General features: G+C 61.8%; 55 protein-coding genes, 1 tRNA gene and 1 pseudogene. 26 read left to right on the top strand and 31 right to left on the bottom strand.

Going from position 1 to position 55,143, the window contains the following annotated elements:
- Positions 1-100: 100 nt before the first annotated feature.
- From M5B96_RS27070 to trxB, 3 genes are all read right to left on the bottom strand, one after another.
- Positions 101-808 carry an arginyltransferase gene (locus M5B96_RS27070; RefSeq protein WP_248800038.1) on the bottom strand — a complete coding sequence of 236 codons (708 nt, stop codon included), beginning with the start codon at positions 806-808 and terminating at the stop codon, positions 101-103.
- Positions 809-910: 102 nt separating this feature from the next.
- On the bottom strand, positions 911-1,591 hold the full coding sequence (gene aat, locus M5B96_RS27065) for a leucyl/phenylalanyl-tRNA--protein transferase (protein WP_248800037.1): 681 nt from the start codon (positions 1,589-1,591) through the stop codon (positions 911-913).
- 168 nt (positions 1,592-1,759) lie between these two features.
- Entirely contained in the window at positions 1,760-2,710 is a 951-nt protein-coding gene (gene trxB, locus M5B96_RS27060; RefSeq protein ID WP_248800036.1) for a thioredoxin-disulfide reductase, read from the bottom strand.
- A gap of 157 nt (positions 2,711-2,867) precedes the next feature.
- On the opposite strand from trxB, the gene M5B96_RS27055 reads away from it, so the two are divergent.
- The 6 genes from M5B96_RS27055 to cysG are packed head-to-tail and all read left to right on the top strand — an operon-like array spanning position 2,868 to position 10,367.
- On the top strand, positions 2,868-5,279 hold the full coding sequence (locus M5B96_RS27055; protein ID WP_248800035.1) for a DNA translocase FtsK: 2,412 nt from the start codon (positions 2,868-2,870) through the stop codon (positions 5,277-5,279).
- A 57-nt stretch (positions 5,280-5,336) separates the two neighbouring features.
- Positions 5,337-5,960 carry an outer membrane lipoprotein chaperone LolA gene (gene lolA, locus M5B96_RS27050; protein ID WP_248800034.1) on the top strand — a complete coding sequence of 208 codons (624 nt, stop codon included), beginning with the start codon at positions 5,337-5,339 and terminating at the stop codon, positions 5,958-5,960.
- Between the two features lie 19 nt (positions 5,961-5,979).
- Positions 5,980-7,305, top strand: coding sequence for a replication-associated recombination protein A (locus M5B96_RS27045; RefSeq protein WP_248800033.1), 1,326 nt, complete (start codon positions 5,980-5,982; stop codon positions 7,303-7,305).
- Positions 7,302-7,676 (top strand): fluoride efflux transporter CrcB, encoded by a 375-nt coding sequence (gene crcB / locus M5B96_RS27040; protein ID WP_248800032.1) that lies wholly within the window; start codon positions 7,302-7,304, stop codon positions 7,674-7,676. The genes M5B96_RS27045 and crcB overlap by 4 nt, the downstream gene beginning before the upstream one ends.
- Before the next feature lie 15 nt (positions 7,677-7,691).
- Positions 7,692-8,972, top strand: coding sequence for a serine--tRNA ligase (serS, locus tag M5B96_RS27035; protein ID WP_248800031.1), 1,281 nt, complete (start codon positions 7,692-7,694; stop codon positions 8,970-8,972).
- Positions 8,973-10,367, top strand: coding sequence for a siroheme synthase CysG (cysG, locus tag M5B96_RS27030; RefSeq protein ID WP_248800030.1), 1,395 nt, complete (start codon positions 8,973-8,975; stop codon positions 10,365-10,367).
- 255 nt (positions 10,368-10,622) lie between these two features.
- On the opposite strand, the gene M5B96_RS27025 is transcribed toward cysG, so the two are convergent.
- The 7 genes from M5B96_RS27025 to M5B96_RS26995 all read right to left on the bottom strand — a co-directional run bounded on the left by M5B96_RS27025 (position 10,623) and on the right by M5B96_RS26995 (position 14,875).
- The gene (locus tag M5B96_RS27025) at positions 10,623-11,621 is read right to left on the bottom strand and encodes a glutathione S-transferase family protein (RefSeq protein ID WP_248800029.1); all 999 of its coding nucleotides are present in this window, start codon (positions 11,619-11,621) and stop codon (positions 10,623-10,625) included.
- 88 nt (positions 11,622-11,709) lie between these two features.
- A complete protein-coding gene (locus tag M5B96_RS27020) occupies positions 11,710-12,711 on the bottom strand; it encodes a glycosyl transferase family protein (protein WP_248800028.1) in 1,002 nt (333 codons plus the stop codon).
- Complete coding sequence (locus tag M5B96_RS27015; protein WP_248800027.1) at positions 12,708-13,043, bottom strand: TusE/DsrC/DsvC family sulfur relay protein; 336 nt, start codon at positions 13,041-13,043, stop codon at positions 12,708-12,710. The genes M5B96_RS27020 and M5B96_RS27015 overlap by 4 nt, the downstream gene beginning before the upstream one ends.
- Complete coding sequence (tusB, locus tag M5B96_RS27010; protein WP_248800026.1) at positions 13,040-13,339, bottom strand: sulfurtransferase complex subunit TusB; 300 nt, start codon at positions 13,337-13,339, stop codon at positions 13,040-13,042. Before tusB ends, M5B96_RS27015 begins: the two co-directional genes overlap by 4 nt.
- Positions 13,339-13,701 (bottom strand): sulfurtransferase complex subunit TusC, encoded by a 363-nt coding sequence (tusC, locus tag M5B96_RS27005; RefSeq protein WP_248800025.1) that lies wholly within the window; start codon positions 13,699-13,701, stop codon positions 13,339-13,341. The genes tusB and tusC overlap by 1 nt, the downstream gene beginning before the upstream one ends.
- A 1-nt stretch (position 13,702) precedes the next feature.
- A complete protein-coding gene (gene tusD, locus M5B96_RS27000) occupies positions 13,703-14,095 on the bottom strand; it encodes a sulfurtransferase complex subunit TusD (RefSeq protein WP_248800024.1) in 393 nt (130 codons plus the stop codon).
- A 111-nt stretch (positions 14,096-14,206) separates the two neighbouring features.
- Positions 14,207-14,875 (bottom strand): Bax inhibitor-1/YccA family protein, encoded by a 669-nt coding sequence (locus M5B96_RS26995; RefSeq protein ID WP_191486721.1) that lies wholly within the window; start codon positions 14,873-14,875, stop codon positions 14,207-14,209.
- Positions 14,876-14,997: 122 nt separating this feature from the next.
- Between M5B96_RS26995 and M5B96_RS26990 the strand changes: the two genes are divergently transcribed.
- Positions 14,998-15,085 (top strand) — tRNA-Ser (locus tag M5B96_RS26990).
- 100 nt (positions 15,086-15,185) lie between these two features.
- Here M5B96_RS26990 and M5B96_RS26985 read toward each other — a convergent pair.
- Positions 15,186-15,644, bottom strand: a complete 459-nt coding sequence (locus tag M5B96_RS26985) for a hypothetical protein (RefSeq protein ID WP_248800023.1) — start codon at positions 15,642-15,644, stop codon at positions 15,186-15,188.
- Positions 15,645-15,937: 293 nt separating this feature from the next.
- Between M5B96_RS26985 and M5B96_RS26980 the strand changes: the two genes are divergently transcribed.
- On the top strand, positions 15,938-16,144 hold the full coding sequence (locus M5B96_RS26980) for a hypothetical protein (RefSeq protein ID WP_248800022.1): 207 nt from the start codon (positions 15,938-15,940) through the stop codon (positions 16,142-16,144).
- Between the two features lie 55 nt (positions 16,145-16,199).
- On the opposite strand, the pseudogene M5B96_RS32870 reads toward M5B96_RS26980, so the two are convergent.
- A pseudogene (locus tag M5B96_RS32870) lies at positions 16,200-16,346 on the bottom strand (hypothetical protein); the annotation flags it as partial.
- Between the two features lie 189 nt (positions 16,347-16,535).
- Here M5B96_RS32870 and M5B96_RS26975 point away from each other — a divergent pair.
- On the top strand, positions 16,536-17,936 hold the full coding sequence (locus M5B96_RS26975) for a cytochrome C (RefSeq protein ID WP_248800021.1): 1,401 nt from the start codon (positions 16,536-16,538) through the stop codon (positions 17,934-17,936).
- Positions 17,937-17,976: 40 nt separating this feature from the next.
- Complete coding sequence (locus M5B96_RS26970; RefSeq protein ID WP_248800020.1) at positions 17,977-18,621, top strand: c-type cytochrome; 645 nt, start codon at positions 17,977-17,979, stop codon at positions 18,619-18,621.
- Between the two features lie 29 nt (positions 18,622-18,650).
- Here the strand turns inward: M5B96_RS26970 and M5B96_RS26965 are convergent, their stop codons facing one another.
- Entirely contained in the window at positions 18,651-20,057 is a 1,407-nt protein-coding gene (locus M5B96_RS26965) for a glycerophosphodiester phosphodiesterase family protein (RefSeq protein WP_248800019.1), read from the bottom strand.
- Positions 20,058-20,193: 136 nt separating this feature from the next.
- Entirely contained in the window at positions 20,194-20,679 is a 486-nt protein-coding gene (locus M5B96_RS26960; RefSeq protein ID WP_248800018.1) for an Lrp/AsnC family transcriptional regulator, read from the bottom strand.
- A gap of 496 nt (positions 20,680-21,175) precedes the next feature.
- Between M5B96_RS26960 and M5B96_RS26955 the strand changes: the two genes are divergently transcribed.
- From M5B96_RS26955 to M5B96_RS26945, 3 genes are all read left to right on the top strand, one after another.
- A complete protein-coding gene (locus M5B96_RS26955; protein ID WP_248800017.1) occupies positions 21,176-21,796 on the top strand; it encodes a LysE family translocator in 621 nt (206 codons plus the stop codon).
- Positions 21,797-22,016: 220 nt separating this feature from the next.
- Positions 22,017-23,030, top strand: a complete 1,014-nt coding sequence (locus M5B96_RS26950; RefSeq protein WP_248800016.1) for a GlxA family transcriptional regulator — start codon at positions 22,017-22,019, stop codon at positions 23,028-23,030.
- A 137-nt stretch (positions 23,031-23,167) separates the two neighbouring features.
- A complete protein-coding gene (locus tag M5B96_RS26945) occupies positions 23,168-24,106 on the top strand; it encodes a class I SAM-dependent methyltransferase (RefSeq protein ID WP_248800015.1) in 939 nt (312 codons plus the stop codon).
- A 111-nt stretch (positions 24,107-24,217) separates the two neighbouring features.
- On the opposite strand, the gene M5B96_RS26940 is transcribed toward M5B96_RS26945, so the two are convergent.
- The gene (locus tag M5B96_RS26940) at positions 24,218-24,493 is read right to left on the bottom strand and encodes a metal/formaldehyde-sensitive transcriptional repressor (protein ID WP_248800014.1); all 276 of its coding nucleotides are present in this window, start codon (positions 24,491-24,493) and stop codon (positions 24,218-24,220) included.
- Positions 24,494-24,566: 73 nt separating this feature from the next.
- Between M5B96_RS26940 and dmeF the strand changes: the two genes are divergently transcribed.
- Positions 24,567-25,499: a CDF family Co(II)/Ni(II) efflux transporter DmeF gene (dmeF, locus tag M5B96_RS26935; RefSeq protein WP_248800013.1), complete on the top strand. Its 933-nt coding sequence runs from the start codon at positions 24,567-24,569 to the stop codon at positions 25,497-25,499.
- A 210-nt stretch (positions 25,500-25,709) separates the two neighbouring features.
- Complete coding sequence (locus tag M5B96_RS26930) at positions 25,710-27,584, top strand: ATP-binding protein (protein ID WP_248800012.1); 1,875 nt, start codon at positions 25,710-25,712, stop codon at positions 27,582-27,584.
- A gap of 18 nt (positions 27,585-27,602) precedes the next feature.
- Here the strand turns inward: M5B96_RS26930 and M5B96_RS26925 are convergent, their stop codons facing one another.
- Both M5B96_RS26925 and M5B96_RS26920 read right to left on the bottom strand, forming a co-directional pair.
- On the bottom strand, positions 27,603-28,424 hold the full coding sequence (locus M5B96_RS26925; protein WP_248800011.1) for a cyclase family protein: 822 nt from the start codon (positions 28,422-28,424) through the stop codon (positions 27,603-27,605).
- 57 nt (positions 28,425-28,481) lie between these two features.
- Positions 28,482-29,426: a LysR family transcriptional regulator gene (locus tag M5B96_RS26920; protein WP_248800010.1), complete on the bottom strand. Its 945-nt coding sequence runs from the start codon at positions 29,424-29,426 to the stop codon at positions 28,482-28,484.
- Positions 29,427-29,521: 95 nt separating this feature from the next.
- Here M5B96_RS26920 and M5B96_RS26915 point away from each other — a divergent pair, with 95 nt between their 5' ends.
- Positions 29,522-30,487 (top strand): NAD-dependent epimerase/dehydratase family protein, encoded by a 966-nt coding sequence (locus M5B96_RS26915; RefSeq protein WP_248800009.1) that lies wholly within the window; start codon positions 29,522-29,524, stop codon positions 30,485-30,487.
- 137 nt (positions 30,488-30,624) lie between these two features.
- Positions 30,625-32,112: a hypothetical protein gene (locus M5B96_RS26910; RefSeq protein ID WP_248800008.1), complete on the top strand. Its 1,488-nt coding sequence runs from the start codon at positions 30,625-30,627 to the stop codon at positions 32,110-32,112.
- An 83-nt stretch (positions 32,113-32,195) separates the two neighbouring features.
- Here the strand turns inward: M5B96_RS26910 and M5B96_RS26905 are convergent, their stop codons facing one another.
- Positions 32,196-33,107 (bottom strand): AraC family transcriptional regulator, encoded by a 912-nt coding sequence (locus tag M5B96_RS26905; RefSeq protein WP_248800007.1) that lies wholly within the window; start codon positions 33,105-33,107, stop codon positions 32,196-32,198.
- 104 nt (positions 33,108-33,211) lie between these two features.
- Here M5B96_RS26905 and M5B96_RS26900 point away from each other — a divergent pair, with 104 nt between their 5' ends.
- The 8 genes from M5B96_RS26900 (at position 33,212) to M5B96_RS26865 (ending at position 41,730) form a co-directional block, all read left to right on the top strand.
- The gene (locus M5B96_RS26900; RefSeq protein WP_248800006.1) at positions 33,212-33,772 is read left to right on the top strand and encodes a carboxymuconolactone decarboxylase family protein; all 561 of its coding nucleotides are present in this window, start codon (positions 33,212-33,214) and stop codon (positions 33,770-33,772) included.
- A 50-nt stretch (positions 33,773-33,822) separates the two neighbouring features.
- Positions 33,823-34,893 carry an acyl-CoA dehydrogenase family protein gene (locus M5B96_RS26895; protein ID WP_248800005.1) on the top strand — a complete coding sequence of 357 codons (1,071 nt, stop codon included), beginning with the start codon at positions 33,823-33,825 and terminating at the stop codon, positions 34,891-34,893.
- The gene (locus tag M5B96_RS26890) at positions 34,890-35,711 is read left to right on the top strand and encodes an ABC transporter ATP-binding protein (protein WP_248800004.1); all 822 of its coding nucleotides are present in this window, start codon (positions 34,890-34,892) and stop codon (positions 35,709-35,711) included. The genes M5B96_RS26895 and M5B96_RS26890 overlap by 4 nt, the downstream gene beginning before the upstream one ends.
- The gene (locus M5B96_RS26885) at positions 35,698-36,897 is read left to right on the top strand and encodes an ABC transporter substrate-binding protein (protein WP_248800003.1); all 1,200 of its coding nucleotides are present in this window, start codon (positions 35,698-35,700) and stop codon (positions 36,895-36,897) included. The genes M5B96_RS26890 and M5B96_RS26885 overlap by 14 nt, the downstream gene beginning before the upstream one ends.
- Before the next feature lie 23 nt (positions 36,898-36,920).
- Entirely contained in the window at positions 36,921-37,661 is a 741-nt protein-coding gene (locus tag M5B96_RS26880) for an ABC transporter permease (protein WP_248800068.1), read from the top strand.
- A gap of 351 nt (positions 37,662-38,012) precedes the next feature.
- The gene (locus M5B96_RS26875) at positions 38,013-39,755 is read left to right on the top strand and encodes an ABC transporter permease (RefSeq protein ID WP_248800002.1); all 1,743 of its coding nucleotides are present in this window, start codon (positions 38,013-38,015) and stop codon (positions 39,753-39,755) included.
- A 15-nt stretch (positions 39,756-39,770) separates the two neighbouring features.
- Positions 39,771-41,093 (top strand): AAA-associated domain-containing protein, encoded by a 1,323-nt coding sequence (locus M5B96_RS26870; RefSeq protein WP_248800001.1) that lies wholly within the window; start codon positions 39,771-39,773, stop codon positions 41,091-41,093.
- Between the two features lie 319 nt (positions 41,094-41,412).
- Positions 41,413-41,730 carry a hypothetical protein gene (locus M5B96_RS26865; RefSeq protein ID WP_248800000.1) on the top strand — a complete coding sequence of 106 codons (318 nt, stop codon included), beginning with the start codon at positions 41,413-41,415 and terminating at the stop codon, positions 41,728-41,730.
- 69 nt (positions 41,731-41,799) lie between these two features.
- On the opposite strand, the gene M5B96_RS26860 is transcribed toward M5B96_RS26865, so the two are convergent.
- From M5B96_RS26860 to gspE, 13 genes are all read right to left on the bottom strand, one after another.
- Complete coding sequence (locus tag M5B96_RS26860; protein WP_248799999.1) at positions 41,800-42,378, bottom strand: DUF4337 domain-containing protein; 579 nt, start codon at positions 42,376-42,378, stop codon at positions 41,800-41,802.
- Positions 42,379-42,447: 69 nt separating this feature from the next.
- A complete protein-coding gene (locus M5B96_RS26855) occupies positions 42,448-44,304 on the bottom strand; it encodes a DAHL domain-containing protein (RefSeq protein ID WP_248799998.1) in 1,857 nt (618 codons plus the stop codon).
- A gap of 89 nt (positions 44,305-44,393) precedes the next feature.
- Entirely contained in the window at positions 44,394-46,667 is a 2,274-nt protein-coding gene (gene gspD / locus M5B96_RS26850) for a type II secretion system secretin GspD (RefSeq protein ID WP_248799997.1), read from the bottom strand.
- 46 nt (positions 46,668-46,713) lie between these two features.
- Positions 46,714-47,214: a general secretion pathway protein GspN gene (locus M5B96_RS26845; protein WP_248799996.1), complete on the bottom strand. Its 501-nt coding sequence runs from the start codon at positions 47,212-47,214 to the stop codon at positions 46,714-46,716.
- Entirely contained in the window at positions 47,211-47,834 is a 624-nt protein-coding gene (gspM, locus tag M5B96_RS26840; protein ID WP_248799995.1) for a type II secretion system protein GspM, read from the bottom strand. The genes M5B96_RS26845 and gspM overlap by 4 nt, the downstream gene beginning before the upstream one ends.
- Positions 47,809-48,891 (bottom strand): PilN domain-containing protein, encoded by a 1,083-nt coding sequence (locus M5B96_RS26835; RefSeq protein WP_248799994.1) that lies wholly within the window; start codon positions 48,889-48,891, stop codon positions 47,809-47,811. The genes gspM and M5B96_RS26835 overlap by 26 nt, the downstream gene beginning before the upstream one ends.
- Complete coding sequence (locus M5B96_RS26830) at positions 48,888-49,598, bottom strand: general secretion pathway protein GspK (RefSeq protein WP_248799993.1); 711 nt, start codon at positions 49,596-49,598, stop codon at positions 48,888-48,890. The genes M5B96_RS26835 and M5B96_RS26830 overlap by 4 nt, the downstream gene beginning before the upstream one ends.
- Positions 49,595-50,224, bottom strand: coding sequence for a prepilin-type N-terminal cleavage/methylation domain-containing protein (locus M5B96_RS26825; protein ID WP_248799992.1), 630 nt, complete (start codon positions 50,222-50,224; stop codon positions 49,595-49,597). The genes M5B96_RS26830 and M5B96_RS26825 overlap by 4 nt, the downstream gene beginning before the upstream one ends.
- A complete protein-coding gene (locus tag M5B96_RS26820) occupies positions 50,221-50,592 on the bottom strand; it encodes a prepilin-type N-terminal cleavage/methylation domain-containing protein (protein WP_248799991.1) in 372 nt (123 codons plus the stop codon). Before M5B96_RS26820 ends, M5B96_RS26825 begins: the two co-directional genes overlap by 4 nt.
- Positions 50,589-51,044: a GspH/FimT family pseudopilin gene (locus M5B96_RS26815; RefSeq protein WP_248799990.1), complete on the bottom strand. Its 456-nt coding sequence runs from the start codon at positions 51,042-51,044 to the stop codon at positions 50,589-50,591. The genes M5B96_RS26820 and M5B96_RS26815 overlap by 4 nt, the downstream gene beginning before the upstream one ends.
- Positions 51,045-51,046: 2 nt before the next feature.
- On the bottom strand, positions 51,047-51,469 hold the full coding sequence (gene gspG, locus M5B96_RS26810) for a type II secretion system major pseudopilin GspG (RefSeq protein WP_248799989.1): 423 nt from the start codon (positions 51,467-51,469) through the stop codon (positions 51,047-51,049).
- 12 nt (positions 51,470-51,481) lie between these two features.
- Complete coding sequence (gene gspF, locus M5B96_RS26805; protein WP_248799988.1) at positions 51,482-52,690, bottom strand: type II secretion system inner membrane protein GspF; 1,209 nt, start codon at positions 52,688-52,690, stop codon at positions 51,482-51,484.
- Positions 52,691-52,692: 2 nt separating this feature from the next.
- Complete coding sequence (gene gspE, locus M5B96_RS26800; protein WP_412548656.1) at positions 52,693-54,396, bottom strand: type II secretion system ATPase GspE; 1,704 nt, start codon at positions 54,394-54,396, stop codon at positions 52,693-52,695.
- Between the two features lie 460 nt (positions 54,397-54,856).
- Between gspE and M5B96_RS26795 the strand changes: the two genes are divergently transcribed.
- Entirely contained in the window at positions 54,857-55,072 is a 216-nt protein-coding gene (locus tag M5B96_RS26795; RefSeq protein ID WP_248799987.1) for a DUF2790 domain-containing protein, read from the top strand.
- Positions 55,073-55,143: the final 71 nt, after the last annotated feature.

Below are 55,143 nucleotides of genomic sequence, written 5' to 3'. Positions count from 1 at the left end.
CAGGCAAAAGCGGCGTGCATTGTGCCCGAAAAAGGGGGTTCACGCCAAGGGGTTAGTGCCGGCCAGGGAAATACAGTTCAATTGCGCCGCCGCCGGCGACCTAGCTGAGGGTGACCCAGCGCTGGTTGATCAGCAGTTCGATCGGCCGATATTGGGTCTTGTAGTTCATCTTCTTGCAGTTCTTGATCCAATAGCCGAGGTAGACCGCCTCCAGCCCCAGCCGCTGCGCTTCGCCGATCTGCCAGAGGATAGCGTAGCGCCCCAGGCTGCGACGCTCCTCAGCGGGCTCGTAGAAGGTGTAGACCGCCGACAGGCCGTTGGGCAGCAGGTCGGTGACGGCCACGGCCAGCAGGCGCCCCTCCAGGCGGAACTCATAGAAGCGCGAGAACGGCAGGTCGCGTACCAGGAAAGTGGAAAACTGGTCGCGACTGGGCGGGAACATGTCGCCATCGGCATGCCGTTGTTCGATATAGCGCTGGTACAGGTCGAAGTATTCCTCGCTGAATCCTGGCTTGACGGCCCTGACCTTGAGGTCGGCGTTGCGCTTGAAAATGCGTTTCTGCTGGCGATCGGGCTGGAATTGCGCCACGGGAATCCGCGCCGGTACGCAGGCGTTGCAGTTCTGGCAGTGGGGCCGGTACAGGTGGTCGCCGCTACGACGAAAGCCCATTTCCGACAGGTCTGCGTAGACATGCACATCCATGGGCTGGCTAGGGTCGAGGAACAGCGTGGTCGCCTGCTCATCGGGCAGGTAACTGCAAGAGTGGGGTTGAGTGGCATAAAACTTCAAGCGCGCCAGCTCGGTCATGATCGACCCTCGGAATAAGCTTTCAATTGCGTTCAATCAAGTGTAAGCCAGCCTGGGAAAAGACGCCTAGGCGCTGTGTGAAGGTTACCTGATCGTGACGGGTCAAGGCAGCCAGTTCGCGCTGTTGGGGCGGTCCAGGTGTTCGCCCAGGTAGCGGGCGAAGTCGTCGCGGGGAATCGCCCGGGCGCCGAGGCTGTGCAGGTGCTCGGTGGGCATCTGGCAGTCGATCAGGACGAAACCCGAGGCCTTGAGGTGGCGGACCAGGGTGACAAAGCCGAATTTCGAGGCGTTGTCGGCGCGGCTGAACATGGATTCGCCGAAAAACAACTGGCCCATTGCCAGGCCGTAGAGGCCGCCCACCAGCTCATCGTTATCCCAGACCTCGACCGAGTGGGCAAAACCGCGCTCGTGCAATTGCAGATAGGCGTTTTGCATGGCTTCGGTGATCCAGGTGCCGTCGGCATAGGCCCGCGGGGCGGCGCAGGCGCGGATCACAGCGGCGAAATCGCGATCGAAGGTGACCTGGTAGCGTTGTTGGCGCAACAGCTTGTTCAGGCTGCGGGAGACGTGCAATTCGTCGGGAAACAGCACGGTGCGTGGGTCCGGCGACCACCAGAGGATCGGCTGGCCTTCGGAAAACCAGGGAAAGCAGCCATGGCGGTAGGCCTGGATCAGCCGATCGGCGGACAGGTCGCCGCCGGCGGCCAGCAGGCCGTTGGGTTCGCGCATGGCCTTGGCCAGGGGCGGGAAAGTCAGGGAATTGCGTTGTAACCAGGTCAGCATGGCATTCAGGCTTGAGCAGGAGGAGGGGAGGGCGGTCTTGTAGGCGCTACGCGACCTGTAGGCGCTACGCGACCTGTAGGCGCTACGCGACCTGTAGGAGCTGGCTTGCCGGCGATGACGATGGTGAGGGTTGCATCGCAATCGCCGGCAAGCCGGCTCCCATGAGGTTTAGTTATCGTCGAGGAATTTCTCGGCGTCCAGTGCCGCCATGCAGCCGGCGCCGGCCGAGGTAATGGCCTGGCGATAGACGTGGTCGGCGACATCGCCGGCGGCGAACACCCCGGGGATATCCGTCGCCGTGGCATTGCCCTCGCTGCCACCGTGCACCCGCAGGTAACCGTTATGCATGCTCAACTGGCCCTCGAACAGATCGGTATTGGGCTTGTGACCGATGGCGATAAACACCCCGGCCAGTTGCAGTTCGCGGGTCGCGCCGGTGTCGCTGTGACGCAGGCGGGCGCCGGTGACGCCGCTGGTATCGCCGAGCACCTCATCCAGGTTCTCGTTCCAGTGCAGGCGGATATTGCCGTTGGCCGCCTTCTCGAACAGCTTGTCCTGGAGGATCTTCTCCGCGCGAAGCTTGTCGCGGCGATGCACCAGGTGCACTTCCTTGGCGATATTGGCCAGGTACAGGGCTTCCTCCACTGCGGTATTGCCGCCGCCGACCACCGCCACCACCTGGTTGCGGTAGAAGAACCCGTCACAGGTGGCGCAGGCCGAGACGCCCTTGCCGGCAAACGCCTCCTCGGATGGCAGGCCGAGGTACTGCGCCGAGGCACCGGTGGCGATAATCAAGGCGTCGCAGGTGTAGATGGCGCTGTCGCCCTCGAGGATAAACGGGCGCTGCTGCAACTTGGCGGTGTGAATGTGGTCATAGACGATCTCGGTGTCGAAACGCTCGGCATGTTTCTGCATGCGCTCCATCAGCACCGGGCCGGTCAGGCCTTCGACGTCGCCAGGCCAGTTGTCGACTTCGGTGGTGGTGGTCAATTGACCGCCGGCTTGCAGGCCGGTAATGACCAAAGGCTTGAGATTGGCGCGGGCGGCATAAACCGCCGCACTGTAACCGGCAGGGCCGGAACCCAGGATGATCAGGCGTGAATGCTTGGTTGCGCTCATAAAACACCTCATAAGCCTTTGTCACAAAAGAGAATGCGTGCTCAAATTGAACCGCGTGAAAAGTGCTGTCGGTTATGCTACACCCATGCGGTGACAGCGTGGCATCGGGCGGACAAATCCGTACAATGCCGGTTATGTAATGAAACAGTGAATCATTTTGAAGAAATCCACCGCCACACCCTCTAAAGCAGTCGTTCCGCTCTGGCGGCAGCAGCTGCACTATCGCCTCAAGGAAGGTGCGCTGATCGCTATCGGCGCGTTGTGCCTGTTCCTGATGATGGCCTTGCTGACCTATGGCAAGGACGACCCGGGCTGGAGCCACAACAGCAAGATCGATAACGTACAGAACTTCGGCGGTCCGGCGGGTTCCTACAGCGCCGACATCCTGTTCATGGTGCTGGGTTATTTCGCCTACGTATTCCCCTTGTTGCTGGCGATCAAGACCTACCAGATCTTTCGCCAGCGCCATGAACCCTGGCAATGGAGCGGCTGGCTGTTTTCCTGGCGGCTGATCGGCCTGGTGTTCCTGGTGCTGTCCGGGGCCGCGCTGGCCCATATCCATTTCCATCAGCCCTTCGGCCTGCCTGCCGGCGCCGGTGGGGCCCTGGGCGAAAGCCTCGGCAACCTGGCGAAAAACGCCCTGAATATCCAGGGCAGCACGCTGTTGTTCATTGCCCTGTTCCTGTTCGGCCTGACGGTGTTCACCGACCTGTCCTGGTTCAAGGTCATGGACGTCACCGGCAAGATCACCCTGGACCTGTTCGAACTGTTCCAGGGCGCGCTGAATCGCTGGTGGTCGGCCCGGGTCGAGCGCAAGCAACTGGTGGCGCAACTGCGTGAAGTCGACGACCGCGTTCACGACGTGGTGGCGCCGAGCGTTCCCGACAAGCGCGAGCAGGCCAAGGTCAAGGAGCGCCTGATCGAGCGCGAGCAGGCCCTGAGCAAGCACATGTCCGAGCGCGAGAAGCAGATCCCGCCGGTGATTGCCCCGGCCCCGGTGAAACCGGCGCAGCCGAGCAAGCGCGTGGAGAAAGAGAAACAGGCGCCGTTGTTTGTCGACAGCGCGGTGGAAGGCACCTTGCCGCCGATCTCGATCCTCGACCCGGCGGAAAAGAAGCAGCTCAACTACTCGCCGGAATCCCTGGCGGCCGTCGGTCACCTGCTGGAAATCAAGCTCAAGGAATTCGGCGTTGAAGTCTCGGTGGACTCCATCCACCCGGGCCCGGTGATCACCCGTTACGAGATCCAGCCGGCGGCGGGGGTGAAGGTCAGCCGGATCTCCAACCTGGCCAAGGACCTGGCGCGTTCGCTGGCGGTGACCAGCGTGCGGGTGGTGGAAGTCATCCCCGGCAAGACCACCGTGGGCATCGAGATCCCCAACGAGGACCGCCAGATCGTGCGTTTCTCCGAGGTGCTGTCGACCCCGGAATACGACGACGCCAAATCCCCGGTCACACTGGCCCTGGGGCACGATATCGGCGGCAAGCCGGTCATCACCGATCTGGCGAAGATGCCGCACCTGCTGGTGGCCGGTACCACCGGTTCCGGTAAGTCGGTGGGTGTCAACGCGATGATCCTGTCGATCCTGTTCAAGTCCGGCCCGGAAGACGCCAAACTGATCATGATCGACCCGAAAATGCTCGAGTTGTCGATCTACGAGGGTATTCCGCACCTGCTCTGCCCGGTGGTCACCGACATGAAGGACGCCGCCAACGCCCTGCGCTGGAGCGTCGCCGAGATGGAGCGGCGCTACAAGCTGATGGCCAAGATGGGCGTGCGTAACCTGTCGGGTTTCAACCACAAGGTCAAGGAAGCCCAGGACGCCGGCACGCCGCTGACCGACCCGCTGTACAACCGCGAAAGCATCCACGATGAAGCGCCGTTGTTGGTGAAGCTGCCGACCATCGTCGTGGTGGTCGACGAATTCGCCGACATGATGATGATCGTCGGCAAGAAGGTCGAGGAACTGATCGCCCGTATCGCCCAGAAGGCCCGGGCCGCCGGCATCCACCTGATCCTCGCGACCCAGCGGCCGTCGGTGGACGTGATCACCGGCCTGATCAAGGCCAACATCCCGACCCGCATGGCGTTCCAGGTGTCGAGCAAGATCGACTCGCGGACCATCATCGACCAGGGTGGCGCCGAGCAATTGCTCGGTCACGGTGACATGCTCTACATGCCGCCGGGCACCAGCTTGCCGATTCGCGTGCATGGCGCCTTCGTGTCCGACGATGAGGTCCACCGGGTGGTGGAGGCCTGGAAACTGCGCGGCGCGCCGGAATACAACGACGATATCCTCAATGGTGTCGAAGAAGCCGGCAGCGGCTTCGACGGCTGCAGCGGTGGTGGTGACGGCGACGACGCCGAAACCGACGCGCTCTACGACGAAGCCGTGCAGTTCGTGCTGGAAAGCCGCCGGGCGTCGATTTCCGCGGTACAACGCAAGCTGAAGATCGGCTACAACCGGGCCGCCCGCATGATCGAGTCCATGGAAATGGCCGGGGTCGTGACCGCCATGAACACCAACGGCTCGCGTGAAGTACTCGCCCCCGGGCCGTCGCGCGACTGATCCGTGCCGCGTGGGTTCACGCGGCGCGCCTTTTCAACGAGTTCAATGAGGATTCCCATGCGTTTTATCCGCATGCTGTTGCTGCCGGTTCTGGCCCTGACCACGCTGTCGGCCCACGCCGATCCGAAGGACGTGGCACGTTTGACCCAGTTGCTCGAAAAGTCCCAGACCCTGACCGCGCGTTTCTCGCAGTTGACCCTGGACGGCAGCGGTACCCAGTTGCAGGAAACCGCCGGCGAGATGAGCCTCAAGCGCCCGGGCCTGTTCTACTGGCATACCGATGCGCCGCAGGAGCAGACCATGATCTCCGACGGCCAGAAGGTCACGCTCTGGGACCCGGACCTGGAACAGGTCACCATCAAGAAGCTCGACCTGCGCCTGACCCAGACCCCGGCCCTGTTGCTGTCCGGTGATGTCTCCAAGATCAGCGAAAGTTTCGATATCAGTGCCAAGGAAGCCGGCGGGGTGGTCGACTTCGTCCTCAAGCCGAAAACCAAGGACACCCTGTTCGACAGCCTGCGCCTGTCGTTCCGCAACGGCCTGATCAATGACATGCAACTGGTCGACAGCGTCGGCCAGCGCACCAACCTGCTGTTTACCGGGGTCAAGGCCAATGAACCCATCGATGCCGCCAAGTTCAAGTTCGACATCCCCAAGGGTGCGGACGTGATCCAGGAATAAGAGGTTTCAGACGCCCGCCATGGACCTGTTCAGCCGTGCCCCGATTGCCCAGCCACTGGCCGCCCGTTTACGCGCGACCAACCTGGATGAGTACGTCGGCCAGGAGCACCTGCTGGCTCGTGGCAAGCCATTGCGCGAAGCCCTGGAGCAGGGCGCGCTGCATTCGATGATCTTCTGGGGCCCGCCGGGCGTGGGCAAGACCACCCTGGCGCGGCTGCTGGCGGAAGTCTCGGACGCCCACTTCGAAACCGTTTCGGCGGTATTGGCCGGGGTCAAGGAGATCCGCCAGGCGGTGGAAGTCGCCAAGCAGCAGGCCGGGCAATACGGCAAGCGCACCATCCTGTTCGTCGACGAAGTGCACCGCTTCAACAAGTCCCAGCAGGATGCGTTCCTGCCCTATGTGGAAGACGGCACGCTGATCTTTATCGGCGCCACCACTGAAAACCCCTCGTTCGAACTGAACAACGCCTTGCTCTCGCGGGCGCGGGTCTATGTGCTGAAAAGCCTCGACGAGGCGGCGCTGAACAAGCTGGTGCAGCGCGCCTTGAGCGAAGAGCGCGGCCTCGGCAAGCGCCGGCTGAGCCTGGGCGAGGAAGGCTTCAAGATGCTGCTGTCGGCGGCCGACGGCGATGGCCGACGCCTGCTCAACCTGCTGGAAAACGCTTCGGACCTGGCCGAAGACGGCGAGGAAATCGGCGTCGAGCTGCTGCAAAGCCTGCTGGGTGATACCCGGCGGCGTTTCGACAAGGGCGGCGAGGCGTTCTACGATCAGATTTCCGCCTTGCACAAGTCGGTGCGCGGCTCCAATCCCGATGCGGCCTTGTACTGGTTCGCGCGGATGCTCGACGGTGGCTGCGATCCGCTTTACCTGGCCCGCCGGGTGGTGCGCATGGCCAGCGAGGACATCGGCAACGCCGACCCCCGGGCCTTGAGCCTGTGCCTGGCGGCCTGGGATGTGCAGGAGCGGCTCGGCAGCCCCGAAGGCGAATTGGCGGTGGCCCAGGCCATCACCTACCTGGCTTGCGCGCCGAAAAGCAACGCCGTCTACATGGGCTTCAAGGCCGCCATGCGCAGCGCCGCCGAGCATGGTTCGCTGGAAGTGCCGCTGCATCTGCGCAATGCACCGACCAAGTTGATGAAACAACTGGGCTACGGCGATGAATACCGCTACGCCCATGACGAGCCTGACGCCTATGCGGCGGGCGAGGATTATTTCCCCGAGGAACTGGCGCCCCAGCCGTTCTACCAGCCGGTGCCACGCGGGCTGGAATTGAAGATCGGCGAGAAGCTCAACCACCTCGCGGCCCTCGACCGCAACAGCCCGCGACAACGGAGAAAGCCTTGATCCGCACCGTCCTTGCCGTCTCCTTCGCCGGGATTATCGGCACCCTGGTGCGCTTCGCCGCGGGTAACCTGGTCAACGCCAATTGGCCTCGGCACTTCTATAGCGCGACATTGGCCGTTAATATCGTGGGCTGCCTGGTGATTGGCGTGCTCTACGGCCTGTTTTTGCTGCGCCCCGAGGTTCCGGTTGAGATTCGCGCCGGCTTGATCGTGGGATTTGTCGGCGGCCTGACCACATTTTCATCCTTTTCACTGGATACGGTGCGCCTGCTGGAAAGCGGGCAGGTGCTTGTTGCCCTGGGCTATACGGCCCTCAGCGTATTCGGCGGGCTGCTCGCGACCTGGGCCGGCCTGTCCTTGACCAAACTCTGATAACGAGAAACCGACATGCTCGATTCCAAACTGTTACGTAGCAACCTCCAGGACGTAGCGGATCGCCTGGCCTCCCGTGGCTTCAGCCTCGATGTGGCGCGCATCGAAGCGCTGGAAAACCAGCGCAAGGTGGTGCAGACCCGCACCGAACAATTGCAGGCCGAGCGCAATGCGGTTTCCAAGAGTATCGGTCAGGCCAAGCAGCGCGGCGAAGACATCGCGCCGTTGATGGCCAGTGTCGAGACCATGGGCTCCGAGTTGAGCGAAGGAAAGGTCGCGCTGGATGCGATCCAGTCCGAGCTGGACCAGATTCTGCTGAATATTCCGAACCTGCCCGACGAGTCGGTACCGGTTGGTGCCGACGAAGAAGGCAACGTCGAAGTACGCCGTTGGGGCACGCCGACCGCCTTCGATTTCCCGATCCAGGATCACGTCGCCCTGGGCGAGAAGTTCGGCTGGCTGGATTTCGAAACCGCCGCCAAGCTGTCCGGCGCGCGTTTCTCCCTGCTGCGCGGCCCGATTGCCCGCCTGCACCGCGCCCTGGCGCAGTTCATGATCAACCTGCACATCACCGAGCACGGCTACGAAGAGGCCTACACGCCTTATCTGGTCCAGGCCCCGGCCCTGCAGGGCACCGGCCAGTTGCCGAAGTTCGAGGAAGACCTGTTCAAGATCAGCCGCGAAGGCGAGGCCGACCTGTACCTGATCCCGACCGCCGAAGTGTCGCTGACCAATATCGTTTCCGGCGAAATCGTCGATGCGAAACTGCTGCCGCTGAAGTTTGTCGCCCACACCCCGTGCTTCCGCAGTGAAGCCGGTGCCTCGGGCCGTGATACCCGCGGCATGATCCGCCAGCACCAGTTCGACAAGGTCGAGATGGTCCAGATCGTCGAACCGTCGACCTCCATGCAAGCCCTGGAAGGCCTGACCGCCAACGCCGAGAAGGTCCTGCAACTGCTCGAGTTGCCGTACCGCGTCCTGGCCCTGTGCACCGGCGACATGGGCTTCAGCGCCGTGAAGACCTACGACCTGGAAGTCTGGGTACCGAGCCAGGACAAATACCGTGAGATCTCGTCGTGCTCCAACTGCGGCGATTTCCAGGCCCGTCGCATGCAAGCGCGTTTCCGCAACCCGGAAACCGGCAAGCCCGAGCTGGTGCACACCCTGAACGGTTCCGGCCTGGCCGTGGGCCGTACGCTGGTGGCGGTGCTGGAGAACTACCAGCAGGCCGACGGTTCGATCCGCGTGCCGGAAGTGCTCAAGCCGTACATGGGCGGCCTTGAGGTCATCGGCTAAATGGAATTTCTGCCGCTGTTCCACAACCTGCGCGGCCGCCGTGTGCTGGTAGTCGGTGGGGGCGAGATTGCCTTGCGCAAATCCCGCCTGCTGGCCGATGCCGGCGCGCTGCTGCGGGTTGTTGCGCCCGAGATCGAGGGTCAGCTGCGCGAGCTGGTCAGCGGCAGCGGTGGCGAGTTGCTGTTGCGCGGTTACCTTGAGTCGGATCTCGACGGCTGCGGGCTGATCATTGCCGCTACCGACGACGAGCCGCTCAACGCCCAGGTCTCGGCGGATGCCCATCGGCGCTGCGTGCCGGTCAATGTGGTGGATGCGCCGGCCTTGTGCAGCGTGATCTTCCCGGCGATTGTCGACCGTTCGCCGTTGATCATCGCGGTCTCCAGCGGCGGCGATGCGCCGGTGCTGGCGCGTTTGATCCGGGCCAAGCTGGAAACCTGGATTCCCTCGACCTATGGTCAACTGGCCGGTTTGGCCGCGCGTTTCCGGACCCAGGTCAAAGGCCTGTTTCCGGGGGTGCAACAGCGCCGGGCGTTTTGGGAAGAGGTGTTCCAGGGCCCGATTGCCGACCGGCAACTGGCCGGGCAGGGCGCTGAAGCCGAGCGTCTGCTGCTGGAGAAAATCAATGGCGCGGCGCCGAATGCGCCAGGTGAGGTGTATCTGGTGGGCGCGGGCCCGGGTGATCCGGACTTGCTGACCTTCCGCGCCCTGCGCCTGATGCAGCAGGCGGATGTGGTGCTGTATGATCGCCTGGTGGCACCGGCGATTCTGGAACTGTGCCGTCGCGATGCGGACCGGATCTATGTCGGCAAGCGTCGCGCCGATCACGCGGTACCCCAGGACCAGATCAACCAGCAATTGGTCGAGCTGGCGAAACAGGGCAAGCGCGTGTTGCGGCTGAAGGGCGGCGATCCGTTTATCTTCGGTCGTGGCGGCGAAGAGATCGAGGAACTGGCGGCCCAAGGCATTCCGTTCCAGGTAGTGCCGGGGATCACCGCGGCCAGCGGTTGCTCGGCTTATGCCGGGATTCCACTGACCCATCGCGATTACGCGCAGTCGGTGCGGTTTGTCACCGGGCACCTGAAGGATGGCTCCACGGACCTGCCCTGGGCGGATCTGGTGGCGCCAGCGCAAACCTTGGTGTTCTACATGGGCCTGGTCGGGTTGCCGATGATCTGTGAGCAGTTGATTGCCCATGGTCGTTCGGCACAGACGCCGGCGGCGTTGATCCAGCAGGGCACCACGGCCAATCAGCGGGTGTTTACCGGGACCTTGGCCAACTTGCCGCAACTGGTGGCGGAGCATGAAGTGCATGCGCCGACGCTGGTGATTGTCGGTGAAGTGGTGCAGTTGCGCGAGAAACTGGCCTGGTTCGAAGGCGCGCAATCCCAGGTTTGATCGAGTCTTTGTGGTGAGCGGGTAAACCCCAACGCTGTTCAGCTAAGACTGTTTTCACGGCAGGCCGAGATATGTGGCGAGCGGGCTTGCCCGCGTTGGGGCGCGAAGCGCCCCTAAAACCTGTGAACCTGGCTTGTCAGGCAGACCGGGATGAGCGGTTTTGCGACTGCTTCGCAGCCGAGCGCGGGCAAGCCCGCTCGCCACAAGACCGTGTCCGGCTTCAGACTTTCTTAACTGAACGAAGCCTTCTGGCCCTCACGCGCCCATCACCCCACGTCCCGCCAATCGCTCGCGATCATGCTTGGCCATGAAATCCTGCTGCGGCCCCTTGGGCACGATCCCTGTCGGATTGATGGTTCGGTGACTGGCGTAGTAGTGCCCCTTGATATGGGCAAAATCCACCGTCTCGGCCACGCCCGGCCATTGATACAGCTCCCGCAGCCAGTTCGACAGATTCGGATAGTCGGCAATCCGCCGCAGATTGCATTTGAAATGCCCGTAGTACACCGCATCGAAACGAATCAGCGTGGTGAACAGTCGCACATCCGCTTCAGTCAGGTATTCCCCCGCCAGATAACGGTTCTCTTCCAGATGCCGTTCCAACTGCTCCAGCTCGCCGAACACATCATCGAAGGCTGCTTCATAAGCGCCCTGCGAAGTGGCAAACCCGGCCCGATAGACCCCGTTGTTCACCGCCGGATAGATACGCTCGTTCCAGCTGTCGATCCGCGGGTGCAAGGCTTCGGGATAGAAATCCAGTTGATTGCCGGTAAGCCCATTGAACGCACTGTTGAACATCCGGATGATTTCCGACGATTCATTGCTGACGATGCGTTGCAACTGTTTGTCCCACAACACCGGCACGGTCACGCGGCCAGTGTAGTCGGCGGTATCGGCAGTGTAGCGCTGGTGCATGAAGGCCTGGTTATCGAGCTTGTCGCCGCTGGAGCCATGGGCCTTGTCGAAGGTCCAACCGTTCTCCAGCATCAACCAACTGACCACCGACACGTCGATCAGCTTTTCCAGGCCCTTGAGCTTGCGCAGGATCAGGGTGCGGTGAGCCCAGGGACAGGCCAGGGACACATAGAGGTGATAACGTCCGGCTTCGGCCTTGAAGCCGCCTTCGCCGCTGGGGCCGGGCCTGCCGTCGGCGGTCAGCCAGTTGCGGCGTTGCGCCTGTTCGCGCTGGAAGGCGCCGTCTTTGCTGCTTTCGTACCACTGGTCATGCCAGCGGCCGTCGATCAAAAGGCCCATCGGAAACTCCTCGGCAAGTGTGCATTGGAGTCCAGTCTAAAGGCCTTTGTTCGAAAAAATAGCGCAAACCCTGGGGGTTAATTATCGATCAGATCGATCTATCCCGCGCATCCCAGTAGCGCCGGGCCTGTTCGAAGGCCTGTTCGCGGGGCGTGCCAAGACCGCGCAGGGCCAGGGCCATGGTCGAGATCAGCGCCAGTTGCGGATAGCTGTCTTCGACCTCACCGCGCCAGAGCGCCTTGAGGTGTTCGGGCTCGAGGGTCGCCGGTTTCACATGGCGTTGCTCGGACAATGCCGGCCATTCCTCGTCCCAGCTTGCGCCGCCGGTGGTGCCATAGAGATGGCTGCCGCTGTCCGGGTTGACTTCGATTTCACCGCCGTCGCCCTTGATCACGATCACCGTGTCGCCCAGCAAACCGCTGGCTTCGCGGTGCACCGCCTGGTAGCCGGGATGGAAGATGCTTTGCAGGCCGCAACGGGCGCCCAGTGGGTTGAGCAGGCGTGCCAGGGAATGGATTGGCGAGCGCAGGCCGAGGGTATTGCGCAGGTCGATCATCCGCTGCAAGGGCGGCGCCCAGTCGCCCAGGGGCATAAAGGCGATGTTGCCGTGGCCGATGGCCTGCTCGACGGCCGCCCAGTTGCGGCACAGCGGAATCCGCAGGGTGTCGAGCAACTGCTCGGTATAGAGACGGCCGGCGGTATGGGCGCCGCCGCCGTGCATGAAGATCTTGATGCCATTCTGCGCCAGGCACTTGGCGGCCAGCAGGAACCAGGGCAGGTGACGCTTCTTGCCGGCATAGCTTGGCCAGTCCAGGTCGATCGCCAGCTTGGGCGCCTGCAAGCGCTCGCGCAGGGCTTCGGTGAAGCCGGCCAGTTCCTCCGGGCTTTCTTCCTTGTGGCGCAACAGCATCAGGAAGGCACCGAGCTGGGTGTCCTCGACCTTGCCGTCCAGCAGCATGCCCATGGCCTCGCGGGCTTCTTCGCGGGTCAGGTTGCGGGCGCCACGCTTGCCCTTGCCCAGGATGCGGACGAACTGGGCGAACGGGTGCTCGGCGGGCGTTTCGATGATCAACGGCGTGTACTCGGTCATAAGCAGTTCGTCGGTTTGGGCAGGCCCGCCAGCTTGGCGGCGAGTTTGGCGGGAGTGCCTTTGAACAAGCGGTTGAGGTGCAGGCTGTTGCCTTTTTCAGCACCCAGTTTCAAAGCGGCGTACTTGATCAGCGGACGGGTCGCGGGGGAGAGTTCGAACTCGCGGTAGAACCCGCGCAGCAGTTCAAGGATTTCCCAGTGCTCGGGGCTCAGTTCCAGCGCCTCGCGCGCGGCCAGGGCGGCCGCGACTTCCGGCGACCAGTCGCGCAGTTCGACCAGGTAGCCGTCCTTGTCCAGGGCGATGCTTTGCCCGTTCACCGTCAGCGTGCTCATAGCCAGGTATTGACCTTGTCGTAACGGATCGACAGTTCGACGAACGCCGGGTAGTCGACGCTGGTGGCCCAGGTCGGGCACTCCAGGCCACGGGCTTGCAGGTCTTCGTCAAGGAGGAACAGGCGCAGCTCGTCGGCGCGTTCTTCCAGTGCTTCAAGCGGCAGGCTGCGCGGTTGCACGGCATGCACCGCGTCGCCGCAGAGCAGCAGCGCATCCTCGCTGCCCAGCAGGCGCAGGCAACTGCCCAGGCGACTGTCGGTAAAAGGGGAGTGGGACAACACATGCAAGGTCGACATCAGAGGGTGATCACCTGGTCATAACGGTTAACAAGCGCACTGAGTTGTTCGGCAGTGAGCACCTCGAGGTCTTCGCCGGCGACCTGGATCGGGAAAATCCCACGGTCGGCCAGGCTGTCGGCGCAGGCGTACAGTTCATCGATGCCGAACAGCGACAGGGCCTGGAGGTTGGCGGTCAGGTCTTTCTGTTGCAAGGCCTTGGCGTTCTGCCCGGGCATCAGTTGGAACACGCCGTCGTCCATGAACAGCAGGCCGATGGGCAGGTCGAAGGCACCGCCGGCCAGCACGATATCCAGTGCCTCGCGGGCGGCCGGGCCGGACCAGGGGGCCTGGCGGCTGATAATCAACAGGGACTTGGGCATTTCAAGGCCCTCCAAAGCAGATCAAGCGATCGGCGCTTTGCACCGCATCGTGCAACTGGCCCAGGCCGGACAAGGCCCAGGGCGCGCCCAGATTGACCGCCGAACGCTGATAGCGCTGGGCTTCCTCGGCGTTCAGCACGCCGCGCCGCAGGGCTGCGGCGATGCAGACCACGCCGTCGAGCTGGTGTTCTGTAACGAAATCCGCCCATTGCCGCGGCAGGTCCTGCTCATCCTGGGGCGTGACCAGACTGTTCGACGCGCTGTGCACGCCGTCCTGGTAAAAGAACAGCCGCACGATCTCGTGCCCGCCGGCCAGCGCGGCCTGGGCGAACAGCAGGGCGCGACGGGAGGAGGGCGCGTGGGGCGCGGAAAACAGCGCAATGGCAAACTTCATGGGGGACTCTGTCGGCAAACCTGGGCTCATGATAAAGCCAGAACCCCCAAGAAGCTAAATCGCTGGCAAGAAAAAGCCCGCCGAAGCGGGCTTTTTACTTAGCGGGAGCGGTCAATCATCGCGGCCCATGATGCCGAAGATCTGCAACAGGCTGATAAACAGGTTGTAGATCGACACATACAGGCTGATGGTCGCCATGATGTAGTTGCGTTCGCCGCCGTGGATGATGGCGCTGGTCTGGAACAGGATGCAGACCGAGGAGAACAGCACGAAACCGGCGCTGATCGCCAGCTGCAGGCCACTGATGTGGAAGAACATGCTGGCCAGGGTCGCGCCCAGCAGGACGAAGAAACCGACGGTGATGAAGCCGCTGAGGAAGCTCATGTCCTTGCGGCTGATCAGCACGTAGGCCGAGAGGCCGCCGAAGACCAGGGCGGTCATGGCGAAGGCCGAGCTGACCACTTCCGCGCCGCCCTGCATGCCCAGGTAGCGGTTGAGGATCGGGCCGAGCAGGTAGCCCATGAAACCGGTCAAGGCGAAGGTGGAGACCAGGCCCCAGGCCGAGTCACGCAGTTTGTTGGTGAGGAAGAACAGCCCGTAGAAGCCGATCAGCACCACGAACACGTTCGGGTAGCCGACGTGCATCTGTTGGGAAATGTAGGCCGTCAGGCCACTGAAGGCGAGGGTGAGGGCCAGAAGGCTGTAGGTGTTGCGCAGGACGCGGCTAACTTCTAGCTGCTCGGCCTGCACGCTGTTAACGGCGTAATCCTGTTCGCGCATGGCGACACTCCTTCGGGTTTGAAATGTTCAGTCTCAAAGATCATACCAGAGGCTCTGTAACAAGCTATCAGGAGAGTTTGACAGTGTGTTTCATTCCGGTATTATGGCGCCCGCAGTACATAGGAGGTGTGGCCGAGTGGTTTAAGGCAGCAGTCTTGAAAACTGCCGACTGTAACAGGTCCCAGAGTTCGAATCTCTGCGCCTCCGCCATATCGAGATACCTCAAAGCCCCGGAATCCGGGGCTTTGTCGTTTCTGGCGCAAGGGTTTTGGCGTCGGCGGATACCGCAGGCGTTGCGCAACCTACCGGTTCACCGCGGCTTCATGGCAGACAAAACGATTGATTCAATCAGCGACTGGGTGGCGGCGTGCTTGTGCTCGTCTGGCGTATTCCATGAGTTGTAGAGGACCGGGCCCGTATCGCTCATCAAAATATCGCCATCCTTCAGAATCCTGAACGCCCAGATTTCCGGCCATGCCTCTTTTCCCTGCTCATCCAGCGTGTGCTTGCGCAGCACCACGCGACCGAATGTCCCGTTCCCCTCATTTGCATAGACCAGGTTGGCCCTGACCAGGCCAAAGTGGCCTTCAATCTGGAAGTAGCTCCCCGAAGGAATGGAAAAACTCACGCCAAATCGGCTCTCCGTGAATTTGAAAAGACTGGAAAGACGGTTTCGCAACCCATCGATGTATCTGTTTACTTGCTCGATGTCCTGGACAACATCACCGATTCCGCTGAGGGATTCTTCGGTATAGGCAGAAAACAACATGGCCCGGCTCCTTGGATGATTGAAATCGCATTATGCCGGTCAGCCGATGCCTTATTGATGTCCTGGCTCATGGGAAGGGTGTGACGCCGGCACGTTACGCAGCTCATGGGGCGCCCGGTGACGCCATTCGTCGCCTATAAAAACGTGGCGTGGAATACACGAGCCTGTCTGGCTTGCAGTTTGCACAGGCCGGTCGTAGCCGCCGCAGAACGACGTAATTCTGACGCGGCAGCCATCCAATCAACGCTTCAGGACTCCAGCGATACGCTTGGTCAGTCACCGGGAGATGTACCGTGTCAACTCTCAATGAAATCGCAGCGAACCACGCGAGAATGGCCAAGGCAAAAGAAGAAGAGTCGACCGGACTGAATGAGATACGCCTCCAAATAGCGTGTAGTTTCGAAATCCCGGCCAGCGATGCTCAACAGCACATTCCACTGCACCTCATCTCTGGAACGCAGGACAATCAGCTCGGACAGGCCGCCAGCTGCTTGCTCTGACCACGCTCGACCCGGCCAGCCACCGGCTTGTCGCGTGAGGCACCATGCTCAGGGTTCAGCGTGCGACAAAGCCGGGCCTGTCATCTATCCATAACCCGACAGGCCAACTTACCGCACCAGGACCTTCAGGAAGTTTGGCAACGACCTTGATCTCGACATCGAAACCATACGGCCAAGTGACGCCGACTGCCGTCATAGGCGGCTGAGCTCATATCAGGTAGCGGTCCTCGCTCAAGGTAGGTACCCAGGACGAGTATGTAATGGCATTCCCGGGGCGGGCTTGGAGATTTTAAACGACACAATGCCTGGCATAACTTGTAAATGGTCCGCGCCTAGCTAGGCTCCACCAAAGGTTATGTCACTTGACAGCCTCTTTCCAGAGGGCATTGAAATGTATCTGAAGGATGGTGATGCAGGCGGAAAGAAAGCGGTGACGTGGTCGTTTTTTTTCAGGTTGCTCGGGCGGCCGGGAAGTCTGCTGGGGGGGCTGATGTTCCTTCTGTTCTGTCAAGCCGCCCAGGCCCTGCCTTCCTTTGCACGCCAGACAGGGCAAAGCTGCGTCGCCTGCCATGCCGGTGGGCAATTTCCTGAGCTAACCCCCTATGGGCGTCTGTTCAAGCTGACAGGCTATACCAACGGCACACAAACCAATCCACTGGCGGCGATGATCGTCGGTGACTTCACCTCGACACGTAACAACAGCGATGGTGCGGGCGGCTCGATTTCACCGAAGGACAAGCAATTCATCGCTGATTACGCCAGCGTGTTCCTCGGCGGAAAAATCACTGATGTCATCGGCGGTTTTGCCCAATTTACCTACAGCTCGTATGACCACCAGGATGGCTCGGGTAATTGGGTCAGTCACCTGGGCTCGGACAATTTTGATCTTCGCTATGCGGATCGCTGGGCGGATGTCTCGCGGGATGTCATCTGGGGGGTTACATTGAACAATAACCCAACGGTGCAGGATGTCTGGAACAGCACCCCCGCCTGGGGCTATCCGTATGTCAGTTCCACACTGGGGGCCTTTGGCGGGGTCCCGGCCTCGACGCTGATTGAAGGGGGATTGGCGCAACAGGTGGCGGGTATCGGGGCCTATGTTTATTTGAACAAATCGTTGTATCTGGAACTGACTTCCTACCAGACGGCCAAGGATACCTGGGGCTTTCTCAGTCTGGGTAACAAGAAGGGCGATACCTACCATCCGTTGACGTACATGGATGGCTCAAGTCCCTATGCGAGGCTGGCGTATACCTATGAGTGGGGGGCCCAAAACGTCATGCTGGGCGCCTTTGCGATGAAGGCCAAAATTCTTCCCATGGATGACTCCAACAATCCGATCTACGGCCAGGGCAGCACCGAGTATCGAGACCTGGGCTTCGATGGGCAGTATCAGTACCTCCTTGAGCCCCATGCTTTTACTGCGCAGATACGGTATGTCAAGGAAGAAATCAGAGATGACACCCATACGCTCTTTGACGGCCCGGCGTCCCTCCGATCATTCAAATTGAAGGGCAGTTATGTGTACCGTGCCAAATATGGTGCGAGCCTGGCCTATACCAATGTCAATGGCAGTTCGGATGCCACGGCGTACCCGGACAGTGCCAATCTCTCTCCCAATACACAGATGTGGACGCCAGAGGTTTTTTGGTTGCCGATGCAAAACCTGAGGATCGGACTTCAATATAACTATTTCACCCGCTATTTGGGCGCATCGAGCAACTATGACGGTAACGGCCGTGATGCCCATGACAATGACACCACGTATTTCTATATGTGGTACGCGCTTTGAACTGTTGAACACAGGGGTGTAAACCCTGGAGGCGATGGGCATGAAGGGTACTTTCAAGCGTTCACCTTTTTTTCTTGCCCTTTGCGTGGCCGCGCTCACGGGCTGTACAGGTACGAACGGGGAGATGTCGAAAGAAACCTCATCCCTGTCCGGTACCGCCATGGCGGAAAAGGTCTGCTCCATGTGTCATGGCCTGACCGGGGAGTCCATCTCGCCGATGTTCCCAAAGTTGGCCGGCCAGCAAAAAGAGTATTTGAAGTTGCAACTGACTGACTTCAAGGGGCATGCCCGCAGCGATGAAACCGGGACTCAGTACATGTGGGGATTTACCCATTTGACAGAGACCCAGATCAGCGAACTGGCAGACTATTTTTCAAGTCAGGCCCCCATGAAGGCTGACGCTGATACGGCTGATGCACGCGGCGAATTAATCTTTCGCCAGGGGCTGCCAGGGGCGGGCGTCGTCCAGTGTAATTCCTGTCATGGTGCTGACGGTCAGGGCAATGGCCCATTTCCGCGTCTGGCGGGTCAACATGCCTACTATCTGGTCCGCCAGATCAAGATTTTTCAACAGACGGACCAGCGTCCCCGCGGGGCCATGATGAAGCAGGTCACTCATTCACTGTCTGATGCCGATGCCGAATCGGTTGCGCATTACATTGCGACACTCGGGGTAAAAAGATAGGGGGCTTTGTGGCCCCCTGATGCCGTCGTTCAGCGCGCGACTTCTTTCAGATAGAGATTGCGGGCAGCCAATGCGTCAGGCGTGAAGTCTGTAAACACACCGTCGACACCGGCTCGGTAAAAGGCCAGGTATTCTGCCGTTGGATCCCCCTTATAGGCACCTGCCAGGTATTTCGCTTCATTGCGGAAGGTGAATATATGAACGAACAAATGGGCCTTGTGAGCGTCGCTGATCAGGTTGGTTGGCTTGAGGGTGTCGACCGCATCCAAGCTGGCGTTGGACGAAGCGTTCCGCGCGGCAGAGATGGTGAGCGACATTGCCTGCGGCTTCCACGGACCGATGCCGTCGGCGTAGGTTTTGACCTCGGCCAATCCTGCCGGCGTCAGCATCGCGCCGAAGGCGCGTGGGTCGCCCGCTACGGTCCAGCTATAAGGGCGGCCGCTGACAAAAGTGTTGGCTTTGTCGGTGATGAAAATGGTTTCGCCGGTCTTGAAGTTCACGCCGTTTCCATCGACTAACTGAACCGCTTTGGATTTCAGGCCGATAGAGCGCAGGTATTTCAAGCTGGCGGGGTCGAAGCTTTGCACGAAGACCGGGGCTTCCTTGCGGTTGAGATCGTTGTCGTTGAGCACTTTGAGGAACGTCGTCTCAAACGGATGGCTGCCCGGCGCGCCGCAGCCATTGGCAATGGCCTGGGCATTGTTCCAGATCGGATTCTTGCTTTCCGGATAGACTGTAATGATGCGTCCTGTGGCGGCGCTTTTGGCTTTTGCAATGTCGATCACGTCCTGAAAACTCAGAATCGGCAACTTGCCGTTGAGTTCGGTCGGGCGCTGGTCGCGGGCATCGTAAGTGGTGCCGCCTATCCATTGCCTGAGTTCGGCCATTGTGAAATCGCTGATTGACCAGTCGTTGGTATGGTCTTCGCCATCCACCACCAATGATTTCAATACTGATTTTGGATCGTTGGGATCGGTCAGGTCGCTCAGGTACTGTGTTGGACCATTTTCTGTTGTGGCGGGATATTTGACGTTGACCAATACGCCGGGAACGGTGCGCTTACGGCGGGCAACTTCGGCGTTGGTTTTGGCAACTTCGCTGATATTGGTGTTGTCGCTCAACCAGGGATTGTGTCGAGCCACCAATACGCAGTCTTTGCTCATGTGCAGATCCAGTTCGAGCGAATCCGCGCCAGCATCGGCTGCATGCTCGTAGGAGGCCCGGGTTTCTTCTGGATACAATCCCGGCAGACCACGATGGCCGATAATCAAGGGTGCTGCACCGTCAAGGGTGTTGAAGGAAACCGATGCGGTTGATCTGGCGCCGGGTGAACTCTTGTTCGCACTGTCACAAGCGCTCACTAGCAGGCTGCATCCGAGCACGATAAAGCGGACAAGGCATTTTGTGGCCGGGTGCAGACCAGGGCGAGTGTGCATGTGTAGTCCTTCAAGACGGTAGGAACGGCTATTAACCGATGGTCGTCCAAATGCATGACAAAATCATGGCGCTATCCGTGCGGCCACTGAGTCTGACTAACGAATTACAGACCCCTGGTGCTCCGGCCCCGCGCATTCAGGCTTCTTGAGAGCGCTTGACCGGGAACGACACAAAAGGCTTGATCTCCTTGAGCACGAACATGCTCTGCATCTCCTTGATACCGGGCAACTGCCGGACCACCGACATCGCGAAGTCGGCAAACGAGTCGAGATCGCGCGCCACCACCTGCAACAGGAAGTCGGCGTCGCCACCGATGCTGTAGCACGCCACCACATCCTCCAGCTGCATTACTTCCTGTTCGAACTTCCGGGCCTCGGCTTCGCTGTGATGGTCGATGCTCACCCGTATGAACACCATGACCCCCAAGCCGATCCGGCGTCGGTCCAGGACCGCCCTGTAACCTTGGATATAGCGATGTTCTTCCAACTGCCGGACCCTGCGCCAACAGGGGGAGGCCGACATGCCGATCTGCTCGGCCAAGGTCTGGTTGGTGATCCTGCCGTCCTGTTGCAAGGCGGTAAGGATTTTGACGTCTGTCAGATTTAGCGCCTGATAGGTCATAAATTTCGCTTCCTTGTGCTAAAGAGGTAAATCCTACCAGAACTCAGTACCGCGGCAATTTAAATAGAAAATTTTTCCCTGGCTGAACGGGATAATATTTCTCCAGCTTCTGATCTTGAAATTGCCAGGGTTTAGTGGCTACGCAGATCTCGAAAGCACAGGTGTCGTTGAGTGAGTAAAACCGATTCATATTAACTAACTATTGAGCCGGACTGGCGCCAAGTATGTAAGTCCGCGGAAACAGGCTGTCGACTTTGTCGTGATGGAGTTATTTGAACCTCAAGAGACGCGCTCTGCGTTTCTGATTCGTTCCAATCCGCTGTCGGCTGGAATGAAGTGGCAAAAAGTGGCCAGTAGGCAAGTTGTTGATCTGGTCTTCTCCCGGGAAGTTGTCAGGCAGTGGGTGGCCGGCTTCCGTTGAACGCATTGATAACCTTGCTTGTCGCAAGCGTGAAGCGTCGAGCAAGACAATAATAAATCACCTGAGGAATATGACATGCTCGATTTGACACAAGTACTGACCTACTCGGCGGCGCTGGGTATCGCGGCGGCCATTCCCGGCCCCGGCATGGCGGCGCTGGTGGCGCGCAGTGTCAGTGGTGGCGCGTTGTCGGGGGTTTGCCTGCTGTTTGGGTTGATCCTCGGCGATCTGACCTATCTGTCATTTGCCGTCTTTGGCCTGGCGATGATCGCCGAGCACTTCAATGCCTTGTTCCAACTGGTGCGCTGGGCGGCGGCGCTCTACCTGTGCTACCTGGCCTGGCAGTTCTGGTTCGCCAACCATCAGGCTATCGAAGTCGGCAAGCCAGTGCAGAAGAAGGAGCTGCTGTCGGCGGCGATATCCGGCCTGACCATTACCCTGGGCAATCCGAAGACCATCGCCTTCTATCTGGCGTTGTTGCCGCTGGTGATCAACCTTGAGACGGTCTCGTTGCAGACTTGGGGGTTGATGCTGGTGCCACTGACCATTCTCGTGCTGCTTGGTGTTGGCGCGCTGTTCATTGTCAGCGCGGTGCGCATCCGGCACCTGCTGTCGAGCTTGCGCGCACAACAGCGGCTGTTCCGCGGCGCGGCGGTGATCATGGTGGCGGCTGCCGCGGCGATGCTGATTCGTTGAGGCGCTTGCTCGTCGTGACCGTCGGGCAGGGTTCGTCCGCAAGACATTTTCATCTTCATGCATGAGAATGACTACTTGGATTGATCGGTGGACTTGGGCAAATTTGTCATGGCGCTGGAGCAACAGGCCGGCGATGCCCGCGCCGTGTAGCGGCCAGGTGTGTCACCCTGGGCAATCCACCAGACAACCGGTTGGTTAACACAAGCGAGTGGTTCAAACATTGATCGAGCGACGTCAATTCAGCGGGGGGATGAAGGGGAAAAATCTCCGCTATCTGAATGAAAACCCAGGTCAGTCCGTGCAAATGGCCCGGACCGGCTTTTTGTTGCTCGAGCATTTCTCCCTGCCGGCGTTCACCCAGGCGCTGGATACGATTGTCACCGCGAATCTGCTGCGCCCCGGGTTGTTCTCTTCGCGAACCTTCGGCCTGCATGACGGGGAGGTCATCAGCGACCTGGGCCTGGTCATTCGACCCGATGCCCGTATCGACACCGCGGCCATTCAGAACCTGGATCTGCTGGTCATTTGCGGCGGCTACCGGACAGAACTGCAGGCCGATGATGCCCTCAACAGCCTGCTGAGGGCGGCGTCGGAGCAGGGCGTCAGCCTGGCCGGGTTGTGGAATGGCGCCTGGTTCCTGGGCAGCGCGGGCTTGCTGGACGGCTATCGTTGTGCGATCCACCCCGAACATCGGCCGGCACTGGCGGAAATCGCCAAGGCGACGCAGGTCACCAGTGAAGCCTATGTCATTGATCGGGACCGGCTCACTGCGTCCAGTCCCTCGGGGGCCTTCCATATGGCGTTGGACTGGATCAAGGGCTTGCACGATAAAGCCCTGGTCGAGGGCATCGAGGACATCCTGGCGTTCGAGGAGTCTCGCTATCGGCGCATAAAACCGGCGGAAAACGTCTGTGTGAGCGCGCCGCTACGGGAGGTGCTCAAGCTGATGGATGCCAACCTCGAAGAACCGCTTGAGCTGGAGCAACTGGCGGCCTACGCCGGCCGTTCCCGTCGCCAGCTCGAACGTTTGTTCAAGGAGCAATTGGGCACCACGCCGCAGCGCTATTACCTGGAACTGCGTATCACCGAGGCGCGGCGATTGTTGCAGCACACCGAGCTGTCCCAGGTCGATGTGCTGGTGGCCTGTGGTTTTGTTTCACCGAGCCATTTCAGCAAATGCTACAGCGCGTATTTCGGCTACCGGCCGTCCAAGGAAAAGCGCCTGGTTAAATAAAAAGCATTTTTCGAGTCGCCGTACAGGCGTGGTCTACGCTGTTGCGGCGAGTAGGAGGGCGCGCTGATCATACGTTATGCTGCGCCCGTACCCAGTAGTGCTCTGCCCAAAATGATGTGGAACGGGAATTCTAGAAGATGGCACGTGTAACGGATGAAGAGTTCAATGCAGCATTGCCGGTGATGCAAAAGCTGCTTTGGGCTGATCCGCTGGATAGAGCACGAGTGCAAGAACACGGGCTTAATGTAATTCCTTCCAATTTTTACTCAAGCACGCCATCGCTTTCCGAGATAGCCAGCTCCTACGAGTACCAGGAGTCAGAACCGCCTTATTTGAATTGCGGCCTGTTCGACCAGCAAAGGCTGCGGGCGGAGATCAGCGAACTGATTCCGTATGGGGTCGATTTCACGCCGGCTGAAGTCGGCGATAAAGAAACCGCTACCGCGTATTTCTGGAAAAACGGCCAGTTTACCTGCAGTGATGGCATGGCGTATTACGCCTATATCAGGCGTATCCGCCCCAAGACCATCGTTGAAATCGGCAGCGGTTTCTCATCGCTGATTGCCGTGGAAGCATTGCGCAAGAACGGGGCGGGGACGCTGCGTTGCATCGAACCCTTTCCCAGGCCATTCATCACCACCCTGGCCAATGAAGGGGCGCTTGAGCTGCAAACGATCCGTGCTCAGGATCTGACCATCGAGATGCTCAATACCACGCTGGAAGACGGCGATATCCTGTTTATCGACTCCACGCACACGGTCAAGACCGGTAGCGATTGCCTGCATATTTACCTGCGCCTGCTGCCGAAAATCACCAAGAAAATATTTGTCCACGTGCATGATGTCTTCCTGCCCTTCGGGCTTCCGACGACATGGTTGATCGATCATCAGATCTACTGGACGGAACAGTATCTGCTGCTGGCGCTGATGATTGATAACCCGCGGACGAAACTGTTGTTCGGCAGTGCCTATCACAAGCATTTCAATGATGACCTGTTGACCGAACTCATGCATGGTCGATTTGAAAGTCGCGGTGCCAGTTTCTGGTTCGAGTTTGATGGCCGGGGCAATGCCTAGTCTCTTCGGGCGCCGCCCTTTGTTGTAAGCCAGCCGGCGGCCGTCCGTCATCTCGGCATGCCGGTCCTTTCCGTGCCGTGCTCCAGGCGGCCCTCGGCAGAGCCGCCGAAGTCACTTCAAATACGAGCGCAGCGCCGATACCACCTCATCCACATCCTCGCGACGCTGGGCCGGCGTGACATCGTCCGCGCCCAGGTGCTCGCGGATATGACCTTCCAGCACCTCGGCCATCAAACCGTTGATCGCCCCGCGGATTGCCGCGATCTGCTGCAGCACGGCGGTGCACTCGACCTCCATGTTCAAGGCGTTTTCCAGCGCCTCGGCCTGGCCCTTGATACGCCTGACACGGGTCAGCAGGCGTTTTTTATCCTTGATGGTATGCGGCATGGAATTGTCCCATTGTCTGTTATCTATACTGGGGTATAGTATGTTTCGACCTTGTCATCAGGACTGTAGCCCAATGTCTTCGCCCAATGCTACTCATCGGCACTGCCATTCGAAAATCCTCAACGATGGAAATCCCCTGGCGGAGACCAACACCCGGCGGGCCATGATCCTGACCGCGGTGATGATGGTCGCCGAGATCTTCGGCGGCTGGTACTACAACTCGATGGCGCTGTTCGCCGACGGCTGGCACATGAGCTCCCATGCCCTGGCATTGGGCCTGTCGGTGTTGGCCTATGGCGCTGCCCGGCGCCTCTCCAGCGACAATCGTTTTGCCTTCGGTACCTGGAAGATCGAAGTGCTGGGCGGCTACACCAGTGCGCTGTTCCTGGTGATGGTGGCGGGGCTGATGCTGTTTCAATCGGTCGAGCGGCTGATTGCGCCCGCCGCGATCCACTACGACGAAGCCATCGTCATCGGTATCGTCGGCCTGATGGTCAACCTGGCCTGTGCCTGGCTGCTCAAGGACGGTCATGCCCATGATCACCACCATGACCATCATCACCACGGCCATGAACACGGCCACGATCTGAACCTGCGTTCGGCGTACCTGCATGTGGTCGCCGATGCGGCCACCTCGGTGCTGGCGATCCTGGCGCTGATCGGCGGCAAGCTCTGGGGCGCGGCGTGGCTCGACCCGTTGATGGGGATTGTCGGCGCGGGGCTGGTGGCGAGCTGGGCTTATGGGCTGATCCGCCAGACCAGTCGGGTATTGCTCGATGCGGAAATGGATGCGCCGGTGGTCGAGGAAATCCGTGAGGTCATCGCCGCCAGTCCGATTCCGGCCGCCATCAGCGACCTGCACGTCTGGCGGGTCGGCAAGGGCCAGTTCGCCTGCGTGCTCAGCCTGGTGACGCAATTACCGGCCACGCCGGACTACTTCAAGGCACAACTGGCGATCCATGAGGAACTGGTGCATGTCACGGTTGAGCTGCATCAGCCGGCGTGATGGGTTGTCGCCCTGAATAATGCCTGGATGAAAAGATATCTGTAGCAGGATGTAACCGATGCTTCCAGTCTGAGAGAATTCGTCGGTTCTCTCCGTGGTCTTGTCAAATTCAAATATTGTGTTCCACCCATGCTTGACTTATTCTGAATAAATCAAGCATGGAGTGTGATTTCAGATAATTGAGTTTTATGGCAATGGAGGCCGTGACGCATGTTCAAAGTTAGACGCAATATATGGATTTTATTGTTTCTCTATATTATTGGTGTCAGTGGTTATATTTATTATCTTCATGCTCAGGCTCAAGCCATCCTGACGCAGAGCATCAATGACAAACTTCTGCATGCGGCCTTGGGCGCTTCAGCCATTTTGGGCGATCAATATCATGACCATTTGATTGATAAGAGCTCGAAGACGGAGGCCGAGGATTTAAATGCAATTCGCAAGCTTTCCCGGTTTAACGAATCCATGGGCACGGCCTTCGTCTATACCGTGGTGAAGCGGGGAGGGGAAGCGATCCTTGTCAGTTCCAGCGCCTCGGCCAAGGAAGTCCAGGAGAATAACTTCGTCCGCTATTTCGACCCCTACCCCGATGCCAGTCAGGCCTTGCTTGACAGTTTCGAACGCACGAGACCGAGCTGGATCGATTACACGGACCACTGGGGGGATTTCCGTGCGGTCTTTGTTCCTTTGAAGTCCCAGGATGGCACCCCTTATGTTGCCGGTGCGGAAATTACCCTGGCGGACTATTACCACCAACTCAATCAAGACTCCCTGCACCATATCCTGCTTGCCATTCTGGTCTTTCTCGCCTTCAGTCTCTTGATTGTCATTGATGCCATACGCCTGCGCACCCATCTTCGACAACTGCAAGTCAACGAACAGGTGTTGAAACAGGCGAAAAGCACCGCGGAAGAAGCCGATCGCATGAAAAGCCAATTTCTGGCCACCATGAGTCATGAAATTCGGACACCGATGTACGGCGTCATCGGCGCGACCGACCTGCTGGCGGCGACTTCCTTGAGTGCAGAGCAAAGTGACCTGTTGACCACCATTCATACCAGTGGCAAGACCTTGTTGTCGCTGATTGACGACATTCTTGATCTTGCCAAGATCGAATCGGGGAAACTGGACCTGAGGCCACGTGTGTTCGAGTTGCGTCTCTTGATTGCTTCCAGCGTTGAAATGGTCCGGCAAAATATTCAGGACAAACCCGTTACGCTTGAAGTCATCGTCCTGCCGAATGTTCCCTTACGGGTTAAAACCGACGCTGATCGCCTGCGCCAGGTACTGATCAACTTGCTGGGCAATGCGATCAAATTCACTGAAGCTGGGGAGGTGTCGCTCACCGTCAGCCTTGGCGAAGATACTGCTCAATCCCGACTTTGCTTTTCGATACGCGATACCGGCATAGGGATTCCCGCAGAGCGACAAGGCCGCCTGTTCAAGCCCTTTACTCAGTTTGAAGGGTCGACCAATCAGCGCTTTACCGGGAGTGGGCTCGGTCTGTCCATCTGTAAGAACCTGGTCGAAGCCCAGGGTGGGGTCCTGTCCTTCAACAGCCAGTTTGGTGTCGGTTCGACGTTCTCTTTCACGTTGGCGAACAAACCTTTCTCTGATTCGGAAATTGCCCCCGCGGTCGATCGTTCGGCGCTGGTTTTTGATTCGTCGTTTGCCCGGGATTACCCGCTGGATATCCTGCTGGTCGAGAACCATCCGTTGAATCAGAAAGTGGCGATGGCCATGCTGCAGACATTGGGTTATACGCCCGATCTTGCGTCAGAGGGGCGGGAGGCACTCGAGCTATGCATGACATCCTCTCCAGACGTCATCCTGATGGATATCAACATGCCCGGAATGGACGGCCTGGAAGCCATTCGCAGAATCCGCGGGCTGCCACTGGGCGACACTTGTTACATCGTGGCTTTTACCGCGAGTGCCTTTTCGAACGAGATAGAGCGTTTCAGGGGGGCTGGGGCGAATGATATTTTGACCAAACCGGCCAGCTTCCTGGGTTTTTGCGAGGTGCTACGCCGCTCTGCGGACTACCGGAAGCAGTTCCAGGCCAGCGCTCCGGTAGTCGAGTGATCTCTTGTCAAAACGAGGTCAGGGCACAAACGCCAGCACGGAAGCGGGAGAGCCGGATCCGTCTTTGAGCTTCAGGACACCAATGACCAGCGTTGTACCTTTGGCGGGTAGCTGATCCAGGTTGGTCAGGCATTCCAGGATGATTCCATTCTTCGCCAGAACCAGGCTGTTGGTGGCAAATACGGTGTCCTGGCCTGGATCCGCCCCGTGGGTATCGATACCCACCCCAGCGATCTGGCGGTCGTCGACCAGTAGTTTTGCCGTGGCGGCGCTGACTCCGGGGAAGTGCAGACCGCCTTTGTCATCCTCATTGAAAAAGCGCTTGGAGTCGTTCCACAGGGCTTGCCACCCGGTATAGAAAAGCACTACGGAACCTTGGGCGATGCGACCATGATCGTGCTCCCAGTTCTTGATGTCTTGAGGACTGATCGCATAGTCGGGATTGGCCTTTGCCTGTGCCCGGACATCGATCACCACGGCCGGCCGTACCAGCGACTCCGGCTTGTAGGTATCAATCCCGATGCCGTCGGGATGAAAGCTGTTGGGCGCATTCATATGGGTTGCGCTGTGTTCGCCCATGCTGAAGCTGCGCAAGTAGTAACCGTCTTTTTCCTGTGACGCCACTACATTGAATATGACGGGAGGATCGTGCGGCCACAGTGGTATGGACGGTGTAATGACGTGGCTGAGGTCAATGACTTTTTGAAACTGGATGCTCTGCATTCCCTTGACTCCCTTGTCCTCGGCGAAGCTGTAGGCGATTCCGGACGTCAGCCATGCGGCCAGCAGTCCGACAGAAATCCGCCTGAACCGCGCCTTGTGTTGTTTTGATAGTTCCATGACGGTACCTGCTCCATTGGTTTACCAAGAGGCTATTGCCCATGGTTCCGGCGGAGTCTATCCATTCTTTGTGCCAGGATGCCAAACAGATTCGAGGGGCTGGGATGTCGGCGCAAGGCGAGTGTGAGCCAGCAAACACTCCACCAGCGCATCGAAGGTCGCCTTGCAACGGGGGCTGGTGCGCAGGTCCTCATGCATGGTCACCCAGGTTTCCAGCTGGAATGTGAACTGCTCCGGCAACAGCCGCAGCAGTGTCGGTGTGCGGATCGCCAGGGCAACCTGACAGATGCCGATGCCGCAGCCGGCGCGGATCATCGCCAGTTGCGCGAGCGTGCTGTCGGTGCGCAGCGTGAAGGCCTCGCGATTCCAACTGGGCAGCTGTTTGCTGGCGGCGCGGATAAAGGGGGTGGTGGCATCGAAGCCGATCAGCGCATGGCGCGACAGATCGGCCATGGCCTGGGGCGTGCCCTGTCGTTGCAGATAGTCCACGTGTGCATAAAGGCCCAACTCCACCTGGCCGACACGCCGGGCGATCAGTTGATCCTGCTTCGGCGCGGTCATGCGCACCGCGATATCGGCCTCCCGTTGCAGCAGGTCGTGCACCTTGTCGGTGGCCAGCAGCTCGATCCTGAGGTGCGGATGGGCCTGGCGCAGCAGCGCCAGCGTCGGCGGTAGCACCTCGATGGCAATCATTTCGCTGGCGGAGATCCGCACCGTGCCGTTCACCACCTGGCCCTGGCCGGTGGCGGCACGCTCCAGGGCGGCGGCGGTGTGTTGCATGGCTTCGGCATAGCTGCGCAGCGCCAGGGCGGTCTCGGTGGGCAGCAAGCCGGTCTGCGAGCGGGTGAACAGCGGTTGCTTGAACGAGGCTTCCAGCGCGGCGATATGCCGTCCGACGGTGGGCTGGGTAATCCCCAGCGCCCGCGCGGCACCCGAGAGCGAGCCCTCCGTCAGCACGGCAAGCAAGGTTCGGTACAGTTCCCAACTCATGGTCTGGTTCATACATAAATGTATGGCCGATAGCTTGTGCTATGCAATTTATTTCCTGAAGGGGCAGGGCCAGACTCTGTTCATCGTCACCTTCCTGGAGAATCGACATGGCGGCATTGAGCAACAAGGTCCTGGTACTGGGCGCGGGCGGCAGCATCGGCGGCGAAGTGGCGCGGCAACTGCGCGACGGCGGCTGGCAGGTGCAGGCGCTCAAGCGCGGCTTGGCGGCGGCGGCGCTTGAGCGCGACGGCATCCAGTGGTTGCGTGGCGATGCCCTTGACCGTGACGACGTGGTGCGGGCGGCGCAGGGTTGCAGCGTGATCGTGCATGCGGTCAACCCACCGGGCTATCGGAACTGGGCCGAGCAGGTGCTGCCGATGATCGACAATACGATTGCCGCGGCACGTATTGTCGGCGCGACCATTCTGTTGCCGGGCACGGTCTACAACTACGGCCCGGACGCCTTTGCCGCGTTGGACGAACAGGCGCCGCAGCGTCCGCTGACGCGCAAGGGGCGTATCCGCGTCGAGCTTGAGCAACGCTTGCGGGATGCGGCGCGCGATGGGGTTCGCGCGATTGTCCTGCGCACGGGCGACTTCTTCGGAGCGCAGTCCGGCAGCAGTTGGCTGTCCCTGGGGATGATCAAGCCCGGGCGGGCGGTGAAGGTGATCAATCTGCCGGGCGATCCGGGTGTCGGTCATCAGTGGGCCTATTTGCCGGATGTGGCACGGACCATGGTCGAATTGTTGGCGCGGCGGGAGACCCTGGCACCTTTCGCGGCCTTCCATATGGCTGGGCACTGGGACGCTGATGGCACCCGGATGGCGGCCGCGATCAGCCGCCTGGTCGAACGCTCGGGCGGCCAGGCGAAGCTGCGGCGGTTTCCCTGGTGGCTGGTGCGACTGGCCTCGCCGTTGGTCACCACCTTTCGCGAGATGCTGGAGATGCGCTACCTGTGGCGTACGCCGGTGCGGATGAACAATGCCCATCTGGTGAGTGTATTGGGGGCGGAGCCGCATACGCCGCTGGAGCAGGCGATGGAAACGACACTGAGAGGGGTGGGGTGTCTGTAAGGCAGGATGAATGGAACCGGCGTCACAGCGCTGAGATTTTTCCGGCTGGAGCCTGTTGTTCGCGTGCAATAAGAATTTACTCTCGGCGAAAGAAATGCGAAAAGCTTCTCAGCATTTTCCATGGATTCGGATCCCCCATGCCTCGATCGAAGTTGTTCACCAAGCTGTTTGTCCTGCTGTTTGTCGGCGCCGGGCTCTGGTACATGTGGATGATTGCCAGCGCCAAGCTGGAGTGGGGCGGGAGCAGCCCGGACAAGCAGCCGGTCGGCGCCGTGCAGGACACTCGGCAGCGCGCGATGACCCAGTACTGCACCGGCGTGCTGGTGACCCCCAGGGGCACTTGGCTGGTGGGGCGCCTGGAGGGTGATGCCAAGCAACTGCAACCTTCTGCCGAGGTGGTGGACCTGGATGCCGTCCTCCATGGCAAGCCGGTTGAGGTCAAGGATCAGGCGCCGGAAGACGCGGGGGCCTTCTCCGGCTTTCTCTCGCCCCGGGACAAGGAAACCTCCTTCATCTCGCGCCTGGACGCCCAGGGCCAGTTTCAAATGGTCGCCCATGTTGGTGACGCCGCCTGCCTGGTGGCCAGCCCGGATGGGGCCAGTGTGTTCCTGCTGACGGGGCTTAACCGAGCCGATGCCGCTACCGCGAGCAGCGATGACATCAGCCAGACCGTGGTCTTTCGCAGTGATGACCAGGGCCAGCACTGGAACTGGTTGGCCAAAGGCCTGTTTCCCAAGGCCGAGCAGTTGGCCTGGAACCTCAAGCCCTACTTTCATGGCGCTGATGAAGTCTGGGCCTGGGGCACTCCGAGTGGAACCGACAACGAGAGTGGCGAAGACAAGCCGGGGGCCATCTCCACCGGGGTGTTCTACTCCGCTGATCGCGGCGCGAGCAGCACCCCGATATTCGCCGCCGAGTCGTTGTTGGTGTCTACCGAGTATGCCCAGGGCAAACGGCCTGACATTGTTGAATGGCGCCACGAAGGGACTTACGGGGAAATCCAGACCCATGTCACTCAGTTGGATGCGCAACGGGCGTTTATCTGGGTTTCCCAACGCTTCTGGGGGAGCAATCCCGATGGTGAAAGCGGCAGCCTGGCGATCAACGTCACGACCCGCGCGCCCCTGCAGCGCAAGGCAGGGAAGTGGCAGGTCGGGGCTGTGCAGCGCGAGGAAGGGCTGTTTATCGACGAACTGGTGGAGAACGGCGCCGGGCGTGTGATGGGCCTGATCGACCAGGGCGACCATGGGCAAGACGTGGTTGCCGAGCTGGATACCGCCAAGCTGAGCTGGAAGCCGATGGGCGAGCTGCCGAGTGTGTTCGCGCCGTTGGCGTCGGACAGCCGGTTGCGCGAGAGGAATTTCTGGGTGGGGCAGAACAGCCTGCTGATCAATACCTCCAGCGAACACCGGCCGCCGCGCTGGCTCTACTGGTGGTCGGATGCGCAAATCTCGGCGAATGGGGTGTTCTATTCCAAGGACTGGGGGCGCTCCTGGCAACGGCTGGCGGTTGACGGTTACCTCGGGATCCTCGGCTTTCAAGGGGCGCAGGACCGGGTGATCTGGGCCAAGGGCAACTGGTACAACAGCTATGACGGTGGGATCTATTCCTACGGTTTGCGGTGAGGGTAGGGGCGTCTTGTGCCTGGCTTGCCAGGCTCCACAGGGTTTTCGCGGGGCTTCAAGAGCCCATTTCAGCCGCGTTGGCATCAGCGTCCCTCATGCTGCCGCCGATAAGCCCCCGGCTGCACCCCAAGCGCTTTGGCAAACGCCCGGGTAAACGCCGCGATCGACTGATAGCCCACCGCCGCACACACCTGTTCCACCGTATTGTTGGCCCGCAGCAACTGACTGGCATGACGCATCCGCAACGCCAGTAGCACCTGCCCCGGCGACTGCCCGGCCAGTTCGTTGAAGCGCTTGAAAAACGCCGAACGTGACATTCCGGTACAGGCCGCCATGCTCTCCAGCGACCAATTCTCCCCGGGTCGCTCGATCAACTGTTCCAGCAACGGCGCCAACCCCGGATGCCGCGCCAATGCCACCAGCCCACCCAGGCTCGGGTTGTCCGCCACCTGCTGGCGCAGCACATACAGGAACAGCAGGTGACTCAAGCGCTCCAGCAGCGCCGCGGAGGGCGCCGGTGGCCGTTCGCATTCAGCCAGGATCAGCCCGAACAACGCCCGCGCCGCGCTCAGCGACGGATCGCCCGCGCGCAGGACGATCCAGTCCGGCAGCCCGTCGATAATCAATGCCGACAGTCCGGACTTGAAATGAAAGAACCCGCACACCAGCCCCACGCCATCCTGGGCGGCGCCGTCCAGGCTGGTCATGGCCTGGCGCGGCAGGCGTTGCGCTTGCGCGCTGTCGCGGGCGCTGGACAGCCGATAATCCAGGTCCCGCAGCAGAAACACCGCGTCCCCGGCCTCCAGCCGCAGGCTCTCGGGCTGCCCGTCAATATGCAGCCAGCAATGCCCCTGCACGATCAGGTGGAAGCTCGCACGCGCCAGGCCATGGGTGCTGGCGTGCCAGCCGCCGCAATAACGGCCCACATGGAACAGGCTCGCATCCAGTTCGAGGCTTTCTAATAACCAATCAACCAGTGGGCTCGACGAAATCATCTAATGGAAACACTCAGGAGCAAGGAATCGCTACTTTTGAATATGGATCAGAATTCTTATAACCAACAGACTTGCCGGACCACCCTACAGCAGGAGTCCACTCCATGTCGCGCGTCACTCTACACACGCTGCAAAGCGCTCCCGAAGCAGCCAGGCCGTTCCTGGAAAACGCCCAGAAGAACTCCGGGTTCATCCCCAACCTGCTCGCCGTCCTCGCCAATGCCCCGGCGGCGCTGGAAACCTACGTTACGGTATCGGCGCTCAATGGCAAGGCCGAGCTGAGCCTGGCCGAACGCGAAGTGGTGCAACTGGTGGCCGCCACCACCCACGGCTGCGACTTCTGCGTGGCCGGGCACACGGCGGTGGCGCTGAACAAGGCCAGGTTGCCGGCGGAAGTGGTCGAGGCCTTGCGCGGCCAAGATCAACTGCCCCAGGAAAAACTCGAAGTCCTCGCCGCCTTCGCCCGGGAAGTGATCGCCACCCGTGGCAATGTCAGCGACCAGATCTTCAGCGAATTCCTCGCCGCCGGCTACACCCAGGGCAATGCCCTGGAGGTGATCCTCGGGGTGAGCCTGGCGACCTTGTGCAATTTCGCCAATGTTTTCGCCCGCACGCCGCTCAACCCTGAGCTGGCGCAATACCGTTGGCCCTCGACAGCTCAATGATGGCCCGGCGTCAGCTATTCTTCGAGGCGCTATTTCAAGGAGAAAACGACATGCTCAATCCCGTATTGAGTCAATGGCTGCACGCCCAAGCCCAGGCCCTGGACCTGGGACAGTGCGACCCACAGGATGTGATTTCCCGCCTGGCGACGGCGAAGGTGCTGGGGGTCGGTGTGCCGCAGGCCCAGGGCGGCAGCGCTGGCACGGTGGCCGACGCGGTGGAAAGCATCGCCCAGGTGGCCAGCCATTCCCTGGCGGCGGCCTTTGTGTTCTGGGGCCAACGGGCTTTTATCGAGTACCTGCTGCACAGTCCCAACACGACCCTGCGCGATCATCTGCTGCCGGCCCTGCTCAGCGGCGAGCTGGCCGGCGCCACCGGGCTGTCGAATGCAATGAAGTTCCTCTCGGGGATCGAGTCGCTGCAACTGCGGGCCCGCGATCAAGTCGATGGCTGGTGCCTGGATGGGCGCCTGCACTGGGTGACCAATTTGCGCAAAAGCGGTTTTGTGGTAGCGGCCGCCATTGAACGGGGGGAGGGCGGTACACCGTTCGTGCTGGCGATTCCCGACGCGCTGAGCGGCCTGCAACGCTCGGCTGACTTGCAACTGATGGGCCTGCAATCGAGCAATACCGCCGCGTTGGACTTCAAACAGGTGGAAGTCAGCCGCGACTGGTTGTTGCACGATGATGCCCGGGTGTTCCTGCCGGCGGTGCGCCCGGCGTTCCTCGGCTTGCAATGCGGCATGGCCATTGGCCTGGCGCGCCAGGCGCTGAAGGAGGTGGACGGCCATCTGCAAGATACCCGCTCGATTTTGCGCGAGCCGCTATTGGAGCAGCGCCAAGCCCTTGAGCAGCGCGTGGAGGAACTCAAGAGCGGCTTGCACGACGGGCGCTTCCTGGCCCAGCCGGGCGCCTTGTTCCAGATCCGCATCAGCCTGGCAGAGTCGGTCGCCCAGGCGCTGCAGCTGGAGTTGCAGGCCAGCGGCGGCAAGGCCTATCTGAATGAATACGGCAGTGGCTTTGCCCGACGCTGGCGCGAGTCGGCCTTCGTGCCGATCGTCACCCCGAGCCTGGTGCAACTGCGTGCCGAGCTGCAACGCCAGGCCCGGGAAACGGCGGCATGAGCGCGCCGTTGCTGGAGGCCCGGCAGATCAGCCTCGGCTACCCCCGCGAGCACGGCTGGCAAACGGTGCTGGAAGGTTTCGACCTGCAACTGCAAGCCGGCGAGGTGGTGTCGATCCTCGGCCCCAGCGGCGTCGGCAAATCCAGTCTGCTGCGGGTCCTGGCCGGTTTGCAGGCGGCGCACGAAGGCCATGTGCGGTTCCTCGGCGAAGCCCTGGACGGCCCCCATCCACGGGTGGCAGTGGCCTTTCAGGACCCGAGCCTGCTGCCCTGGCTCAGCCTGGAAAAAAACGTCGCCTTCGGTCTCGACTTTGCCCGCCAGCCGCACCTGGATGCCCAGGAGCGCAAGGCGCGGATCGACCATGCGATTGCCGCCGTGGGCCTGCAACATGCCCGCGGCCAGTACCCGGCGCAGCTGTCCGGCGGCATGGCCCAGCGTACGGCCTTGGCCCGCTGCCTGGCCCGCCAGCCACGGGTACTGTTCCTCGACGAGCCTTTCGGCGCCCTGGATGAAGTGACCCGCGCCGACATGCAACAACTGCTGCTCAAGGTGATCGCCGAGCACAACACGGCGGCGGTGCTGATCACCCACGACATTGATGAAGCCCTGCTGCTCTCCGAGCGGATTCTGCTACTGGGTCACAGCCCGGCGCGGACCCTCGGCGAGTGGCGTATCGACCTGCCTCAGCCGCGTGCCGAGCTGGTCGAGGAACTGGGCGCCCTGCGTATCGAGATTCTCAAGACCCTTCGGCGGGCCAGCCGCACCTCACCCCATCACTCTTTGCTCGAAACGTCGGAGATGATTCATGTGCCTGGATGACTTCACCCACACACGTCGTGACTTCCTCAAACTCAGCGCCCTGCTGACCGCCGGCGGCGCCTTGCCGCTGCTCAACAGCCTGCAAGCCCGTGCCGCTTCCGAGCCCGACGCCCCGGTGCGGATCGGCTACCTGCCGATCACCGACGCCACGCCGCTGCTGGTGGCGCATAACAACGGCCTGTTCGAAGCCGAAGGTATCCAGGCCGAGCGTCCGGTACTGCTGCGCAGTTGGGCCCAAGTGATCGAGGCGTTTATTTCCGGACAGGTCAACGTGATTCACCTGCTGTCGCCGATGACCGTCTGGGCGCGCTACGGCAGCAAGGTGCCGGCCAAGGTGGTGGCCTGGAACCATGTCGGCGGTTCCGGCCTGACTGTGGCGCCGGGCATTACCGCGGTCAAGCAACTGGGCGGGCAGTCAGTGGCGATTCCGTTCTGGTACTCGATCCACAACGTGGTGGTCCAGCAACTGTTGCGCGACAACGGCCTGCAACCGGTGAGCAAGGCGGCCAACAGCGTACTGGCGGCCAACGAGGTCAACCTGGTGGTACTGCCACCTTCGGACATGCCGCCGGCCCTGGCGAGCAAGCGCATCGCCGGCTATATCGTCGCCGAGCCGTTCAATGCCCTGGCCGAGGAGTTGAAGGTCGGCCGGGTGCAGCGCTTTACCGGCGATCTCTGGCGCAATCACGCCTGCTGCGTGGTGTTCATGCATGAGCAGGACCTGAACAACCGCCCCGAATGGTCGCAGAAGGTGGTCAATGCCATCGTCAAGGCCCAGCTCTGGACCCGCGACAACCGTGCCGAGGCGGCCCGATTGCTGTCCAAGGACGGCGCCAACCGCTATACCCCGCACACCCCGCAGGTACTCAATCGCGTGTTGCTGCCCAATGCCGCCGACCGCGACGCCTACCTGGCCAGCGGCGCGATCCAGCACGGCAATTGGGACGAACAGCGTATCGACTTCCAACCGTATCCGTTCCCCAGCTACACCGAGGAACTGGTCAAGCGCCTGAAGAACACCCTGATCGAGGGCGACAAAGGGTTCCTCGCCGGTCTCGATCCACAGCAGACTGCCCGCGACCTGGTGGATGACCGTTTCGTGCGCAACAGCCTGGCGGCGGTAGGGGGGCTCAAGGCCTTCGGCTTGCCGGACAGCTTTGAGCGCAGCGAGGAGTTCGGCATTTGAGCGGCAAGCCTTCCTCATCGCTCCTGCATTGGGGGCTGGGCGCGGCGGGATTGCTCTGCCTGTTACTGCTCTGGTGGCTCGGCGTGCACCTGTTCGGCAGCCCCGACGGACTGTCGGCGCGCTTCTCGCCGGAAGCGACGCTGACCAGCCTGGTGGAATTGCTCGGGCGTGCCGAACTGTATGAAAACGTGCTGGTCAGCCTCAAGCGCATTTTGATCGGGTTGTTGCTGGCCCTGCTGGTCGGCGTGCCGCTGGGCTTGCTGATCGGCAGCTATCGCCACCTGGAGGCGGCGACCACCCCGGCGTTCCAGTTCCTGCGGATGATCTCGCCGCTGTCCTGGATGCCGGTGGTGGTGATGCTGATGGGGGTAGGTGACCAGCCGATCTATTTCCTGCTGGCCTTTGCCGCCGTCTGGCCGATCCTGCTCAACACCGTGGCCGGGGTGCGCCAGCTCGATCCGCGCTGGTTGCAACTGAGCCGCAGCCTCAGCGCGACCCGCTGGGAAACCCTGCGCCAGGTCATCCTGCCGGGTGTGCTCGGCCATGTGTTGACCGGCGTGCGGTTGTCCATCGGGATTCTCTGGATCGTGCTGGTGCCTTGCGAAATGCTCGGGGTCAGCGCCGGGCTCGGCTACTTTATCCTCGATACCCGTGATCGCCTGGCCTATTCGGAACTGATGGCCATGGTGCTGTTGATCGGCGTACTCGGCTTTTTACTCGATGCCCTGGCGCGAGGCCTGCATCGGCGTTGGGCGCATGCCTGAGGCTATCTTCTCAATTTATAGGGAATTTACATTACTGTAACATTTTGAAATGTATAATCCCGCGCTGAACCACTCCCTCACGTTTCAACCGCCACCCCCAGGAGATTCGAACTTGGACCCTGCCCATTCTCGGTGGGCCACGTAGCGGGATTTACAATGGGATGCCGCCGGTGCGCAGCCGTCGCCCCGGTATCCAGTCTGTAGCGTTCAGTACGTGGCCTTGCCTCGACGATTTTCCAACCACTTCTTCAGGATGTGCTGTGCTTAGACTGCCGGCGCCGTCTCGCTTCGTGCGTTTGTACCCTGAAGTCCGTGGGCCTGTATTTCAGAACGCTGCTGGAATCATTGACGATGAATAAAGTATTACGCCATTACATCCCGGCCAGTACCCGGCGCTTGCTGCCCAATCGCTGGGACCTGATCGCGCTGCCGCTGGTGGTGGGTTTCCTGCTGTTTTTCTCGATCGGCGCACGGGAAACCTGGGCACCGATCTCGACCCTGCAGAGCCAGGTGATCTCCCTCGACCCGGCCAACCTGCCGGAATATGCGATACGCACCACCCTGCGGATGCTCGCGGCGATGGTCGCGGCGTTGGTCTTCACCTTTCTCTATGGGACCCTGGCGGCCAAGAGCAAGCGTGCCGAAAAGCTGCTGGTGCCAGTGCTGGATATCCTCCAGTCGGTGCCGGTGCTGGGTTATATCTCGTTCACCGTGACCTTCTTTCTCCTGCTGTTTCCGGGGCGGGTGCTGGGCGCCGAGTGCGCGGCGATCTTTGCAATCTTCACCAGCCAGGCCTGGAACATGACGTTCAGCTTCTACCAGTCGCTGCGCATGCTGCCGCGCGACCTGACGGAAGTCTCCGAGAGTCTGCAACTGTCCGGCTGGCAGAAGTTCTGGAAACTTGATGTACCGTTCGCCATGCCCGGGTTGATCTGGAACATGATGATGAGCATGTCCGGCGGCTGGTTCTTCGTGGTGGCTTCGGAAGCGATTACCGTCGGTGACAAGACCATCACCCTGCCGGGCATCGGTTCCTACCTGGCCACCGCCATCGAGCAGCGTGACCTCACCGCCGTGGGTTATGTGATCCTGGCGATGGTGGTGGTGATCCTGGTCTACGATCAGTTCCTGTTCCGCCCGTTGGTGGCCTGGGCCGACAAGTTCCGCATGGAAGACACCGCGGCCCAGGGCGGCGCGCCGGAGTCCTGGGTGCTCAACCTGATCCAGCGGACCCGGGTGATCCAGCGCCTGATCCGGCCGCTGTCGCGTGCTATCACGCGTATCGGTCATCTGCGCCTGAGCCTGCCGCGGGTCAAGGCCCGGGTAAGTACGCCCAGCCCATCGACCTCACGGGTGATCGACTGGGTCTGGGGCTTGTTCATCGGTTTGCTCGCGGCGTATGCGCTGTATCACATCTTTATCTATGTCAGCAGCGAAGTGACCTTCGCCGATGTCGGCGAGGTTATCGGCCTGGGGGCGATCACGTTGCTGCGGGTGACCTTGCTGATCGCCGTGGCTTCGCTGATCTGGGTACCGCTGGGGGTGATGATCGGCCTGCGTCCGCACCTGGCCGAGAAGATCCAGCCATTGGCGCAGTTCCTCGCCGCGTTTCCGGCGAACCTGCTGTTCCCGGTGTTCGTCATCGTGATCCTGCACTTCAACCTGAACCCGGATATCTGGCTGAGCCCGCTGATCGTGCTCGGTACCCAGTGGTACATCCTGTTCAACGTGATCGCCGGCGCCAGTGCCTTTCCCAACGACTTCCGCGAAGCCGCCGCGAACTTCCATATCCGTGGCTGGCAGTGGTGGCGCAAGGTCATGTTGCCGGGGATTTTCCCGTATTACGTGACCGGCGCGATCACCGCCTCCGGCGGTGCGTGGAACGCCAGTATCGTTTCCGAGTTTGTTTCCTGGGGCCAGGACAAGGTCGTGGCCCATGGCCTGGGCGCGTATATCGCGCAGACCACGGCGGCCGGCGACTTTCCGAAAATCACCCTGGGCGTGGTGGTCATGTCGGTCTTCGTGGTGGCCTTCAACCGTTTGCTCTGGCGACCGATGTACGCCATCGCCGAAAACAAACTTCGTCTGAACTAATTCCGAGCCGCTCTTATGAACAGTCATATCGAATACACCAGCAGCGCCCGCGAAATCTACTCGCTCACCAACGTGAGCAAGGGCTTTGGCAATGGCAAGGATGAGCGTCAGGTACTCAGCGAAGTCGACCTGCACCTGCACGAAGGCGAAGTGGTCGGGCTGCTGGGGCGCTCGGGCTCCGGCAAGTCGACCTTGCTGCGGATCATTGCCGGGCTGATCCAGCCGACTTCCGGCGAAGTGCTCTACAACGGCGAAACCCTGGACGGCCCGGCCAAGGGCGTGGCGATGGTGTTCCAGACCTTCGCCCTGTTTCCCTGGCTGACCGTGCTGGAAAACGTCGAGGCCGGCCTGCAGGCGTTGCAGGTCGAACCCAAGGAAGCGCGCAAGCGCGCGTTGGCGGCGATCGACCTGATCGGTCTCGACGGTTTTGAAAACGCCTACCCGCGTGAATTGTCCGGTGGTATGCGCCAGCGCGTGGGCTTTGCCCGTGGCCTGGTGGTCAACCCGACCTTGCTGCTGATGGACGAGCCGTTTTCCGCCCTCGACGTGCTCACCGCGGAAAACCTGCGTACCGACCTGCTGGAGTTGTGGAGTGGCGGGCAACTGCCGATCAAGTCGATCCTGATCGTGACCCACAACATCGAGGAAGCGGTGCTGATGTGCGACCGCATCCTGGTGCTGTCGTCCAACCCCGGGCGCGTGGTGGCGCAGATCAAGGTGCCGTTCGCTCACCCGCGCAACCGCCTGGACCCGATCTTCCGCAAGATGGTCGACGATATCTACGCGTTGATGACCAACCGCCGCAGTGCCGACGAACGCACCGGCAAGGCCGAGCTGCAACTGGGCAGCCGCCTGCCGGAAGTGCCGACCAACCTGATGGCCGGTCTGATCGAAGCCCTGGCGGCCGAGCCGTATCATGGCCACGCCGGCTTGCCGAATGTGGCCGAGCGCTTGCTGCTGGAGGTCGACGACCTGTTCCCGGTGGCCGAGATGCTCGAGCACTTGGGCTTTGCCGAACTGCGCGGCGCCGATATCAAGCTGACCGACTCGGGCAAGCGTTTCGCCGAGGACGGTACCCAGGAACGCAAGGTGATGTTTGCCGAGCACCTGCTGCGCACCGTGCCCCTGGCGGCGCGGATTCGCCAGGTATTGCAGGAACGTAACGGGCACTGGGCGCCACGGGTGCGTTTCGAGCAGGAACTGGAAGATTCCCTCAGCGAAGACTTCGTCGAGCAGACCCTGGAAAGCGTGATCAGCTGGGGCCGTTATGCCGAGATCTTCTCCTACAACGACACCACCGAAACCTTCAGCCTGGAAGACGTGGAAGGCGAGATCTGACACCTGTGGGAGCGAAGCTTGCCCGCGAAGCTTTTGGCGATCTTGAGGGCTCCTTCGCGAGCAAGCTCTGCTCCTACAGGTTTCGCGCTGTCCGGGCCTGTTTGTAGCCGACTGCGAACCCTTCGCAGATCCGGGATATCCGAAGTTTTCACTTGGCCGTGACAGATCGGGTACATGCCGAGGAACAATCTCTGCCTTGCCTCCGGTTGTTTCGCAGGCGGGCCAGTTTGAAGGGTCGAGACAGTAAGTCGTAGTGAAGCGTGTGCCGGTCGCGGTCATGACCGGACACGTCTACTGATCCCAACTTAAGGAGAGTCCGATGTCCATCGGCGCAATTCCGGCTGCAAACCTTGCTTCTGTGCGTATTGCCGGCCAGTCCCAGGCGACCCCGACACCCGCGCAAAATACCTCCACCACCGCCAGCACCACTACCACCGCCAACGTGGCCACCGATGCCTTGAAAGAGGCCACCGAAACCGCCGCACAAACCGCCCAGGAAGCCAGCCATGGCGACCGCGTGGCGCAGAAGCTGGTGCAAAAGCACCTGCTTCACAACGCCACGGCCACCGCCGCGCCGAAAGCCGTTTCCAACGGCAGCGGCCAGCCGATCGGGGAAACCATCAGTACCAAGGCGTAAACCGCTCGGACACGGCTGCATCAGTCAGCCCGGCCGGTACCGGGTTGACTGCCGCCGGGTGTTACCGTTTCAGATATGCAAACCGGCCAGGCCGCCGAGCACCACGCTGATACCCGCGGCGGTGTAGGCCAGGCGCTTGAGCCATTCCTTGCGGGTCAGCAGGGTGATCGCCGCCAGCGAAATGGCAATCTGGATCGCCGTCATCGCCTGGGCCCAGCGATGGTGCTGGTGCAGGACCTGCTCGGACTTGTCATCCCACTCGCGACTCTTGGCTTCCAATTCCTCGGCTTTCTGCCGCACGACTTCCTTTTCCTTCTTGTAGCGCTCGACCTCGGCCGTGTAATGCGCGGCATCCAGGCCCGGGATATGGCTGGCCATCTCCGAGAGGTTCTGCCGGCTGGACTTGGCCTGGTAGTAGTTCCACTGGTTGGCGGCTTCGGTCTTGAGGATCGCGGCGTTGTTCTTGTCCATCGCCGCTTCGCTTTCGGTGGAGCCCGCCTGGTAGCTGAGCATGGCGCCAATGGTGGCCATGATCGCGGTCATCACCGCGATCCGGCTGGCAAAACCGTCGCCGCGGGCTTGGGCGTGTTCGGTGGCATGTTCGACGTGTTTTTCGTGAGGGCTTGGGACTTCGAAGTTTTCAGTCATCAGGGCGGATCTTTGGGTGAAAAGGGGCGGGGGCAAAGTGTAAAGCGAGCGCTGGCAGAAGGCTCTCTCTCATTGATGAATATTCGAATACGCGGCCGGGGAGGCGTTCGCCGAAGGCCGCTCTTCTTGCAGGTGGAGGGTCTTCAAAGGGATCTCCAGGGTGAACAACGCGCCCTTGCCCGGCCCGTCGCTGTGCACGTAGAGGCGGCCTTCCATCTCGATCGCCGCCAGGGCGCAGCTGTGCAGGCCGAAGCCGTGGCCGTCCTTGCGAGTGGTGAAGCCGTGGGTGAAGATCTTCCCGATGTTCTCCACCGCGATGCCTTCGCCCTCATCCTTGACGCTGATGCGCAAGGTCTTGCCATCGACCACCCGTACGCCCAGGGTGATGTCCCGCTCGCGGTTGCTCAGGTCGGACACCGCGTACTTGGCGTTGCTGATCAGGTTGATCAGGATCAGCAGCAGGCGGTGCTTGTCGCCGAGGATGATCGGTACCGGCTGGTAGTCCTTGAGCACCGTGACCTTGTGCCGGTTCAGGGCGCCTGAGTTCATGCGCAGGGCATCTTCGAACAGATCGGTGATGTTCACCGGCTCCAGCAACTTGGCCGCGCCGGCATAGGATTGCTGGGTGGCGACGATTTCCTTGATGTGGTCGACGCTTTTGCTCAGTTGTGCCAGCTCCTGGACGATTTCCGTCTGTTCGGTGGCGATGGCCGCGGCCAGTTGGTTGAGGTAGGCGGGCAGCAGTTGGCCTTTCTCATCACGACTGACAAAGTCCCCCAGGTCAGCGCTGTGTTCGTTGATCAACTGCACCACCTTGGTCAGGCCCTGGGCCTTGCTGGAACGGATCCTGCGGGTGACCAGGTCGGCGGAGATATTCACGCTGTTGAGCACGTTGCCGACGTTGTGCAGGACATTGGTGGCAATTTCCGCCATGCCCGCCGTGCGGGCGGTGTCCATCAATTCGCTTTGCGCCTCCTTGAGCTCGCGGGTGCGTTCTTCGACCCGTTGTTCAAGGCGTTCGTTGGACAACTGCAGGGCGCTGTTCATCTGGTTGATCAGCGCATAGCTGCGCAGTTGGCGAATGATCAGGTAGAACACCAGCATGGCCATGAGGGCCGCGCAGACACTGAGATAGATCAGGTATTGGCGGTCCTGCAGCTCCGCGCGTCGCTGGATTTCATTGAGCAGTTCGTTGATGCCGTCCAGGCTGGGGGCGACCGGGATGAAGCCAATGCGGTCGAGCAGGTCATTGACCAGGGGTTGCTCGCGCACCACCACGTTGGCCTGGTCGATCAACTTGTCGATGGACGGGCTCAAGGTCGCCGGCAAGCTGCTTTTCTGCGCCGCCAGGTGCTGGATCTGCCGTTCGATCTTGTCGGCTTTGCCATTCGATACGTGTTGCGCATATTCCAGCGCGCTCAAGGTCAGTTTCGAGGCGCTGTAGAGCACGCTCAGGGTTTCCACCGGGTGTTCGACGCTGAAAGGTTCCAGGTCGGCCTGGATACCGTCTTCGATGGCCGACAGGGTTTCCAGGTCATCGCGCAAGGCGGTGTTGTGGGCCTGGAACTGCTCGATCAGCTTGTTCTTTTCCGCCGTGGCGTCCAGGTAGGCTTTCTTGCGCGCCTGCCAGATGCCGGAGTTGTCCAGGTAGCTGTTCTGCGCAACCAACTGGTCCCAGCGCCGGCTGGACTCCGCGATGGGGCCGGCCAGCAGGTTGTAATTGTATTCGTCGCTGATCCGGGTCTTGAGCAGCTTGGCGTCGAGCCTGGAGTCCAGTTGCTTGAGCTGGCGGATCAGGTCGCGGGACTCGAAGTAGGTGGAGGTTTCCCGGGAAAAGGCCTTGAGCAGCAGGAATGCCAGGAGGCTGACGAGAATGACAAACAGGGTGACCAGCGCCGCACTTCTGTATCGGCTCCATCGCATCATGGCGTACTTCCTGGTTACGGTTGACGGGGCGGCCTGGGGCTCTTTTCGCAAAGTGTAGTGCCGCTGCGTCTGCAAGTGCTGGAAAAGTGTCATTTCTTTGCATGGGTGGCGCTCCCGGGGTGGGCCTCCAGGGGGGGCATCAACTGCAGTTGCTGGCGGTACTCGTCGGTGATCTGCCGGGCCTCGCTGTTGCCGGTGATCACCCGCGGCGTGATCAGCACGATCAGTTCCGAGCGGCCGTGCTGGCGCTGGGTGTTGCCGAACAACCATTGCAGGCCGGGGATCCGCCCCAGGTACGGCACGCTGTTGTCGGTGCCGGTTTCGTTCTGCTTGATCAGCCCGCCGAGCAGGATGGTCTGCCCGCTTTGCACCGCCACCTGGGTCGCGACGGCGCGGGTGGAGATGGTCGGGTTGCCGTTGGCATCGACGGTGCTGCTGGCATCGCTGACCTGTTGCTGGATATCCATGTACACCAGGCCGCCGGGATTGATGCGCGGGACGACGTCGAGGATGACCCCGGTCTGGACGTACTGCACCGAGCTGGTGATGCTGTTGGAGCCGCTGGTATTGATGGTGGTCTGGTTGATCGGAATATTGTCGCCGACCTGGATCTGCGCCTGCTGGTTGTTCATCACCACCAGCGAAGGCGCCGACAGCACCCGGGTACTGCCGTTGGTTTCCAGGGCGTGCAGGGCTACTTGCAGGTTGTTGCTGACAAACGAGTAGAACAGCGCGTCCGTGGCGCCCAGGCCGGCGCCACCCCGGCCCAGCGCGGCCTGGTTGCCGGAGGCATTGGCGATGCCGGTGGTCGTCGAGTTGCCGGCCAGGCGTGCGAGGTACCACTGCACACCGAGGTTCAGCGAGCCGGTCAGGCCGACTTCGAGAATCCGCGTCTCGATCTGCACCTGCAGCGGCGGGTTGTCGAGCCGCTGGATCGCCGACTGGATCTCGGCCCATTGGGTCGGCCGGCTGCGCACCAGCAACTGGTTGCTGCTTTTCTGCGCGGTGATGCGCACCGAGTTGGTCGGGTTGTTCGCATTGAGCGGCGCGCGTGCGGTATTCGCCTGCCCCGGCGGGCCGAGCTGCAAGTCGTCGCTGGTCTGTCCCGGCGCGATGCCCGCCGGGCTGCTCAGCGGTGGTGGCAGGCCCTGGGTGCCGCCAGTACCGCCGGACAAGCCCGGGTTGCTGGCGGCGGAGCTGCCCAGGCCGGAGCCGAAACCGTTGCTGTTCAGGGTCACGGTGCGCAGCCCCGGCGCGACTTGCGCCGCGGCCTCTTCGGTAACCGCCTCGTCGCTATAGATCTGGCGCAGGTAACGGGCCAGGTCCGTGGCCTTCATGTTGCGCACGTCATACACATACATCTGCGGTTCGTCGCCGCCGCCCTGGTCGATGGTGTCGATCCAGCGACGTACATCGTTGAGGTACTCCGGTTGCGGCGAGATGGCGACAATCGCATTGGTCCGCTCGATGGGCAGGAAGCGCAGCATGCCGGCCAGCGGCGTACCGCTCTGGGCACCGAACAGCCGCTCCAGCTCGGGCATCAGTTGGCTGACATTGGCGCGCTTGAGGCCGAACACGCCGATGGACATGCCTTTGAGCCAGTTGACGTCGAAGGTGTCGATGGTTTGCTGGTAGTTGTTCAATTCGTCCGGCGTACCGGCCATCACCAGCACGTTGCGCGAAGTGTCGATGGCGAGGAAGGCACTCTCCCGGGCAAACGGCTTGAGCAGCTTCTGCATCTCCAGCGGCGAGATGTACTCCAGCACGAAAAAGCGTGCGGTCAGGCCGCTGCCCGGTTCCGGGATCGACTGCCGGGGCGTGAGCTGGCCGGCGACCGCCTGGTTGGCCGGGAGGATCAGGTAGCGTTCGCCCTGGCGGATGATTGCGTTGTTGGTCCAGGACAGCAGGGTTTCGAGAATGGAAAACGCCTGGGCCTTGTCCACCGGACGGGAGGTCGAGAAGGTCACTTCACCGCTCACCCCCTGGCCGATGCTGTAGTTCTCCTTGAGCACATCGCCGAGGATGGTATTGACCACCGCCTGGATCGGCACGCCGGCAAAGTTGAACAGCGTACTGTTGTCGCCCTGGGTTGCTGTGGGGGGCCTGGGTGGGGGGCTGCTGCGTGCCACCAGGCTCTGGCTGCCGCGGATGATCTGTGATCCCGAGGCGGGCGCTGCCAGGGGCGCGGTAGTAACGCCGGCACGTGGCATCGCCGGTGCCAGGGGCGGGCGATCCGCCCCGGTGCCAGACAGGCCGTCGCGGACCAGTTGCTCGTCATGCACATCGTCATCGCTCACCGGCGCTATGCAGCCCGAGAGCAGGATGAGGCTGAGAAGGCAGGGGTAGACGGCACGTTCGCTCACGTTGATTCATCCTTGTACGGCTCGCTGCCGGGCTGCGCAGTGGTCTTTAATGCACGGCCGTGGCCGGCAGTTTCAACACGGGAAGGCTCAGTTCCTGCTGGCTGGACTTGAAGCTCAGGGACACGCTCTGCGCGGTGATCCGCTCGATCCGCCAGCCATTGGGCAAGGTTTGGCCTTCGGCGACGCTCAGGCTCTTGCCGTCCTTGGTCTTGAACAGTGCCTTATGCAAGTCCGCGGAGATGGCGATGCCATTCAGTGAAAAACCGGCGAGCGACTGGGTATCGTGTTCGCCCCTGGCCAGCGGTTCGGCCGGGTCGGGCTTGCGATCGCGGTTGAACAGCGAGCGCTCCCAGATCCCGGCATAGGACGCCAGCGCCGGGGCGTCTTCGGCCGTCACCGATGTGACCGGCGAGGGCGGCGCGGTATGGGCCGGTTCGGGGTACCACTCGATTCCCGCGCCCAGCCCCTCGAACAGGGCGAGGCAGAGGGCCGCCAGCGCCACCACCAGGACGCCCAGCCACATTGTCAGCCGGCCCGGGATTTTCATGTCGCCGGCTCCCCTTTGCCGGCCGGCGGACGCTGGACCGGAGGGTTGTCCAGATAGGCGCCGATCTGCAGTTGCACCGCCAGGCGGTGATTGGCGTCGGGACCGGGCATGGGGTTGCGGCGAATACTCAGGGTTTCGACAAACAGCGCCAGCGGCTGGTTTTCCAGCTTATAGAGCAGGCTGGCCAGGGGTTCGATGGCGCAATCGAGGTTGATGCTGACCTTGACCTGGCGGTACGGCGCGCTGTCGCCGGGCGGGATCGGCATGCGATTGGTCATGGTGCAGCCACCGCCCTCGGGCGCCAGGCCCTGCAGTTGGCTGGCCACCTCTTGCATGAGTTGCGCGGTGGCCGCGCCGGCATCGGCGTCCGGCAGCAGTCCGGCATTGCTATGCGGCGCGTTGGCGGCTTGCGCCAGCTGGGCTTCGAGGAGCGGCCGCTGGAGCTCCAGCGCCTGGTAGCGTTGCTGCTCGGCCCGCAGGGTGTGCATGTCCGCGCTGATCGACTGTAAAGGCGCGGTAAACCACCAGTGGATAGCGATGAAATAGGCCGCGATCAGGCCCAGTGCGGCCAGGAGCCAGGCCGCGACCCGTTGCTCACGGCGTGTCAGGCGCAGGGGCATGGCGCTCCTCCCGGGAACTCAACTGGGCGGTCAGGTTGAGTCGGTCCTGGCCGGTGCTGGCGTCGGCTTGAATCCCCCCCTGGAACTGCAGGTTCCGCAAGTGGCCGCAGGCTTTCATCTTGCCGATCAGCTCGCCGGCCTGGCTGCTTTGCGCGCTGAGGGTCAGGGTGCCCTGGGCATCGATGTCCAGCTGTTCCAGCCAGGTATCGGCGGGGATACAGGCGCTCAGTTCCCGCAGCAGCTCGGTCCTGGGCAGCGCCAGGGCCCTTTGCGTTTGCACATAGCGCCCGGTGTCGAGGGTGTCGTTGAGTTGCTGGCGCAGCCCCTGGATCTGCTGGCTGGCGCTGCGCAGCGCGCTGACCTCGGCGGTCATGGCGTCCAGGGCCGACTGGCGGTTATGCAGCCACAGCAGCATGGCCACCAGCAGCAGGCCGACACCGAGCAGGGCCAATCCGAGCCTTAGCCGCCGGGCCGGATGCCGCTCCTGGGGCCGACGCTGGGCGGGCAACAGGTTGACCTGCAGGCGCGCGCCGTTGCGATCCAGCGCGTCGATGGCATCGATACGCAGGCCGTTGCGCGCCGCTTCATCGAGGATCGCGTCGATGCGCTCGCGCAGGGCGACCACCAGGGTCAGCTCGAACACCGGCTTGGTGCGGTCTTCGCGCGGCTCGCACAGCGTATCGAAATAGACCTGGGCGGCCTTGAACGGGGTGTACTTGTCCATCTCGAAGGCCAGCGCCGCGTGGGCCTGCGCGGCGGCGGCGAGGGGCAGTTGCACGCGGCTGAGCAGGACCTGTTCGCAGGGCATCAGCAAGATCCGGCGCCGGGCCGGGTCGGTGTACCCGGGGGACTGGGGCAGGGCGTCTTCGGGCCAGTGCAGTAACTGCTCGTGCTGCGACGACTCCAGGCGTTCGCGCCAGCGCCGCGGCAGGCCGCCAATCAGCTCCCGCCGCCACCAGCGCAGGAACGCCGGTAGCCGCGAGGCCTGCCAGTATTGTTCCAGCTGCGCTGTCGCGGCCCGCAGGGGGCCGGGCCAGGGCCGTTCAAGTGCCTTCATTCCTGCCACCGCAACACGCGATAGAGTTGCGTGCCCTGGGCCTGTGGATCGAGGACGAAAGTCACATCCAGGTTCGCGGAAAATGGCGCCACCCGCACTGCCCGGATCCGTGCGCTGTAGATCGCCCCGGCGGGGCTTTCGAGCACGGGCGCCGGCAGCTTGAGCGCGGCTCGCAGCGGCGCCGTGGCATAGCTCGGATCCGGCTCGGCGAGGCCGGTCCAGATCGTCAGGTTCGGCGCCAGTCGCGCATAGAGCGTGCGATCCATGGCGGCGAACACCTGCAGTTGCTCGACCGCCCACAACGGATTGTCGCCGGTCCGGTGGGCCAGCAGTTCCCGGGTCAGTTTGCGGCCTTGGGCGGGGCTGGCGCCCAGATACCCCAGCACCTGGTTGAAGGCTTCGGCGGGCACCTGGTTGAGGTCCAGCTTGCCGCGTTCGCTGTGCAACTCGACGGTCAATTGCGCGTCGTCGACGTTCAACTGATAGCGGCGCCCGTCGGCGATCATCCCCGGTACCTTGGCCGACAGGCTCCGCACCACCAGCGCCAGGCCGGATTCGGCGGCGAGCAGGGCGCGGGTATGTTGCAGGGCATAGGCACTCTGGCGGTTTTCCAGGCGCACCGTGCCCACCACCACGGCCATCATCAGGCTCAACAGCGCCAGGGCCCAGAGCGCCAGCACCAAGGCCGCCCCGCGTTGGCCGTTCATCGCGAGACCTGTGCGTCATCGAGGCCCTGGCTCATGCGCAGGGCCACCACCAGCGGCGGCCAGGGGATGGGGCCACGGGCCTGCAACTCGACGCGTATCGCCAGTGGCAGGCGTTCCGGCCAGGGCCAGCGGGGCAGCCAGCCAGTGGGCTGGGAGCGTTCGTCCAGGCCACGGTAGCTCAACTGCCAGCTGTCCAGGTGCGGCAGCAGGATCTGCGGTTCGCCCCAGGCCCGCAGGCCCTGGGTGTCGATCTGGAAGAACGCCACTTGCAGGTCCTTCGACCCATAGCTGTTCGCCACCAGGGAGAACGCCTGCAGTTGCAGGCCACCGGCCAGTCGCGGTGGTAGCGGGGCGACGAAGCGCATCTGTTGCGGTTCGCCTTCGAACACCTGGCCGAGGTTGGCCGCGTCATGCAGAAACACCTCCGGATAGGCCTGTTGCGCGGAATTTCTGAGGAAATCCTGGGCCGAGCGGACCTCGTTCAGGCGGTTGGAATAGCGTTCGCCGAGGTCCTGGGTGCGGTTGCTGGCGGTCAGCGCCGAGGCGATCAGCACCATCAACAGCCCGAGCAGGCTCAGGGCAACCAGCACTTCCAGCAAGGTGAACCCCCGTGGCCGTGCTTTCATGGCGTGGCTCCCGGGACGTGGCCCTGGGCACGCCAGGTGACGAAGTGTTCCTCGCGGCGGCCCTGTTCCAGCACCAGTTCCAGCCGGTAGAGGTCCACCGGCGGCGTGCCGGGTTGCGCGGTGGCGGTCAGTTGCCATTGCACCTGTGCCAGGCGACCCTGCCATTGTCCTGGCTTGAGCCGTTTGCGGCTCTGTTCGTCGAACAGGGTCTTGGCCAGCAGCGCCATGCGTGTGCTCTGCTCGTCGCGCAACAGGGCTTGGGTGCTGCTGCCCAGGGCATTGAGGTACGCGGTGAAGCCGATGCTCAGCACGACCACAGCGGCGAGCATTTCCAACAGGGTGAAACCGCCTTGGGCCGGTGTTGTCATGGGCTGACACCGTCCTGCCAACTGACCTTGCCGGTCAGCCAGGCGATATCCACCCGCCAATGCTCCGGACCGCGTTCCAGGTAGACGTTGCCGCCGCTGGAGCCGCCGTCCGGATAGAACTCGATCACCCCGTCGCGGGATGACGACAGCTCGGCGGCGCTGGTCAGGCGCAGGTGCATGCCGGCGGGCAGGAAATGCGCGGCCTGGCCCGCGGCCCGGTAGCTATTGTGGATCAGGTCGAAGTGCAGGGCGGCCGGCTGGCCGCTCAGCACGGCCTGGCTGCGTACGTTGCGCAACGCCAGGCTCAGGTCGCGCTTGGCCTGGCGCTCACGGGCATTCTCCAGGCCGCCGGCGACACTGTGGGCGAGCAGGCTGGCGCCGATCGAGATGATCAGGATCACCGCCAGCAGCTCCAGCAGGGTAAAGGCCCGGGCACCGCGCAGCTTGGCCATGATTATTCCCAGTTGCCCAGGTCGGCGTTGTAGCCGTCGCCGCCGGGTTGCCCGTCCTTGCCGTAGAAAATCAGGTCGAAAGGACTGTGCGCACCGGGATAGCGGTAACCGAACGAATGGCCGTAAGGGTCCAGCAGATCGCTGGGCTTGGCGTAGGGGCCGTTCCAGTTATGCACGTTGACGGGCGCGTTGGTCAGGTCGACCAGGTCCCTGGGCGGGGTGCCGATGTCCAGGGCATAGCTTTCTATCTTCATCGACAGGCTGGCCAGTTGCGCCTTGCCGGCGCCGTACTTGCCCTTGTCGACATTGGCCCCGACCTGGCGCACGACGATGGTCGCGACCACGCCGAGGAGGACGATCACCGCGAGCATCTCCAGCAGGGTGAAACCTTGGTGGCGGTAACGCAGCGAACGACTGGCGATCATGGCGGCTTCCTTTCAGAGGTTATTGGTCAAGCTCATCAGCGGCAGCATGATGGCCAGCATGATCAGCCCGACCAGGGCGGCCATCACCAGGGTCAGGGACGGCACCAGGGCGGCGAGCAGGCGGTCGATATGACGCTTGGCCTCGGCGTCGAAAATGCTCGCCACCTTGAGCAGCAGGCGGTCGAGTTGCCCGGACTCCTCGCCGACCTGGATCATCTGCAGTGCCAGTTCCGGGAAAGTCGCGCTGGCTTCCATGGCCGTCGACAACCGGCTGCCATCCTTGACCCGGACGATGGTCTGCGCCACCGCGTCGCGGAGCACCTGGTTGCGGCAGACCTGGCGGGCGATATCGAAGGCGCTGATCAACGCCACGCCCTGGCTCAGCAGGGTGCCGAGGGTATGCGCCAGGCGCGCGGTTTCCAGGCGCAGCAGCAACGGCCCGATGACCCAGGCGCGCAGCATCAGGCGATCCCATTGCCGGCGACCTGCTGGCGTATGCAGGCGGCGGGCGAGCCAGCCGAGCAGCACGGCCATGCCCCCGAGCAGGTAGAGGATGTCGTTGCCGAGGAACTGGCCGAGGGCGAGGATCGCCGCAGTGACCAGCGGTACCGGCACCCCCAGGTCGCTGAAGATCGGCACGAATTGCGGCACCACATAGGCCAGCAGCAGGACCAGAGAGCCGAGCACACCGAGCAGCAGGAAGGCCGGGTAGATCAGCGCATTGAGCACCTCGCCGCGGACTTTGCGCAGCCGTTCCAGATAGGTCGCCAGTTGCCCGAGCGTCTCGCCCAGCGCGCCGCCGGCTTCCCCGGCGCGCACCAGGCTGAGGTACAGCGGCGAGAATGGCGGACCCTCTAGGGCCATCGCCGCCGACAACGGCTGGCCGCCCTTGACCCGCTCGCGGATGCGTTCGAGCAGGTGCCGGGCCTGGGGTTTGCCCGGTTGGCGGAGCAGAGTGCTCAAGGCCCGCTCCAGCGGTTGGCCGGCGTCCAGCAGGGTGGCGAGTTGCTGGGTGAAGCGCTCCAGCGCATCGGCATTCAGCGCCGGGCGGTTGAACCAGCTCCCGCCCGCTGCGCTGCCTGGCGCTGCCGGTTCCAGCTGCAACACCAGCAGACCGCGCTCCTGCAACTGGCTGGCGGCGCCGTCTTCGCCCTCGGCGTCGAGGGCGCCGCTGACGCGGCTGCCAGTGGGGTCCAGGGCGCGATAGCGATAGTGTTCCATGCTCAGTCGCCGCGCGTGACGCGCAGCACCTCTTCAAGGCTGGTGATTCCGGCCAGCGCCTGGCGCAAGCCGTCTTCGTAGAGGGTGCGCAGCCCGTTGTCGCGGGCCGCCTGCTCCAGCGTCGCGGCGTCGGCATGGCGCATCAGCAGCGAGCGCAGGGTGTCATTCATCACCAGCAGCTCGCTGAGCGCGCTGCGCCCGCGATAACCGTTGCCGGCGGCCTCCCGGCGCGGGCGATAGAGGCGGATCGGGCGTTCATCGGTAAAGCGCTGCAACTGATGCTCGGCCACCAGCTCCGCCGGCGCCTCGAAGCTTTCCCGCCATTCCGGGGCCAGCCGGCGCACCAGGCGCTGGGCGAGAATGCCATTGACCGCCGAGGCAATCAGGTAGCTTTCGACTCCCATGTCGAGCAGGCGGGTGATGCTCGCGGCGGCGCTGTTGGTGTGCAGGGTGGAAAGCACCAGGTGGCCGGTCAGCGCGGACTGGATAGCGATCCGGCAGGTTTCCAGGTCACGCATCTCGCCGATCATGATCACGTCCGGGTCCTGGCGCACGATGGCGCGCAGCACCCCGGCGAAGTCCAGGCCAATGCTCGGCTTGACCTGGATCTGGTTGATCCCCTCCAACTGGTATTCCACCGGGTCCTCGACGCTGATGATCTTGCGTTCGGCGGTATTCAGCCGGGCGAGGGCGGTGTACAGGGTGGTGGTCTTGCCCGAGCCGGTGGGCCCGGTGACCAGCAGGATGCCATGGGGCTGTTCGAGCACGTCGAGGAAGGCGTCGAGGCGGGCGCCGTCGAAACCCAGGCTGGGGAAGTCGAAGGACAGGCTCTGGCGGTCAAGCAGGCGCATGACCAGCGACTCGCCGAAGCTGGTGGGCACGGTGGACACCCGCAGGTCCAGCTCCTTGCCCTGTACCCGCAGCATGATCCGGCCGTCCTGGGGCAGGCGGCGTTCGGCGATATCCAGGCGCGCCATGATCTTGATCCGCGAGATCACCGCCGCCGAGGAGCTCACGGGCGGGGCTTCGGCCTGGTGCAGCAAGCCATCGACCCGGTAGCGGACATTGAGCTGGTTCTCGAAGGGTTCGATATGGATATCCGACGCGCGTTGCTCCACCGCCCGTTGCAGCAGCAGGTTGACCAGGCGAATCACTGGTGCCTCCGAGGCGAGGTCCTTGAGGTGTTCGATATCGGTCTTCTGGTTGCCGCTGTCTTCTTCCAGGTTCTCGATCAGCGTGCCCATCGCCGTGCGGCCCTGGCCGTAATAACGTTCGATCAATTGCTCGATATCGCTGCGCAGGCCGATGGACAGGCGCACCGGGCATTGGCAGGCATACTCCAGCGCGTGCAGGGCGTGGGGCTGGTTCGGGTTGGCGATCAGCACGTGCAACTCGTCGGCGGCGGCCGCCAGCGGCACCAGGCAATGCTGCTTGAGGAAGCGTGGCGCCAGCTCGGGCGGGTGTTCCAGTAGATCGGGCGCACTCGTCAGCGCCAGCAGGGGCACGCCGAGCAGGGTCGACCAGGCCTGGGCGAGGTCCAGTTCCGAGACCAGGCCCAGGCGCGACAGCAATTCGCTCGAGTCCTGCAGCGCGCCGCCATCTTGCAGCTGCCGTGCCCGGTCGAGATCGGCGGGTTTCAGGCGGCCGGCGTCGACCAGCCAGTCGACGGCGAGCTTGCCCAGGTCATGGGACATCAGGGCGTTCATGGTGCTCTCTCCAGGCTCCATGCCTGTCGGAACAGCCTGATCCCGAAGTGCCTGGGCGGCTACTGTCAGAAATGACAGTTCTGCTGACCGTTGGTCGGGAGGACTGCCCGGCGAGCAGATGTGATGGCCGATTCTGGAATGCCTGCGGATGGGGGGCTTCGAGCGGATAATAATTTTATGGAATTTGAATTGGAGTGTCGGTAAGTAATGAATGATTGGTAATAGCGCGATTGTTTGCCGGGATATTTGCAAGTGTAAGTTTTGTTATATTCGCTCGGCGCAAGCAAGTATGGGTGTTTTAGCGCGATTGTCAGGTGATGAGTTGCGGGTTTTATAAAGTTTTATTTAAGAAAGTTTGCGATTTTCTTAATCCAAGGGTAATGGTCGATTGAGAGTCTGCTCAGGTGCTGTCTGCCCAGTGCGGCAGGTTGTTCCCTATTTTTATCTTGAGTAGATCGCCATGAATATCTATACGAAGTGTCTGACCGTTGCGCTATTCGTTTTCAGTGCCCAAGCCTTTGCCCTGGACAGAAAAGACATTGCCGAAGTTATTCGCGTGGATTCCGATCCTTATGCCTGTGGCATCGTTGACGCGAAGATGACCTACAAGACCCCGAGCGGGGAGATCAAGGAGTACAAGTACAAGACTTGGGGCAGTGGCTGTTCCGGGGATTGATCTATCCAGTGTATGGAGTGGTCGTTCGATAAGCAGGTTGGATTATTGAAAGCTGTGGGTGCGGTGCTTGC

The organism is Pseudomonas sp. MWU13-2105 (assembly GCF_023242315.1).
GTDB lineage: Bacteria > Pseudomonadota > Gammaproteobacteria > Pseudomonadales > Pseudomonadaceae > Aquipseudomonas.
This window is presented reverse-complemented; position numbering and strand designations above follow the sequence as displayed.

What these genes read in the sequence shown, in the direction of transcription:
- M5B96_RS27070 (WP_248800038.1), bottom strand. Translation starts at nt 808, where the DNA reads ATGACCGAGCTGGCGCGCTTGAAGTTTTATGCCACTCAACCCCACTCT.
- aat (WP_248800037.1), bottom strand. Translation starts at nt 1,591, where the DNA reads ATGCTGACCTGGTTACAACGCAATTCCCTGACTTTCCCGCCCCTGGCC.
- trxB (WP_248800036.1), bottom strand. Translation starts at nt 2,710, where the DNA reads ATGAGCGCAACCAAGCATTCACGCCTGATCATCCTGGGTTCCGGCCCT.
- lolA (WP_248800034.1), top strand. Translation starts at nt 5,337, where the DNA reads ATGCGTTTTATCCGCATGCTGTTGCTGCCGGTTCTGGCCCTGACCACG.
- M5B96_RS27045 (WP_248800033.1), top strand. Translation starts at nt 5,980, where the DNA reads ATGGACCTGTTCAGCCGTGCCCCGATTGCCCAGCCACTGGCCGCCCGT.
- serS (WP_248800031.1), top strand. Translation starts at nt 7,692, where the DNA reads ATGCTCGATTCCAAACTGTTACGTAGCAACCTCCAGGACGTAGCGGAT.
- cysG (WP_248800030.1), top strand. Translation starts at nt 8,973, where the DNA reads ATGGAATTTCTGCCGCTGTTCCACAACCTGCGCGGCCGCCGTGTGCTG.
- M5B96_RS27025 (WP_248800029.1), bottom strand. Translation starts at nt 11,621, where the DNA reads ATGGGCCTTTTGATCGACGGCCGCTGGCATGACCAGTGGTACGAAAGC.
- M5B96_RS27020 (WP_248800028.1), bottom strand. Translation starts at nt 12,711, where the DNA reads ATGACCGAGTACACGCCGTTGATCATCGAAACGCCCGCCGAGCACCCG.
- M5B96_RS27015 (WP_248800027.1), bottom strand. Translation starts at nt 13,043, where the DNA reads ATGAGCACGCTGACGGTGAACGGGCAAAGCATCGCCCTGGACAAGGAC.
- tusB (WP_248800026.1), bottom strand. Translation starts at nt 13,339, where the DNA reads ATGTCGACCTTGCATGTGTTGTCCCACTCCCCTTTTACCGACAGTCGC.
- tusC (WP_248800025.1), bottom strand. Translation starts at nt 13,701, where the DNA reads ATGCCCAAGTCCCTGTTGATTATCAGCCGCCAGGCCCCCTGGTCCGGC.
- tusD (WP_248800024.1), bottom strand. Translation starts at nt 14,095, where the DNA reads ATGAAGTTTGCCATTGCGCTGTTTTCCGCGCCCCACGCGCCCTCCTCC.
- M5B96_RS26995 (WP_191486721.1), bottom strand. Translation starts at nt 14,875, where the DNA reads ATGCGCGAACAGGATTACGCCGTTAACAGCGTGCAGGCCGAGCAGCTA.
- M5B96_RS26985 (WP_248800023.1), bottom strand. Translation starts at nt 15,644, where the DNA reads ATGTTGTTTTCTGCCTATACCGAAGAATCCCTCAGCGGAATCGGTGAT.
- M5B96_RS26975 (WP_248800021.1), top strand. Translation starts at nt 16,536, where the DNA reads ATGTATCTGAAGGATGGTGATGCAGGCGGAAAGAAAGCGGTGACGTGG.
- M5B96_RS26970 (WP_248800020.1), top strand. Translation starts at nt 17,977, where the DNA reads ATGAAGGGTACTTTCAAGCGTTCACCTTTTTTTCTTGCCCTTTGCGTG.
- M5B96_RS26965 (WP_248800019.1), bottom strand. Translation starts at nt 20,057, where the DNA reads ATGCACACTCGCCCTGGTCTGCACCCGGCCACAAAATGCCTTGTCCGC.
- M5B96_RS26960 (WP_248800018.1), bottom strand. Translation starts at nt 20,679, where the DNA reads ATGACCTATCAGGCGCTAAATCTGACAGACGTCAAAATCCTTACCGCC.
- M5B96_RS26955 (WP_248800017.1), top strand. Translation starts at nt 21,176, where the DNA reads ATGCTCGATTTGACACAAGTACTGACCTACTCGGCGGCGCTGGGTATC.
- M5B96_RS26945 (WP_248800015.1), top strand. Translation starts at nt 23,168, where the DNA reads ATGGCACGTGTAACGGATGAAGAGTTCAATGCAGCATTGCCGGTGATG.
- M5B96_RS26940 (WP_248800014.1), bottom strand. Translation starts at nt 24,493, where the DNA reads ATGCCGCATACCATCAAGGATAAAAAACGCCTGCTGACCCGTGTCAGG.
- dmeF (WP_248800013.1), top strand. Translation starts at nt 24,567, where the DNA reads ATGTCTTCGCCCAATGCTACTCATCGGCACTGCCATTCGAAAATCCTC.
- M5B96_RS26930 (WP_248800012.1), top strand. Translation starts at nt 25,710, where the DNA reads ATGTTCAAAGTTAGACGCAATATATGGATTTTATTGTTTCTCTATATT.
- M5B96_RS26925 (WP_248800011.1), bottom strand. Translation starts at nt 28,424, where the DNA reads ATGGAACTATCAAAACAACACAAGGCGCGGTTCAGGCGGATTTCTGTC.
- M5B96_RS26920 (WP_248800010.1), bottom strand. Translation starts at nt 29,426, where the DNA reads ATGAACCAGACCATGAGTTGGGAACTGTACCGAACCTTGCTTGCCGTG.
- M5B96_RS26915 (WP_248800009.1), top strand. Translation starts at nt 29,522, where the DNA reads ATGGCGGCATTGAGCAACAAGGTCCTGGTACTGGGCGCGGGCGGCAGC.
- M5B96_RS26910 (WP_248800008.1), top strand. Translation starts at nt 30,625, where the DNA reads ATGCCTCGATCGAAGTTGTTCACCAAGCTGTTTGTCCTGCTGTTTGTC.
- M5B96_RS26905 (WP_248800007.1), bottom strand. Translation starts at nt 33,107, where the DNA reads ATGATTTCGTCGAGCCCACTGGTTGATTGGTTATTAGAAAGCCTCGAA.
- M5B96_RS26900 (WP_248800006.1), top strand. Translation starts at nt 33,212, where the DNA reads ATGTCGCGCGTCACTCTACACACGCTGCAAAGCGCTCCCGAAGCAGCC.
- M5B96_RS26895 (WP_248800005.1), top strand. Translation starts at nt 33,823, where the DNA reads ATGCTCAATCCCGTATTGAGTCAATGGCTGCACGCCCAAGCCCAGGCC.
- M5B96_RS26890 (WP_248800004.1), top strand. Translation starts at nt 34,890, where the DNA reads ATGAGCGCGCCGTTGCTGGAGGCCCGGCAGATCAGCCTCGGCTACCCC.
- M5B96_RS26885 (WP_248800003.1), top strand. Translation starts at nt 35,698, where the DNA reads ATGTGCCTGGATGACTTCACCCACACACGTCGTGACTTCCTCAAACTC.
- M5B96_RS26875 (WP_248800002.1), top strand. Translation starts at nt 38,013, where the DNA reads ATGAATAAAGTATTACGCCATTACATCCCGGCCAGTACCCGGCGCTTG.
- M5B96_RS26870 (WP_248800001.1), top strand. Translation starts at nt 39,771, where the DNA reads ATGAACAGTCATATCGAATACACCAGCAGCGCCCGCGAAATCTACTCG.
- M5B96_RS26865 (WP_248800000.1), top strand. Translation starts at nt 41,413, where the DNA reads ATGTCCATCGGCGCAATTCCGGCTGCAAACCTTGCTTCTGTGCGTATT.
- M5B96_RS26860 (WP_248799999.1), bottom strand. Translation starts at nt 42,378, where the DNA reads ATGACTGAAAACTTCGAAGTCCCAAGCCCTCACGAAAAACACGTCGAA.
- M5B96_RS26855 (WP_248799998.1), bottom strand. Translation starts at nt 44,304, where the DNA reads ATGATGCGATGGAGCCGATACAGAAGTGCGGCGCTGGTCACCCTGTTT.
- M5B96_RS26845 (WP_248799996.1), bottom strand. Translation starts at nt 47,214, where the DNA reads ATGAAAATCCCGGGCCGGCTGACAATGTGGCTGGGCGTCCTGGTGGTG.
- gspM (WP_248799995.1), bottom strand. Translation starts at nt 47,834, where the DNA reads ATGCCCCTGCGCCTGACACGCCGTGAGCAACGGGTCGCGGCCTGGCTC.
- M5B96_RS26835 (WP_248799994.1), bottom strand. Translation starts at nt 48,891, where the DNA reads ATGAAGGCACTTGAACGGCCCTGGCCCGGCCCCCTGCGGGCCGCGACA.
- M5B96_RS26830 (WP_248799993.1), bottom strand. Translation starts at nt 49,598, where the DNA reads ATGAACGGCCAACGCGGGGCGGCCTTGGTGCTGGCGCTCTGGGCCCTG.
- M5B96_RS26825 (WP_248799992.1), bottom strand. Translation starts at nt 50,224, where the DNA reads ATGAAAGCACGGCCACGGGGGTTCACCTTGCTGGAAGTGCTGGTTGCC.
- M5B96_RS26820 (WP_248799991.1), bottom strand. Translation starts at nt 50,592, where the DNA reads ATGACAACACCGGCCCAAGGCGGTTTCACCCTGTTGGAAATGCTCGCC.
- M5B96_RS26815 (WP_248799990.1), bottom strand. Translation starts at nt 51,044, where the DNA reads ATGGCCAAGCTGCGCGGTGCCCGGGCCTTTACCCTGCTGGAGCTGCTG.
- gspG (WP_248799989.1), bottom strand. Translation starts at nt 51,469, where the DNA reads ATGATCGCCAGTCGTTCGCTGCGTTACCGCCACCAAGGTTTCACCCTG.
- gspF (WP_248799988.1), bottom strand. Translation starts at nt 52,690, where the DNA reads ATGGAACACTATCGCTATCGCGCCCTGGACCCCACTGGCAGCCGCGTC.
- gspE (WP_412548656.1), bottom strand. Translation starts at nt 54,396, where the DNA reads ATGAACGCCCTGATGTCCCATGACCTGGGCAAGCTCGCCGTCGACTGG.
- M5B96_RS26795 (WP_248799987.1), top strand. Translation starts at nt 54,857, where the DNA reads ATGAATATCTATACGAAGTGTCTGACCGTTGCGCTATTCGTTTTCAGT.